Raw genomic sequence first — 56,452 nt, 5'->3', positions numbered from 1 at the left:
CCACCAGCTGCGTTTCATCATGATCGGCGGCAAGCACTGGCACGGCCTGCCCGACTGACCCCACACCTCCCCAGCGGACCTCCGGCTCGGCGTTCGCCCGCGGACTAGACGCGCGCGCACCTTTCCGGTGCGGCAAAAAAGTCGTTGCGCACCAACCTGGCGCTCTGCAATATTTTGTTACATCCCTATGGCCCCGTTTTCCCGGTACAGGCGTCCCGCATCGACCTGGCAAGGCCCTTGCTGGTGCTTGTTGTGATTCCTTTCCTGTCGCATTGCGGAAACTGCCCATGCTGGTCATTCACCAACGCCTGCCCGCCCGCTCGCCCCGCTGGGACGAAGAACTCCACCTGACCTACGAGGCGCGCAGCAAAAGCCGCCTGCGCTGCTTCGCGGCGAGCGGCGAGGAGGTCGGCCTGTTCCTCGAGCGCGGCCAGCCGCCGCTGGCCGACGGCGACTGCCTGGAGGCCCGCGACGGTCGCCTGGTGCGGGTCGTCGCCCGCCCCGAGCGTCTGCTCCACGTCACCTGCGCCAGCCCGCTGGAACTGACCCGCGCCGCCTACCACCTGGGCAACCGTCACGTCGCCCTGCAGGTCGGCGACGGCTGGCTGCGCCTGCTCGACGACTACGTGCTGAAAGCCATGCTCGAACAGCTCGGCGCCACGGTGGAGGCCATCGAGGCGCCGTTCCAGCCGGAGCACGGCGCCTACGGCGGAGGCCACCACCACTCGCACCATGGCGAGGCGGAGTTCAACTACGCGCCGCGCCTGCACCAGTTCGGCGTGCGCCGGTGAACAGCATCTGGGCGCGCCTGCGCCTGGCCAGCTCGCAGTTGCCGATCGGCGGATACAGCTATTCCCAGGGCCTGGAGGCGGCCCTCGACAATGGCTGGGTGCGCGACGCCGAGAGCGCGCGGACCTGGCTGGTCGACCAGTTGCAACTGAACCTGGCGCGCTTCGAGGCGCCGCTGCTGGCCGGCCTGCTGCGCGCCGCGCTGATCGGCGACTGGGCCGCCTGCGATGCGGCCAGCGAACGCCATAGGGCCAGCCGCGAGACCCGCGAGCTGGCCCAGGAGAGCCGGCAGATGGGCTTTTCCCTGCACCAATTGCTGGAAGCCCTGCCCGAACTCGACGCTCCCGGCCGCGCCTGGCTGGCGCGCCAGGACCCGCCCAATCTCGCCGCCGCCTGGGCGATGGCCGCGCGCGCCTGGCGCCTGGACGCCGAGGAGGCGCTCAGTGCCTGGTTCTGGAGCTGGCTGGAAAACCAGTTGGCGGTGCTGATGAAAACCCTGCCGCTCGGCCAACTGGCCGCGCAGAAACTTGCTTCCAGCCTGCTGCCGGAACTCGACCGCGCCTGCGCCGAGGCGCTGCGGCGGCCCGCCGTCGAGGGCAGCGCCGCGTTCGGTCTGGCGCTGGCCAGCATGACCCACGAAACCCAGTACAGCCGTCTGTTCCGTTCCTAGGAGAAACCCCATGACATCCCAACCCCTGCGTGTCGGCATCGGCGGTCCGGTGGGCTCCGGCAAGACCGCCCTGACCCTGGCCCTGTGCCGCGAACTGCGCGAGCGCTACAACCTCGCGGTGGTCACCAACGACATCTATACCCAGGAAGACGCAGAGTTCCTGGTGCGCAACGAGGCCCTCGCCCCCGAGCGGATCATCGGCGTGGAAACCGGCGGCTGCCCGCACACGGCGATCCGCGAGGACGCCTCGATCAACCTGGAGGCGGTGGACCAGCTCAACCGGCGCTTCCCCGGCCTCGAACTGATCCTGGTGGAATCCGGCGGCGACAACCTGTCGGCCACCTTCAGCCCCGAGCTGTCCGACCTGACCCTCTACGTGATCGACGTTTCCGCCGGCGACAAGATCCCGCGCAAGGGCGGCCCCGGCATCTGCAAGTCGGACCTGCTGGTGATCAACAAGATCGACCTGGCGCCGCTGGTCGGCGCCTCCCTCGACGTGATGGACCGGGACGCCCGGCGCATGCGCGGCGACAAGCCGTTCGTGTTCAGCAACCAGAAGACCGGCCAGGGGCTGGACGAAATCATCGCCTTCATCGAGCGCCAGGGCCTGCTGACCGCCGCCTGACGCCACCTCGCAACGACAAGGAACCGCCAATGAAACTGCCCAAGCTGCTCGCCGCCCTCGCCCTGCTCGCCGCGCCGGCGCTGGCCTTCGCCCACCCCGGCCACGGCGAACACGGCCTGGTCGCCGGCCTCGCCCATCCGCTCACCGGCCTCGACCACCTGCTGGCGATGTTCGCCGTCGGCCTCTGGGCCGCCCAGCAACAGGGAGCCGCGCGCCTCGCCCTGCCCTGCACCTTCGTCGGCACCATGCTGGTCGGCGGGCTGCTCGGCTTCGAGGGCCTGCAACTGCCGTTCATGGAGACCGGCATCGCCGCCTCGGTGCTCGCCCTCGGCCTCTGCGTGGCCCTCGCCGTGCGCCCGCCGCTGGCGCTGGCGATGGCCGCCACCGCGCTGTTCGCCCTGGCCCACGGGGTCGCCCACGGCCTGGAGCTGCCGGACCTCTCCAGCCCCTGGCTGTACGCGCTCGGTTTCGTCGCCGCCACCGCCGCGCTGCACGCCGCCGGCTACGCGCTGGTGCGCTTCCTGCCGCAGGCGGCCGCGCCCCTGGTACGTCTCGCCGGGCTGGCCTCGGCGGGCGCCGGGGTCTGGTTGCTGGCCGGCTGAGCCGCCGCGCCTCCCTCAGCGCCTGATCAGCACCCGCCGACCTTGGTGCACGAGGCGCAGGCCATGGGTCTGCGCCAGCATCGCCAGGGCCAGCGGCAGGTCGTCGACGGGAAAGGTGCCGGAGACCCGAAGCGGATCCAGCGACGGCTCGCACTCGATGCTCTCGCCGCCGTAGCGCATCAGTTCTCCCGCCCACTGCCGCAGCGGCATGTCGTCGGCCACCAGCAGGCCCTGGCGCCAGGCCAGCGCGGCCTCGCTGGCGGACTCGACGGGGCCGATCCGCTGGCGATCGAAGCGCACCCGCTGGCCAGCCTCGATCACCCGGCCATCCGCCGCGCTCGCGGCGCCCTCCGGACGCACCTGGACCGCGCCTTCGTACACCGCCAGCACTGTCTCTGCGCCCTCGCGTCGGACGCTGAAGGCGGTACCCAGCGCGCGCATCAGGCCCTGTTCGGTGCGCACCAGGAACGGCCGCGGCGGCTCGCGCCGATCCGCCGCGGTGCGGAGGTAGATCTCTCCGCGATACAGGCGCAGCAGGCGCTGGCCGGCGTCGTAGCGCACGTCCAGCGCGCTGTCGGTGTTCATCTCGAGCTGGCTGCCGTCCTCCAGCACCAGATCGCGCCGCTCGCCGACGGCAGTGAGGTAGTCGGCGCCGAAGCCGTCGCGCCAGACCTGGGCGCGCCATCCCCACCAGACCAGCGGTGCGCCGCCGAGCAGCAGGGCCAGGCCGCGCAGGACCGCGCGCCGGCCGCTGCCGGACGGACGCTCGAGCGCACGCCGGGCCAGCGCCGGCGGCAGCGAACCGATATTCGCCAGCAGACGCTCGGCACGCCGCCAGGCGCGCTGGTGCTCGGGGCTGCGCGAGCGCCAGGACTCCAGCTCGGCCTGCTGCGCCGGAGCCAGCGGCCCCTCCTGCATCAGCAGCAGCCAGGAGGCGGTCTCCCTGAGCACCTGCGGGGCGATCGCCTCGGCGGCCGGCGGCCCGGAAAGCTCCGTATCGCCCGTCTGCGGCGCCCGGCTGGAAGCGCGGTCATTCATCGGGCATCAGGCTCAGGCAGGTCACGTAGGCCTGGTGGATGAACTTCTTCACCGTCGGCAGCGCGACGCCCAGCGCCTGGGCGATGTCCTTCTGCTTCATGCCGTCCAGCGTCGCCATCAGGAATGCCTGTTTCACCCGCGGTCGCAGGGTGTCGAGCAGCGCGTCGATCTCGTGCAGGGTCTCGACGATCACACTCTGTTGTTCCGGCGACGGCTGCAACGGCTCGGGCAACGTGGCCAGGGCCTCCAGCCAGGCGAGTTCCAGCGATTGGCGACGGCGCCAGCTGACCAGCACGCAGTTGGCGATGCGGGTGAGGTAGGCGCGCGGCTGACGGATCGCGTCACGCTGGCCGCCATCGCGGCTGGCGAGGATGCGCAGGAAAGTGTCGTGGGCCAGGTCGTCGGCCACGCCACGTCCCCAGGAGCGAAGGCGGTAGGCCAGCCAGTTGCGCAACCAGGCATGGTTTTCACGGTAGAGCGTGGCGACGCAGTCGCGGTCCGCTTGCAGGCAGGGGCTTGGCGCATTCATCGGAGGCGCATTCATCGGAATAGTCAGCTGGTTTCAATCGCAAATGAAAACTATTATCACTAATTTTCTGCTGACCACAATGCCGGCGCCCTTCCTCGACCGGCCCCGCCGAACCCGAAATATCCCTTTTCCAATCTCGTGCGACAGAGGGAATGAGAGCCCGCAATGACGGGCGCCAACCCTGCGAGCGAAGAAGTCATGTCCCTACAACGCCCTATCCCCAGCCTGGCGCGTCCCTTGTCGCGCCTCTCCCCGCTCACCCTTGCCCTGCGCTGCGCCCTGCTCGGCCTGTCGGCGGTCGGCGCCGGCCTGCTCGGCGGCGGCCTGGCCCACGCGCAGAGCGTCGGCCAGCACTGCGCGGCTACCCGCCTGGACGACGCCACGCCGCGCAGCTACGACATCCCGGCGGGTTCGCTGGGCGCCTCCCTGGGCGCCTTCGCCAGCCAGTCGGGCCTGCTGCTGTCCTTCGACCCCGCGCTGACCCGCGGCCGCACCGCGCCGGCGCTCAAGGGCCGCTACAGCGTACTGGAAGGCTTGCAGCGAGTGCTGTCGAACACCGGCCTGCAGGTCGCGGCGGGAACCTCCGGCGCCTACCTGCTGGTCGAGCCGCGCATGTCCGGAGAAGCCCCGGCCGACCTGTCGCCGGTGGTGGTCTCGGCCGCCGAGCTGGCCGATCCGCAGAAGGAAACCTATACCGCGCCGCGCTCGTCGGTGTACCTCTCCAGCGAAGACATCGACCGCTTCGGCCGGGTTTCCGTGGGTGACCTGCTCCAGGGCATCCCGGGCGTACAGGTCGGCGACAGCCGCAACGGTGGCGCGCTGGACGTCAACATCCGCGGCATCCAGGGGCAGAGCCGGGTGGCGGTGCGGGTCGACGGCGCGGAGCAGGCGCTGGACGTCTACCGCGGCTACGCCGGCACCCAGCAGCGCAGCTACATCGATCCCGACCTGGTCAGCAGCGTGACCGTCGACAAGGGTCCCTCGACCCGCTCGGGCGCGATCGGCGGCAGCGTGGAAATGCGCACCATCGGCGTCAAGGACATCCTGGTCGACGGCAAGGACCTCGGCGTGCGCTTCACCGGCAACGTCTGGAACAGCGGCGTCGCCCCGCAGCACCGCAGCGCCAGTTCGAAGACCGAGAATCTCAGCAGCGTGCCGCACGATGACCGCGGCAGCCTGTTCGGCTCCCAGGCCAAGTCCGGTAGCGCCGCCTTCGCCTACCGCAACGAGCATCTGGACCTGGTCGCCGCCTATGCGCAGCGCAATCAGGGCAACTACTTTTCCGGCAAGAAAGGCCAGGACCGCTATCGCGTCTACAACCGCTACGGTCGCGAGGAAAGCAGCGTAGCCAAGGTCTACAACGCAGGGGAGGAAGTGCTCAACTCGTCGTCGGAGACCGAGTCCTACCTGCTCAAGGCGACCTGGCGCATCGCCGACGAGCACACCCTGGACCTCGGCTATCGTCGCTACGACGGGCGCACCGGGGAGATCATGCCGTCGGACATCTTCCGTTTCGGCACCGCCGGCATCTACCAGTACCCATTGAGCGAAGTGAAGATCGACACCTACACCGCACGCTACCGTTACCTGCCCGAGAACAATCCGCTGGTGGACCTCAGCACCGGCCTGTGGATGACCGAGGCGAAGAGCGACATGCTGACCTCGGTGCTGGCACCACGCTCCCAGGCCTATCGCTCCGACCGCAACTGGACGCGCCAGGACAACCGGCGCATCGGCGGCGACCTGAACAACGTGGCGCGCTTCGAAACCGACTTCGGCGATTTCAAGCTCGACCTCGGCGGCTCGTTCCAGGTCGAAGACATCCAGCCGCAGAAAAGCGTGGTCACCACCCTCCACGACATCAACGCCAACCGCACCCTGAGGGACGCCACCCGCCAGGAATACGGCCTCAACGGCAAGCTCGAGTTCAAGCCGGTCGAGCGCCTGACGCTATGGGGCGGCGGCCGCTACAGCCACTTCAACAGCAAGGACAACGGCATCTCCGCCTCGCCGCGGCGCGAGGATCGCGACATGCGCTTCATCACGGTGAGCAGGCCCGGCTACTACGGCTCGATGATGTGGTTCCCCGACCAGAACGGCCAGTACACCGACGCCACCGATCCGCGCCTCAACAACGGCATCGTCACCAACAACACCAACAATCCGTTCGAAGGCATTCCCTTCGACGAGTTCGGCCCGGCCAACGTGACGGTCCATCCCTCGCGGGTCACCAACGTGGTCACCGGCTACAACTACAGCAAGAAGGGCAGCAGCCGCGGCGGCGGTTTCTCGCCGGCATTCGGGATCAATTTCGAGCTGGCCCCGGATACCTTCGTCTACGCCTCCTACACCGAAGGCCTGCGCCTGCCATCGCTGTTCGAGACCAGCCAGGGCACCCTCCAGGTCGAGCCGGGCAAGGACCTCAAGCCCGAGCGTTCGCGCAGCTGGGAGATCGGTGCCAGCGCGCTGCGCGACAGCCTGTTGGCCGACGGCGACTCGGCGGCGATCAAGCTGGCCTACTTCAACAACACCATCAAGAACTACATCACCCGCTATTACGATCCGGGCCAGATGGGCCTGATGACCTTCAGCAACACCGACAGCTACCGCACCAGCGGTCTCGAACTGCAATCGCACTACGACGCAGGGCGGGTGTTCGCCGACCTGTCGGCGACCTACTACCTGAAGACCGAGACCTGCGACGCCGCCTTCGCCGCCAGGCTGCGCGCCGGCGCCAACCGCTACCAGCGCACCGAGAACACGCCGAACTGCACGCCGGGCAGCTTCATGGGCTCCTACACCAACACGCAGAACCCGCCGCGGCTGGCGACCAACCTGACCGCCGGCCTGCGCTTCTTCGACCAGGCCCTGACCCTGGGCGGGCGCATGACCTATACCTCCGGCCCCACCGCCACGGCGGACAAGCCCTGGCAGGTCGGCGCCACCACACCGCAGATCGAGTACCGCTCGGTGCAGCTGTTCGACCTGTTCCTCAAGTACAAGCTGTTCGAGCACACCGAACTGAATGCCTCGCTGCAGAACCTTACCGACCGCTATTACCTCGACCCGCTGGCACAGAGTTTCATGCCCGCGCCCGGGCGTACCCTGCGGGTGGGGATGCAGGCGAAGTTCTGAGCCGCCCTCTCCCCCTCCAGGCGTTGTCGGCGGAGCGCCGCTCCGGTAGGGCGGATAACCGCCCAGCGGTTATCCGCCGAAGCACCGGGCCTCCCGCTCCCCGTCCCTCCGGAACTGTCCGGAGGAGCGGCGAGACAGCGTCCGTCACCACGACAACGGGTAACTCACCACCAGCCGCGTCTGGTCGAAGTCGCTGTTGAAGCTGCGTCGGTTGCTGGCGTGGTTGAGGCGCACGTTGAGCCGCGCCAGCGGACCGCTCTGCACGGTGTAGCCGAGTTCGACATCGCGCTCCCATTCCTTGCCACCGCTACCGGCCTTGGTGGTGGCGTTCGAGCCATGGCCGTAGCGGACCATGCCGATCAGGCCGGGCCAGCCGAGGCCGACGAAATCGTAGTCGTAGCGAACCTGCCAGGAGCGTTCGTCGGCGTTGGTGAAGTTGCCGTTGAACATGTCGTTGCCCATGCTCCGCCCACTGCTGCCGTAGACCGACTGCCAGCCGCTGTCGCCGCCGACCTTCTGCAGGCCAAGGTAGAAGGTGTGCAGGCCGATGCCGGCAGAAAACAGGCCGTAGACGGTATGGCTGTCGATCTCGCCGGCGCGCGCGGCGCCGTCGTCGCGGTCGACGAACAGGCCGAGGTTGGCGCCCAGGGTCCAGTCGCCGACACGCTGCTTGTGCAGCAGGTTGGCGTAGCTCTGCCGGTAGACGTCCTCCAGTTGCCCGTGCCACAGGCCCAGTTGGGTGCGCTCGCGGTTGAAGCGGTATTCGGCGCCGGCGTAGTTGAAACCGTCCGATTTCTGCGTCGGCGCGCTCCAGGCCGACAGGTCCTGCATGTCCGCCGAATTGCGCAGGCTCACCGCGTCGAAGCGTCCGGCCTGCAGGGCCAGGCCCGGCAGCTCGCGGGAAACCACGGCGAAGCCGCGGAACGTCTGCGGCAGCAGGCGTCCGTCGTCGTAGCGCAACAGCGGAATGTCCGGGAGCATCTCGCCGATCTTCAGTTCGCTGGCCGAAACGCGCAGCTTGGCGGCCACGCCGACACGCCCATAGTCGTCCGCCGCGCGACCGTCATCGTGCAACGGAAGAAGCTCGGAATTGCTGGTGCCACGTCCGCTGTTCAGCTTCACACCGAACAGGCCGATGGCGTCGAGGCCAACGCCGACCGGGCCCGGGGTATAGCCGGAACTGAACTTGAGGATGAAGCCCTGCGCCCACTCGTCCACCAGGCTCTTGCCGGCATCGTGGTCGCGGAAATCGCGGTTGAAGTAATAGTTGCGCAGGACCAGGTCGGTCTTCGCATCCTCCAGGAAGCCGCCCTCGGCAGCTTGCGCGGCAAGACAGGCGAGCATCGGCAGGACCGCCCCTGCGTTGCGCGGGATTGCGGTTTTACGACGGATTTTCATTGTTATTGTGCTCCGTTTTTCAGGGACGACCGGGCCCCGGCAGCCTCTGCGGGCCACCTGGCGACGACGGTCGGGTCAGCGGCGGGGCGCGGGCCCCGCCGCCAGGGTCAGAACGGGTACTGGCGCGGCGCGTGCTGCACGCTGATCCAGTGGTCGGTGGTGAATTCCTCGATGGCCCAGTCGCCGTTGAAGCGGCCAAGCCCGGAGTTTTTCTCGCCGCCGAAGGGCGCGTTGGCCTCGTCGTTCACCGGAATGTCGTTGACGTGGGTCATCCCCGCGCGAAGCTGGCGGGCAAAGCGCACCGCGCGTTCCAGGTCGCGGCTGAACACCGCGCTGGACAGCCCGTATTCGCTGGCGTTGGCCAACTCCAGCGCATGCGCCTCGTCGCGCGCGCGGAGCAGGCCGACCAGCGGGCCGAAGATTTCATCGCGGGCGATCTCCATCGTCGCGCTGACCTCGCCGAATACGTGCGGAGCCAGCAACTGCCCATCGACGCCGCCCTCGTACAGCGGCTTGGCGCCTTCCTGGCGGGCCAGGCGGATCTTTTCCAGCAGGCCTTCGAGCTGGCGCGCGTTGACGATCGGCCCGACCGCGGTATCGGCGCGCTGCGGATCGCCGACGCGGAGACCCTTGACCCGCTCGACGAAGCGCGCGGCGAAGGCGTCGTAGAGGCTGTCCTCGACGATGATGCGGTTGATCGCCATGCAGATCTGCCCCTGGTGGAGGAACTTGCCGAACACCGCGGCATTCACCGCCTGCTCCAGGTCGGCGTCGCCGAGCACCACGAACGGACTGTTGCCGCCCAGCTCCAGCGCCACGTGCTTGAGGTGCGCGCCGCCGCTGGCGATGCGGCCGATGTTGCGGCCCACCGGGGTCGATCCGGTGAAGGTCACCAGGCCCGGCACCGGGTGCTCGACGAAGGCGTCGCCGATCTCGCTGCCGGGGCCGACCACCACGCTGAACAGCCCGGCCGGCAGCCCGGCCTCTTCGAAGATCCGCGCCAGCAGCAGTCCGCCGCAGACCGGCGTGTCGCTGGCCGGCTTGACCACCACCGCGTTGCCCAGCGCCAGGGCCGGGGCGATGGAACGCTGGGTCAGGTGCAGCGGGAAGTTCCACGGGCTGATCACCCCGACCACGCCGATGGCGCTGCGGTAGACCCGGCTTTCCTTGCCCGGCACGTCGGACTCGACGATGCGCCCGTGCACCCGTGCCGGGAACGACGCCGACTCCAGGGTGATCGCGCGCGCCGCGCCCCATTCGATCTCGGCCTTCAGGCGGGTGCTGCCGGACTCGCGGATGAGCCAGTCGACGATCTCCTCGTGGCGGCGGTCGAACACCTCCACCGCCTTGTACAGCACCGCCGCGCGTGCCGAGGGGCCAAGCGCGGCCCATGCCGGCTGGACCTCGGCGGCCTTGGCGTAGGCGGCATCGAGGTCGTCGCGGTCGGCCTGCTCGATCTCCAGCAGCAGGCTGCCGTCGAACGGATTGCTCACCTTCAGCCGGCGGCCGGCCCGGCCGTGGCGCCACTCGCCGGCCAGTGGCTGGAGACCGAGGTCGGTATAACGGGAATCGCTCATCGCTCTTCTCCTCTTTCGAAAATCACAGGGGTTTCTTCGCCGTCGCGTCGACGGACACTTCCGCCGGCACGCGCGGCCGCAGGTGGATGCAGGCGATCGCCAGCGCGCCGATCACGCCAGGCGCGGCGAAGGCCAGGAAGTTCTGCTGGAACGGCAGCTCCAGGGCCAGCAGGCTGCCGCCGAGCATCGGCCCGGCGATGGCGCCGAGGCGGCCGACACCGGCGGCCCAGCCGACCCCGGTGGAGCGCACCCAGGCCGGGTAGAACTGCGCGGCGTAGGCATGGATCACCGCCAGGGTGCCGATGGTGGTGGCGCCGGCCACCACCAGCAGGCCGTTGAGCAGCCAGGGGCCTGGCCCCAGGCCGAGGGCCGCCAGGGAGGCCGCGGCCAGGGCGAAGAACAGCACCAGGGTGCGGCCGGCGCCGAGGCGGTCGGCCAGCCAGCCGCCGAACAACGCACCGAGGGTCGCCCCGACATTCAGGGTGACGAGGAACGCCAGGCTCGAACCGAGGGCGTAGCCGCCGCCGGCCATCAGCTTCGGCAACCAGGTGTTGAGCCCGTAGCTCATCAGCATGCACATGGCGAAGGCCACCCACAGCAGCAGGGTGCCCAGTGCCTGGCGCCCCTCGAACAACTGGGCGACCCGTCCGCTCGGCGCTTCGGCCGCGACAGCGTTCGCCCGCTCGGCGCCGGGCCGGTAGTCGGGATCGACCTTGCGCAGCAGCGCGTCCAGTTCGGCGCGGCGGCCCTTGAGTTCGAGGAACGCCGCCGACTCCGGCAACCAGCGCAACATCAGCGGCACCGCCAGTACCGGCAGCACCGCCACGTAGAACACCGATTGCCAGCCCCAGGCGGGGATCATGGCGATCGCCAGTAGCGCCGAGAGCACCGCGCCCACCGAGTAGAAGGCCGACATCACCGTGACCAGGGTGCTGCGCCGCCCGGCCGGGGCGAATTCGCTGATCAGGTTGATCGCGCTGGGCACCAGCGCGCCCAGTGCCAGGCCGGTGAAGAAGCGTCCGGCGCCCAGTTCCAGCGGGTCGCGGGCGTGCCCGGTGAGGAAGGCGGCGAGGCTCGCCAGCAGGGTGGTGGCGATCACCAGGCGGCGCCGGCCGAAACGGTCCGCCAGCGGCGCCAGCAGGGTGCCGCCGAAGAGCATGCCGAACAGCGCGCAACTGCCGAGGGTGCCGGCCTGCACCGGGCTCAGCTGCCACTCCTGCATCAGGCGTGGCACCACCGAGCCGTAGATGACCATGTCGTAGCCGTCGAACAGCATGATGAAACACCCCCAGCCGAGGATCAGCCAGTGAGTACGGTTAAAGCGGGCAGCGTCGATCACCGCCGCAGCGGATTGCCTGTTCATACCAACCTCTCTCTTGTTCTTGTTATGGGCGCACGCGGGCGTCGGTCGGCACCGCCCACTCTGGCATGGGGCGGCACCGTGGAACATCAGGGTTCGATGGTTTGCGTCGGCACCTCGATCAAAACCGGGCGATCAGCGGCCAGGGCATGCTTCAAGGCGCTTTCCAGTTCTTCGCGGGTGGCCGCGTGGAGCGCCTCGACGCCATAGCCGCGGGCGATCGCGCAGAAGTCCAGACCGGGCACGTCGAGCCCCGGCGCATCGGGCACCTCGAGCACCCCGGCGAACCAGCGCAGGGCGCCGTAGGTACCGTTCTTGAGGATGATGAACACCGCCGGCACACGGTATTGCGCGGCGCTCCAGAGTGCGGTGATGCCATAGTTGGCCGAGCCGTCGCCGATGATCCCGATCACCTGCCGCCGCGGCTGCGCCAGTTGCGCGCCGACCGCCGCCGGCAGGCCGAAGCCGAGTCCGCCGGCGGCCGGGAAGAAGTAGCTGCCCGGCTCGCGCATCTCCACGCGCTGCCAGAAGGCGGTCACGGTGGAAGTCGACTCCTTGACGAAGATGGCGTCGCGCGGCGCCAGCGCATCGATCACGTCGAACACGGTTTCCGGCCGCAGCGGTCCGCCCTCCTCGGCCAGCGCCGGCGGTCGCGGCAGCGCCTCGGGCAACGGCCGCGCACTGGGGCGGACCTGTTCGAGCAGTGCCTCGAGGGTCAGCGCGATGTCGCCGACCAACGCGTCGCCCATCGGCGCCCGTGCTGCTTCGCCGGGATCGCAGGTGACCTGCACCAGCTCGGCGCCGGCCGGCAGGTAGTCGCCGGGGGCGAACTGGTGATAGCGGAACACCGGCGCGCCGACCACCAGGATCAGGTCGTGGCCGTCCAGCAGCCGGCTGATCCCGGCGATGGCCGCCGGCAGCACGCCGCGGAAGCAGGCATGGCGGGTGGGGAACGGACAGCGCGAGGCCGACGGCGCGACCCAGGCCGGCATCCGCAGCTTCTCCGCCAGTTGCACGGCCAGGCCGTTGGCATTCGCCCCGTCGACGTCCGGACCGAGCACCAGCACCGGGTTGCGCGAGCGCGACAGGCGCTCGCCGAGTTCGGCCAGCAATGCCGGCGCCGGCAGCGCGGCGCCGCTGACCTGGCGCGCGGCCAGGTGTTCGACACCGGCCGGCGCCGGTTGCGCCCAGTCGTCGTAGGGAATCGACAGGTACACCGGCGCCCGCGGCGGCAGGCTGGCGGTCTGGATCGCCTGGCTCAACGCGCGCGGCACATCCTGGGCGCAGGCCGGCTCGTGGCTCCATTTCACCAGCGGCTTGGGCAGTTGTCCGGCATCGACGTTGGCGAGCATCGCCTCGACCCCGATCATCGAGCGCACCTGCTGCCCGGCGGTGATGACCAGGGGGCTATGGGAGTACCAGGCGTTGGTCAGCGCGCCCATGCCGTTGCCGGTGCCCGCCGCCGCATGCAGGTTGACGAAGGCCGGGCGGCCGCTGGCCAGGGCGAAGCCATCGGCCATGCCGACCACCGCGCCCTCGTGCAGGCCGAGGATGTAGCGGAAATCCTCGGGGAAGTCCTTGAGGAACGGCAGCTCGTTGGAGCCGGGGTTGCCGAAGACGGTGGTCAGGCCGTGGCGACGGAGGATCTCGTAAGACGCGGAATGGACGGTTTTCATGCAGGCCTTCAAGCTCGTTTCCTGGATTTGCGCTACTGTTGCAGCCGCTCGATAATCAATCAAATCGATACTCTTTCTATAAAAAATAGAACTGGTCTATATGAGTCCGATCGATCTCAACCTGATCCGCACCTTCGTCACCCTCTACGAAGCGGGCAGCGTGACCCTCGCCGCGGAGCGCCTGTTCGTCACCCAGCCATCGGTGAGCTACGCCCTGGCGCGCCTGCGCGAACTGTTCGACGACGCGTTGTTCACCCGCACCCGCGACGGCATCCAGCCGACCTTCGTCGCCGAGCAGCTCTACGGCACCTTCCGCGAGTCGCTGACGCGCATCGAGGGCGCGGTACAGAGCGTTCGCCACTTCGATCCGGCGACCACCGAGCGACGTTTCCGCATTGCCCTCACCGATCTCGGCGAGGTGGGTTTCCTCTCGCTGATCCTCGAACGCCTGACCCGCGACGCGCCGTTCGCCGAAGTGGAAGTGCTGCCGCTGCAGGTGGACGAAGTCGGCGCCTGGCTGAGCAGCGCCAAGGTCGACGCGGCGATCTGCCGCCAGCCGGTGCCTGGCGCGCGCAGCCAGCGGGTCCTGCACGAGCGCTACGTGTGCCTGCTCAGCGACCGCCACCCACGGATCGGCGACAGCCTGAGCCTGGAGCAGTACCTGGCCGAGCGGCACATCGTGGTGACCCGCACCTCCGGCCACGGCATCGCCGAGGACGTGCTCGAGGCCATGCAGGTGCGGCGCCGCATCAGCCTGCGGGTGCCGCACTTCTCGGTGCTGCCAAAGATCATTCCCGGTACCGAGCTGCTGACCATCCTGCCGGCGCAGATCGCCTATCGCTTCGTCGCCGAAGGCGGCATGCGCATGCTCGAACTGCCCTTCACCCTGCCGCCGTTCGACGTCTCCCTGCACTGGCACGAGAGCAGCGAACGCTCGGCGGCGCTGAACTGGTTCCGCACCACCATCGCCGAGGCGATCATCGCCGCCCAACGCTGAAACGCCGGCGGCCCTCACGCAGCGTCTCCCAGCGTCGGCGAGCGCTCGCGACGCCGCGCACCGAGCAGCGGCAACACGGCGGCCGCGGCGACGAACACCGCCGCGAACGCCCCATAGAGGGACAGCGGCTGCCAGCCGTCGTCGAGCAGGAGCCCGGCCACCAGCGGCGAGAGGATCGCCCCGCCGCGACCGACGCCGATCCCCCAGCCGACCCCGGTGGCGCGCACCGAAGCGTCGTAGAGGCTCGGCGCCAGGGCATACAGGCCGGCCACGCAGGCGTTGGCGCAAAGCCCGATCAGCAGTCCCAGCGGCAAGGCCGCGCCGGGCAGCCCGGCGCTCAGCGAGAACAGCGCGAGCAGAGCGGCGGTAAGCAGCATGAACAGCGCCAGCACCCGTTCCAGGCGAAAGCGCGCGGCAAGCCCGCCGAGCAAGGCGGCACCGAAGATCCCGCCGATGCTCAGCAGGGTGCCGCCGGTGATGCCCTGGGCGGTGGACAGGCCGGCGGCGACCAGCAGCTTCGGCGTCCAGCTCATGATGAAGTAGAAGCCGAACATCACCAGGAAAAACAGCGCCCAGAGCAGCAGCGTGGTACGTCGCTGGGCAACGCAAAGCAACCGGGCGAGGCGGCTACCGTGCTCCGCTCCGCCACCGGGCGGGCTCGGCAGTTCGGCGAGCGCCGCGCGGCCCAGGCGCCGGGCCAGCGCGTTGACCCGTTGCAACGCCCGCGGCGGCCGGCGCGCCAGGAGGAAGTCCAGCGACTCCGGCAGGCACAGGCAGACCAGCGGGATCACCGCCAGGGTCAGGCCAGCGCCGAAGACGAACACCGAGCGCCAGCCCCAGGCGCCGATCAGCCATACCGCGAGTAGTCCGCCAAGGGTCGCGCCGAGCGCGTAGCCGGTGGATTGCAGGCTTACCGCCAGGCCGCGCCAGCGGCGCGAGGCGTACTCGCTGGCGATCACGTTGCTGCTGGCGAGGATGCCGCCGATACCCAGTCCGGTCAGCCCGCGCAGCAACGCCAGTTGCCAGGCCGCCTGGCTCAGCGCCGAGGCGAGCATGCCCAGGCCCGACAGCGCCAGGCAGGCGAGGATCAGCGGGCGGCGCCCCCAGCGGTCGGCCCAGGGCGCGATGAACAGCGAGCCGGCGGCCATGCCGAAGAGGCCGGCGCTGAGCAGCAGGCCGATCTCGGCGCCGCCAAGGTTCCATTCGGCGGCCACCGAGGATGCGGTGAAGGCCATCACCAGCACGTCGAAGCCATCGATCAGGTTGAGCACGATGCACACAGCCACCGCCAGCCACTGGAACGGCCGCATCGGTTCGTCGTCGAGAGCGCGGCGCAAGTCCCGGTTCATGGGCGGCCCTCCCCGAGCGGACAGGAAAGAAGCGACGGCAGGCGGGAGCGAGGCGCGGGAATGCAGGAATCCATCATCGGGAAGACCCTTTTCTTGTTGTTGTAGGCACGGCAAGCGCAGGCACCCTGGCACCGTTGCGTCGATGCCGCAATCCTATTGGATCCATTTGTGCGACAAGAAAACGGATGGCCAGCGGATATCCCACTGTCAGCGAAATCCTAGAAAGGCTCTGGAACGAGATAATTGAGCAATTTTTTCCTGAAGTTTTTTATGTGCGACTATCGAACAGATTATTTTTTGTACAGAAGCGGTTGACTTGGAAAAGTTGCCTCGCGAATCATTGGATCCAATTACAAGAACAACGAGAGGATCCGACGATGTTTCCCAAGAACGCCTGGTACGTGGCCTGCACCCCCGACGAACTGGCCGGCAAGCCGCTCGGCCGACGCATCTGCGACGAGCCGATGGTTTTCTACCGAGGCGAGGACGGCCGCGTGGCGGCCCTCGAGGATTTCTGCCCGCACCGTGGCGCGCCGCTGTCGCTGGGCTTCGTCGAGGACGGCGTGCTGGTCTGCGGCTACCACGGCCTGGCGATGGGCGAGGACGGTCGCACCCGCGCGATGCCCGGCCAGCGGGTCCGCGGCTTCCCCTGCATCCGTCGCTTCCCGGTGCAGGAGCGGCACGGCTTCGTCTGGGTTTGGCCGGGCGCGGAAGAACAGGCCGACGCCGCGCTGATACCCCGCCTGGAATGGGCGGAAAGCCCCGATTGGGCCTATGGCGGCGGGCTGTACCACATCCACTGCGACTATCGCCTGATGATCGATAACCTGATGGACCTGACCCACGAGACCTATGTCCATGCGTCCAGCATCGGCCAGAAGGAAATCGACGAGGCCGCGCCGACCACGCGGGTGGAAGGCGACGAGGTGATCACCAGCCGCCACATGCAGAATGTCATGGCCCCGCCGTTCTGGCGCATGGCCCTGCGCGGCAACGGCCTGGCCGACGACGTGGCGGTGGACCGCTGGCAGATCTGCCGCTTCACGCCGCCCAGCCACGTGCTGATCGAGGTCGGCGTGGCCCACGCCGGCCACGGCGGCTACCAGGCGCCGGCGGAGCGCAAGGCGGCGAGCATCGTGGTCGACTTCATCACCCCGGAGAGCGCCACTTCCATCTGGTACTTCTGGGGCATGGCGCGCAACTTCCAGGCCCACGACCAGGCGCTTACCGAGAGCATTCGCGAAGGCCAGGGAAAGATCTTCGGCGAAGACCTGGAAATGCTCGAAAGCCAACAGCGCAACCTGCTGCGCCATCCACGGCGCGACCTGCTGAAACTGAACATCGACGCCGGCGGCGTGCAGGCCCGGCGCATCATCGAGCGCCTGCTGGCGGACGAGCGCCAGGCCGCCGCCCCCAACCGCGCCCAGGCCTGACGGGAGCCTTCGCCATGATCGAGGTCATCGTCGGCGCCATCCGCCTGGAGGCGCAGGATATCCACAGCTTCGAACTGTTCCGGGCCGACGGGGCGGCACTGCCGTCCTTCGAGCCGGGCGCGCACATCGACCTGCACCTGCCCAACGGCCTGGTCCGCCAGTACTCCCTCTGCGGCCCCGCCGAACGGCCGCGCCACTACCGTATCGCCGTACTGCGCTGCCGCGACTCGCGCGGCGGCTCGGCCACGCTGCACGCCGAACTGCGGGTCGGCCAGCGGCTGCGCATCGGCGAGCCGCGCAATCTCTTCCCGCTGTCGCCGGAGCCCGGTCCGCGCCTGCTGTTCGCCGGCGGCATCGGCATTACGCCGCTGCTGGCGATGGCCGAACGCCTGGCCCGCGATGGCGCCGACTTCCAGTTGCACTACTGCGCGCATTCCGCCGAGCGCGCGGCCTTCGTCGACTATCTTGACCGGTGCGCCTTCGCCGACCGCGTGCACTGCCACTTCGACCACGGCGACAGCAGCCGCCGCGCGGACCTTCGCGCCCTGCTGGCGGCCAGTCCGCGCGACGCCCAGCTATACCTTTGCGGGCCGGCGGGCTTCATGCAGTGGATCGAAGAAAGCGCCCGTGAACTGGGCTGGGAAGCAAGCCGCTTGCATCGCGAGCACTTCGCCGCCGCGCCACGGGACGCCAATGCGGACGGCACCTTCGAAGTGCAGTTGGCGAGCAACGGGGCGCTGATCCGGGTCGCCGCCGGGCAGACCGTGCTGGCGGCCCTGCGCGAAGCCGGGGTGGACCTGCCGGCCTCCTGCGAGCAGGGCATCTGCGGCACCTGCCTGACCCGCGTGCTGGACGGCGAGCCGGAGCATCGCGACCTCTACCTCAGCGAAGAGGAGCAGGCCGCCAACGATTGCTTCACGCCCTGCTGTTCGCGTTCGCGCAGCCCACGGCTGGTGCTGGATCTCTAGTCGGCGGCGACGTCGCCGTGAAGCACGGTGACGCCCTTCCGCGCCGGATCGAAGTAGTCGGCGTAGCGCAAGGTCGCGTTGGCGTGCTCGCGCATGATCGCCTCGGCGCGCGCGCCCTGGCCGTTGACCAGCGCGTCGACCACCGCGTGGTGCTGCATGTGGGCGAAGTTGAAACGGCGGAATTCCTGCTCGAGATTGTCGCGATCCACCGCCAGGGCGCTCACCGAGGCGAACGGCAGGTGGTCGTTGCGCGCCAGCGCCACGGCGATCGCCGGGTTGCCACTGGCCTCGATGATGGTGCGGTGGAAGCGCATGTTCATGCGCTGGTAGCGCTCCAGCTCCTCCAGCAGGACCTGGCCGTTGGCGAACAACCGGTCGCCCTCGGCCAGGCATTCCTCCAGGGTCGCCCGTGCCTCGGCGGACAGCCCGCGCTCGGCCGCCTGGCGCGCCGCCAGGCCTTCCAGCACGCCGCGCACCTCGACCGCGCCGGCGATATCCTCGCGGGTCACCGCGCGCACCCTGTAGCCGCGCCCGGTCTTGCACAGCAGGCCTTCCTGCTCGAGGGTACGCAGGGCGATGCGCACCGGCATGCGCGAGACCTGCAGGCGTTCGGCGGTGGGAATCTCGACGATGCGCTCGCCGGCGGCGAGTTCGCCGGAAGCGATCAGCTTGCGCAGCTCGGCCAGCACGCGTTGGCCCGGTTTGCTCATGGAATTCGCTTACTCGATCGGGACGACCGGGGCATCATAGCGTGCCCCGGCCGCCTCCGCCGGTCAGCTTTCGCGGTGGATGGCGAAGCCGGCCCAGGACTGGCTCACCGGCATGATCTCGAGGCTGTTGATGTTCAGGTGGGCGGGCTGGTTCATGATCCAGAAGATGGTCTCGGCGATGTCTTCCGGCTGGATCGGATGTGCCCCGGCGTAGGTCTTGTCGTAGCGCGCCTGGTCGCCACCGAAGCGGACCAGGGAGAACTCGCTCTCGCACAGCCCCGGCTCGAGGTTGGTCACGCGCACCCCGGTGCCCTGCAGGTCGCAACGCAGGTTCAGGGAGAATTGCTCGACGAAGGCCTTGGTGCCGCCGTAGACATGGCTACCCGGATAGGGCCACTTGCCGGCCACCGAACCCAGGTTGACGATGCTCGCCCCGGCGCCGTGGGCGATCAGCCGCGGCAGCAGCAGGCGCGTGCTGTAGAGCAGGCCCTTGATGTTGGTGTCGACCATGGTGTCCCAGTCGTCCAGGTCGCAGGACTGCGCCGGGTCGGTGCCCAGCGCCAGGCCGGCGTTGTTGATCAGGCCGCGCAGGGTGGCGAACTCTTCCGGCAGGTTGTCCACGGCCGCGCTCATCGCCGCGCGGTCGCGCACGTCCAGGGTCAGCGGCAACACCCGGGTCTTCGCCGAAAGCTCGCCGGCCAGGGCCTGCAGACGCTCCTCGCGACGGCCGGTGAGCACCAGCGACCAGCCGGCCTCGGCGAAACGACGGGCGCAGGCTTCGCCGAAGCCTGAGGTGGCGCCGGTGATGAACAGGGTGGACGACATGGGCATCTCCTCGTACGGGGCGGAAAAACGATGTCCGGGGATTCTAGAGCCTCGCCGTGCCCGGTTGGCCATACAGTTGCGCACGAGTTTGCCGAGGCGCCTGCTCAAAAAACGACCAACCTCGCGGAGCCCGCACTGTGCTTGGGCCGCAGCGAACAGCCACCAACTTGTCCACAGGGCGTCGCACAGTTTTCCTGAACAACTGTGGCAGCGGCATGACCACGCGTTGGGGATAAGTGCCCCGGCGCGAGCACTGACCATTTTCTGACCAGCAACGCCTAACCCTCGCCGATTCAGGGGCTTGGCGGTTCTTACCCACCTTATCCACAAGCCCCCGCACAGAAATCCTGAACAACCTCAGGCGGCGTTATCCACAACCCGGCGCGCGGCGACCAGGTCCTCCAGCGCATAACCCACCGACTTGAACAGGGTGATTTCCCCGGGATCGCCGCGCCGCCCTGCCCCGCCCAGCAAGTCGCGCAGTTCGGTGGATATCGTCTCGTGCCCGATGGCGCCTTCGGCGATCGCCTGCAACAGGTCGCCGGCTTCTTCCAGCGCGCCTGCGCGGGTGTCCACCACGATCCGCGCGCGCGCCACCGCCAGGGCGTCAGTCTCGCGCATGGACGGCAGGAAGGCGCCGACCAGGTCGAGATGGACGCCCGGCTTCAGCCATGCGCCGCGCACCAGCGCTTCGCGGGCGGTGGTAACGCAACTGACGCAATCGGCCGCCTCCACCGCCGCGCGCAACCCGTCGGCCGCTCGCGCCGGGTAGCCCTCCTCGCGCAGCCGGGCGGCCAGCGCGGCGGCCTTGGCCGGATCGCGGCCCCAGATGTCGATGTGGCGATAGTCGCGCACGCAGGCGTGGGCCCGCACCATGTGCGCAGCCAGGGTTCCGCAGCCGACCACCAGCAGGCGCCGCGCATCGTCCCGCGCCAGGTAGTCGGCGGCCAGCGCCGAGCTGCAGGCGGTACGCCGGGCGGTCAGCTCCGAAGCCTCCAGCAACGCCAGCGGGCGACCGTCTTCGCCGTCGAACAGAGCGAACACCGCGGCCACCGCCGGCAGGCCACGCGCCCCATTGCCAGGGAACACCGTCACCAGTTTCACGCCGATCCCCTCACCGGCCTGCCACACCGGCATCTGTAGCAGCGAGGCCTGCGCCGGCAAGGCATGGCAGCTGCGCAGCGGCGCACTGCAAGGCTTGGCCAGGCCGATGCGCAACGCCTCGATCAGTTGTGGATAAGACAGGCGCTCGGCGACCTCGGCGTTGCTGAAAAAGCGCAGGCTGTGCATAAGTCGAGTTTCCTCCATGGCTCCAGGGCAGCGCCCGCCCCGGCGGCCAGGCAGCCGGGGCGGGGCGCGCTCAATGTCCGCCGAGATAGGCGTTGCGCACCTCCTGGTTGCCGAGCAGTTCTTCGCCGCTGCCGCTCATGCGGATTTCCCCGGTGACCATCACGTAGGCGCGGTCGGAGAGCTTCAGCGCATGGTTGGCGTTCTGCTCGACGAGGAAGATGGTCATGCCGCTCCTGGCCAGCTCGCGCAGGGTCTGGAAGATCTGCTTGACCACGATCGGCGCCAGGCCCAGGGAGGGCTCGTCGAGCAACAGCAACTTCGGCCGGCTCATCAGCGCGCGGGCGATGGCGAGCATCTGCTGCTCGCCGCCGGACATGGTCATGGCGCGCTGGTTGCGCCGCTCCTTCAGGCGCGGGAACAGCTCGAACATGCGCTGCATGTCCTCCTCGGCGTGGTCCATGCCGATGGGAATGGTACCCATCAGCAGGTTTTCCTCGACGCTCATGTCGGGGAACACCCGGCGTCCTTCCGGCGACTGCGCGATGCCGTTGGACGCCACGTAGTGCGCCGACTTCTGGCGGATGTCCTGGCCGCGATAGAGGATCTGCCCGGCCGCCGCGCGCGGCTGGCCGAAGATCGACATCAACAGCGTCGACTTGCCCGCGCCGTTGGCACCGATCAGGCTCACCGTCTCGCCCTCGTTGACCTGCAGCGAGACCTTCTTCAGCGCCTGGATCGGCCCGTAGAACACGTCCACCTCACGGAATTCCAGCAACGCCGCGCTCATGACAGCTCCTCTTCGTCGGCACCGAGATAGGCGGCGATCACCTTCTCGTCATGGCGGATCTGTTCGGGGTTGCCACGGGCGATCACGTCGCCGTGGTCGAGCACGATGATGTGGTCGGAGATGTTCATCACCATGCCCATGTCATGCTCGATCAGCAGTACGGTGATCCCGTGGTGGTCGCGCAGGTAGCGGACGATGTTGCTCAGGGCGTGGGTCTCGGCCGGGTTGAGGCCGGCGGCCGGTTCGTCCAGGCAGATGAGTTCCGGCCGCGTGCACATGGCCCGGGCGATCTCCAGGCGCCGTTGCTGGCCGTAGGACATCTCGCCGGCCAGGCGGTTGGCGCAGTCCACCAGGTCGACCACCTCCAGCCAGTAGAACGCGTGGTCCAGCGCCTCGCTCTCGGCACGGCGATAGCCGGGAGTGTTGAGGATGCCGGCGAGCAGGTTGCGGTTGACGAACATGTGCTGCGCCACCAGCAGGTTCTCCACCACCGACATGTCCTTGAACAGGCGGATGTTCTGGAAGGTCCGCGCCAGCCCGGCGCGGTTCACCAGATGGGTGCCGCCGAACATCTTGTAGTAGAGGCGACTGCCCAGTTGCGGCGGCTTGACGAAGTCGTCCAGCTGGAACGGCTCGCCGAGCACCTGGATGACGTCCGTGGTGCGCCCCTGGGTGTTGAGCAGGATGTTGCCGCCGGTGGCCTTGTAGAAGCCGGTGAGGCAGTTGAACACGGTGGTCTTGCCGGCGCCGTTGGGGCCGATCAGCGCGGTGATCGAACCGCGCTCGACGTCGAGGTTGACGTCGTTGAGCGCCTTGATGCCGCCGAAGTGCATCATCAGGTGCTCGACGCTGAGGATCTTGTCGCTCATGGCGCCACCCCCTTGCGCGGGGCGAAGCCCACCCGGCTGATGCGGATCAGCCCGCGCGGCCGCCAGATCATCATCACCACCATGAGTATCCCGAGCAGCAGCACGCGGATGTCGGCGAAGCTGCGCAGCAGCTCCGGCGCCACGGTGAGGACGAAGGCGGCGATCACCACCCCGACCGTCGAGCCCATGCCGCCGAGCACGACGATGGCGAGGATCAGCGCCGACTCGAAGAAGTTGAACGAGGACGGGTTGACGAAGCCCTGGTAGCTGGCGAAGAACACCCCGGCCAGTCCCGCGGTGGAGGCGCCGAGCATGAACGCCGAGAGTTTCACCAGCACATGGTTGAGGCCCATCGCGCGACAGGCGATCTCATCCTCGCGCAGCGCCTCCCAGGCGCGCCCGACCGGCATCCGGGTCAGCCGGTGCTTGATGTAGAGCACCAGCAGCACGACCAGGAACAGCACCACGTAGATGAACAGGAACTTCATGTTGGGGTTGTAGGCGATGCCGAGGAACTCGTGGATCGGCACCCCGCCATCCTTGGCCCGGCGGCCGAACTCCAGGCCGAGGAAGGTCGGCGCCGGCGCCGGCATGCCGTTCGGCCCGCCGGTGAAGGACAGCCAGTTGTTCAGTACCAGGCGGATGATCTCGCCGAAGCCCAGGGTGACGATCGCCAGGTAGTCGCCATGCATGCGCAACACCGGGAAGCCGAGGATCGCCCCGGCCACCGCGGCGGTCAGCGCGGCCAGCGGCAGGACGGTCCAGAAGCCCAGGCCGAGGTACTGGTAGCCCAGCGCCAGGCCATAGGCGCCAATGGCGTAGAAGGCCACGTAGCCGAGGTCGAGCAGCCCGGCGAGGCCGACCACGATGTTCAGGCCCAGGCCCAGCAGCACGTAGATCAGGCCGAGGATGACCACCGCCAGCAGGTACTTGCTGGCGAAGAACGGGAAGATCACCGCGGCCACCAGGATCAGCGGCACGATCCAGCGCAAGCGGGTCTTGTAGCCCGGCGGCAGGACGTGGACGCCGCTGCCAGCCCCCTCGAAGCGCTCCAGCACGGCCCGCCCGCCGCGGGTCTGCAGGTAGAGGCTGAGCAGGAAGCGCCCGGCCATCACGATCGCGATGATCCAGCCGACCCGCTCGTAATGCAGGTTGAAGCCGTAGCCGTCGAGGACCACGCCGACGATGGGGCCGAACACCACCAGGGCGATCAACCCGGAGAGCACGGCATCGAGGACGCACTGCTTGAGATCGATGGAAGTCTCGTTGCTCATCGTCGTCCCCTTACACCTTGGCGATCTGCGGGCGGCCGAGCAGGCCCTGGGGACGGAAGATCAGGATCAGTACCAGCAACGAGAAGGCGAACACGTCCTTGTAGTCGGTGTTGACCATCCCCGAGAACTGCGCCTCGGCCACTCCCAGCACCAGGCCGCCGAGCATCGCCCCGGGCAGCGAGCCGATGCCGCCGAGCACCGCAGCGGTGAACGCCTTGATGCCGATGATGAAGCCGGCGTAGAAGTCGAAGGTGCCGTAGTTCATGGTGATCAGCACCCCGGCCAGGGCGGCCATCGCCGCGCCGATGACGAACACGTAGGAGATCACCCGGTCGGTGTTGATCCCCAGGATCGAAGCCATCTTGCGGTCCTGCTGGGTCGCCCGGCACATGCGCCCGAGCTTGGTGTAGCGGATCACGTAGGTCAGCACCGCCATGCCGATCAGCGAAGCGATCAGGATGAACAGCTTGGTGTAGGTGAGCTGGACGAAACCGTCGCCGACGTGGAATTTCAGGGCGCCGTCGAGCAGGGTCGGGATCCCCTGCTGGCGCGGTCCCTGTGCCACCTGCACGTAGTTCTGCAGGATCAGCGACATGCCGATCGCCGAGATCAGCGGCGCCAGGCGCGTGGAGTTGCGCAGCGGCTTGTAGGCGATGCGCTCGATCACCCAGCCGTAGGTGCAGGTCACCAGCACGGTGAACAGCAAGGTGCCGAGGATCAGCAGCGGGAAGTTCTGCAGGCCGAAGAAGGCCAGCAGGGCAAGGGCGATGGCCGACAGGTAGGCGGAGATCATGTACACCTCGCCGTGGGCGAAGTTGATCATGCCGATGATGCCGTAGACCATGGTGTAGCCGATGGCGATGAGGCCGTAGACCGAGCCGAGGGTCAGCCCGTTGATCATTTGCTGGAGGAAGATGCCGTCCATTTTTCAGTCTCTTCAGGGCGAATCGCGACGGCCTTTGTAAGGCGCGCCGGCGCTCGCCGGTGAAAGCGGACGGGTGCTACTGAAACGGCCCCGGATCGCGGGACTCCAGACCGACCACACGCAGACGTCTTCGTTGAATCCGCACTACGGCGGCAAGCACGGGCGAGCACTTCAGCAGCTCCCGGACTTACCCATGCGCCGAGCCTGTGCCCGGCGCATGGCGGTCGAGCGCGATCAGGGCAACTGGTGGTACTTGCCCTTGTCGTCCCACTCGTAGACCACGTAGTCGGAGACTTTCAGGTCGCCCTTCTTGTCCCATTCCTTCTTGCCCATCACGGTCTGCACCGGATGCGACTTCAGCCACTCGGCGGCCTTGGCCGGATCGTTGGCGCCGGCGCCGTTGAAGGCCGCCGCCAGGGACTGGATCGAGGCGTAGGAGTAGAGGGTGTAGCCTTCCGGCTCGAAACCGCCGGCACGGAACTTCTCCACCACCGCCTTGCCGTCGGGGATCAGCCGCGGGTCGGCGCCGAAGGTCATCAGCACGCCCTTGACGTACTGCGGGCCGCCGGCGGTGGTCGCCAGTTCGTCGGTGACCACGCCGTCGTCGGACATGAACCTGGCGGTCAGTCCCTGTTCACGCATCTGCCGTACCAGCGGACCGGCTTCCGGATGCAGGCCGCCGAAGTAGACGACCTCGGCACCGGAGGCGCGGATCTTGGTGACCAGCGCGTTGAAGTCCTTCTCGCCGCGGGTCAGGCCCTCGTAGAGAACCTCTTTCACGCCGAGCTTGTTCAGTTGCGCCCTGGTGGCGTCCGCCAGGCCCTGGCCATAGGTGTCCTTGTCGTGGATCACTGCGACCTTCTTGGCCTTCAGCACCTTGACGATATAGTCGCCAGCGACCACGCCCTGCTGGTCGTCGCGGCCGCACATGCGAAACATCCCGGAGAGTCCGCGCTCGGTGACCTGCGGGTTGGTGGAACCGGGGGTGATGGCGATGATCCCGGCCTCGTCGTAGACCTCGGATGCGGGGATGGTCGAAGAAGAGCAGAAATGGCCGACCACGGCGATGGCCTTGTCCTGGTCCACCAGGCGGTTGGCCACGGCCACGGCCTGCTTCGGTTCGCAGGCGTCGTCGGCCTTGACCAGCTTGATCTTCTCGCCGTTGATCCCGCCCGCCGCGTTGATGTCTTCCGCCGCCTGGGACGCGCCGCGCCAGTATTGCTCGCCGAAGGAGGCGTTGGCGCCGGTATGCGGTCCGGCCACGCCGATCACGACGTCGGCCAGCGCATGCGTGGAAAGACCCATCACGGACGAAACCGCGAGAGCCAGGATGCCTTTTCTGAACAGCTTCTTGGACATGGGGTGTTGCTCCTGAGGATGATGTTGGCGCTCGTAACTACGATGTTGTTGTTGTGTTTCGCTCAACAGGCAGAGCAAGCGGCGTGCCATTCGTTTTTTTCCTGAGTGGCCGGCCACAAGAACTTTAGCCCTCCTTTCCGTTTTTATCTTTGTTATTGGAAATCAGTCATTTAGGCATTTCTCCGAATCCCCTTCGGAGAGCTACAGCCCAGGCCTCACAAGGCCTGAACCGTTCCTATGAATAACTCTACAACGATATTGAAGCGGTTAGAAACTGCACGTCACTGGTGCGCTGCACGCACTAATTGAGGTCCTCTTCTTCAATGAAAGTGCAGGACAGAGCGGTTTTTAAAATTAATATGAACATGAACTTCCCGGGATTCGGTACTTGGCGGAAAAAGTCGATTCGAATACGACATGGACATATCCGTGAGCGACGCCACGTTCGGCGCAAAGCCCTGTGACGGATTCGTCATAAGCCAGCGAATGCTCTATCGCGAGACTTGCCGGCAGTAATAAGCGTCGCCCGGCACTCCGGCAAGCGAGCTTTCCTCCCCACGTCATTCCGTTTATTCATATAACGCGTTCCGCCCGCTCCACCCGCGCCAGGAAACCCGCCATGCTGAACAAACGCCGCCTGCCGTCGATGACCGCCCTGCAATGCTTCGAAGCGGTAGCCCGGCACCTGAGCTTCACCCGCGCCGCCGAAGAGTTGAGCCTGACCCAGAGCGCCATGAGCAAGCAGGTCGCGCAACTCGAGGAGCAGTTGCAGCACGCCCTGTTCCGCCGGGTGCGCAAGCGCCTGCAACTGACCCCGGCCGGCGAGCTGTACCTGGCCGAGGTACGACGCATCCTGCAGCAGGTAGAGCTGTCCACCCGCTTCCTGCTTTCCTACGGCGGCGAGACCGAAGTGCTGCGAGTGGCGACCCCGCCGACCTTCGGCGCGCGCTGGCTGATCCCGCAACTGAACGGCTGGCGCCACCGCCACCCGAACATCCACCTCGACCTGCGCCAGGAACTGGAACCGGACGACCTGCGCCAGGGCCATTGCGACCTGGCATTCTTCTTCGGCCCCGGCACCCTGCCGGGCGCCGAGTGCATACGCCTGTTCGGCGAACAACTGGTGGCGGTCTGCGCGCCATCCCTGCTGCCGGCCGGCGGACTGGACGAACCGACCCAACTGGCGGGGCTGGTGCTGCTGCAGAACGCCAGCCGCGCGGAGGCCTGGCACGACTGGTTCGCCAGCCTGGAGCGAAATTGCCAGGGTTGCTACCACGGTCCACGCTTCGACACCTTCTACATGTGCATCCGCGCCGCCCAGGCCGGTTGCGGGGTAGCCCTGCTACCGCGCTTCCTGGTCGAGGAGGAACTCGCCGAAGGCAAGCTGGCGATCGCCTGGCCGCACGCCCTGCCCAGCCAGGAGGCTTACTACCTGGCCTATCCCGAGCATGCCGCGGAAGTCCCCAAGGTGCGCCATTTCATCGAGTGGATGGTAGAGCGCCTGGAGCAGGAGCAACCCTCAGCGGGCCCCCGCCAGACGCGCCACGGCCCGGTTTGACGTTTCCGCTGCGCGGAACCATCTTTACTCTCACTCGGTTCACCTCGGAACGTCCCATGCTCACTGGCGTCACGGTTCGAATCCGCCTGCTGGTCCTGGCGTTGCTGCCCCTGACGATGCTCGTCACGGTCATCGCGATGGCGCTGGCCAACGCCAGTCGACTCGATGCCAGCTTCCAGGACCTTTTCAACAACCGGATGAAGCCCATCAGCCAGCTCAAGATCGTCGCCGACGCCGTTGCGGTCAGCGTGGTCGACGCCCTGCACAAGTACCGTGCGGGGGTCTTCGATGAAGAGCGCCTGCAGCAGGAGTTGAGTGGGGCGCTGTCGCGCACCGAGAAGTCGTGGGCCGACTATTCCGCAGACCACCGGACTGCCGCCGAGAAGGAAATCATCGAGTCGCTGGTCCCCACCCTGGAACAGGTCAAGCGGATGACCCTGGCATACGGCGAGCAGGCCAGGGCCGGAAGCCTGCGAAACGTCGAGGCCGGAACGTTCAATCGCGAGATGTATGGTGCGTTCGATCCCCTGGGAACCGCGCTGTCGACGCTGATCGACCTGCAGCTCAGCGAAGGCGCCAAGCTCAACGAGCAGATGGAGAAACGCTACGACTCCATGCGCACCACCTTCCTGCTCATCGGCGCCGCAGCCCTGATCCTCATCGTCGCCGCGGCCTGGTTCATCAGCCTGTCGATCATGCGCCCGCTTTCCGATCTGCGCGGGGTGATCCGCCGCGTGCAGGACTCCTCGAATCTCACGCTCCGCGCCGATGCGCGCGGGCGCGACGAAGTGTCCGATACGGCGCGCGCCTTCAATATGATGCTGGAAAGCCAGCAGGCGCTGCTCCGCCATCTCGCCGAAACGGCCAGGAAGCTGACCGTCACCTCGGACGAGATGAGCGCCATCAGCAACCAGGTCAGCCATGTCGCCACGTCCCAGGGCGACCAGACCGACATGGTCGCCACGGCGGTACACCAGATGAGCATGGCGGTCCAGGACGTGGCGCGGAACGCCCAGGCCGCCGCAGCCAGCGCGGAATCGGCGAACAGCGAGGCGCACACCGGAACCGGCCTCGTGCATGCGAACCTCGACGCCATCCAGGGCCTGTCGGTCATGGTCGGAGAGGCGGGAGCCGTCATCGACACGCTGCGCAACAAGACCGAGGAAATCAGCACCGTTCTGGAAGTCATCCAGAACATCGCCCAGCAGACCAACCTGCTCGCCCTCAATGCCGCGATAGAAGCCGCACGGGCGGGCGAGGCCGGACGCGGGTTCGCGGTGGTCGCCGATGAAGTGCGCAGCCTGGCCACCAATACGCACAAGGCCACCGAAACCATCCGCGAGATGATCGAAGCCCTGCAGGCAGGCGCCAGCAGCGCGGTCAGCGTGATGCAGCAGTCACGCGAGCAGGCCCAGGTCAGCGTCCAGCGCGCCCACGAGGCGGGAAAGGCGCTCGGTCTCATCGCCCAGGCGATCGAAGGCATCGCCCAGAGCAACGCGCAGATATCCACGGCGACGGAAGAACAGACCGCCACCGCGAGCGAGGTCAGCCAGAACATCGACTCGCTCAATGCCAGCATCGGTGAAGTCGCCGAGGGCGCGGTGAAGACCTCCACCTCCAGTGTCGAGCTGGCGAAGCTGGCAAACGGGCTGGAGCAGCAGATCCAGCGCTTCACCGTCTAGCAAGCGCGGCAGGGAGCGGCCTCACCGGCCCTGCCGCACCCGTTTGTCAGGACGCCAGCAGGCTGCGGTCGAAAACGAAGGCGCCGCCCGGCTTCGGGGTGAAATGCAGGACGTGTTGCGGACGCCCCATGGGCGGACGCTGGCGTTCGCCGGTGTCCTCGACCCAGCCAGCCTCCTTCATCCGCTCCAGGCGGCCGCGCAGGCTGGAATGCTGGACTTCCTGGCCGATGGCGCACTCGAAGGCCTTCAGCGCCTCGGCCACGGTGAAGCGCGGCGCCAGCAGGAACAGCGGCAGGGCGCTGTACACCGACTTGCTCGCCAGGCGCTCGCAGGCCTGCTGTACCAGTTGGGCGTGGTCGAACGGCAGGGCGAAGCGCTCGCTGCGAACGTCGCGCAGCGGCACGAAGTCGAGGTCGTCGTCCTCCACCCGGGTGTCCGGGCCGACCAGCACCAGGTAGAACACGCTCAGCGACCAGCCGCGCGGGTCGCGTACCGCGTTGCCGACCGTGGCCACCTGCTCGATGTAGGCCGGCTCCAGCCGCGCCTTGTCGCGCAGGGCGCGCACCGCCGCGTCGTCGAGGCTGTGGTCGGCGCTGCGGCCGTTGACCAGCACGCCGGGCAAGGCCCACTGGCCGGCGAAAGGCGCCTGGGCGCGGCGGATCAGCAACAGCTCCAGTCCGTGCCCGGGGTTCAGGCGCAACGCCACGATATCCACGCTGGCCAATACTTCCGCTGAACTCATCGTCACTCCTCTCTTCAGACCGCCTGGCGTTCGCCGCCATAGCAGTGCAGTTCGTCCTTCACTTCCGGCAGGCACCAGGCCTCCGGTATCGCCAGTCCTTCGCGCAGGCGCTGGCGGATCATCGAGCTGTGCAGCGGCAGCCGCTCCTCCGCCACCAGCCGGCCGAAGCGCCAGCACAATTCGGCGGCGCGTTCGAAGCGCGGCAGCTCCGCCTCGTTGTCGGCGCCGATCAGCAGGGCGATCCGCGCTGACGCCAGGCCGCTACGCGCGGCCAGCGCTTCCAGCAGGTCGATGCTGTAGACCGCCGGACGATCGGGCATCAATCCTGCTTCGATCGGCTCGCAATACACCCGCCGCGGATCGATCCGCCGGGCCAGCCGCGCCAGCCAGCGGCAGCGCAGCTCGAAATCGCCCATGCGCTTGCCGAAGGCGTGGCGGTGGCTCGGCACCAGGGCGACCCGTTCGGCGCAAAGCAGCGCCCGGCGGATCACCGACTCATGGCCGGGGTGCGGCGGGTCGAACGCCCCACCATAGACCGCGAGGGCGAAGTCGGGGGCGCGTCCGCCGCTCATCCCGGCAGGCAGTCGGCGAATCCGGGAACTTATTTCATCACGCATAGAAAATACCTTCCACTGCGAAATTTTGTAGTACAAGTGCTTGACGACTTATTTCACGTGATGAATTATGTACCCACATTCAGCCCCAACCCGTCAAGCGGAGGCTTCCATGAATCGCCCCAGCAAGATCGCCAGCTTCGATGTCGACGCCCAGAAAGGCTTCACCCCGCTGTGCCCGGACGAACTGCCGGTGCCCGGCGGCGACGCCATCGGCGCCGCCCTCAACCAACTGGCCAGCCGCTCCGCGCTGCGCCTGGGCAGCAAGGACGCGCACAGCCCGAAGGCTGCCTGGGTAGTGGAAAGCGCCGAGCAGATGCTGCGGCCGCTGGCCTATCCGGACGCCGACCTGACCTGGGTGAGCCACTGCGTACCGGGTACGCCGGGTTTCGAGCTGCTCGACGAACTGCCGCGGCCGATCGACTACGACTTCTTCGTCTGGAAGGGCGTGGAGCCGGACCTGCATCCCTACGGCGCCTGCTACCACGATCTGGCGGAACGCCGCAGCACCGGGGTCATCGAATACCTGAGGCAGAATGGCGTGAGCCATGTGCTGGTGGGTGGCCTGGCGCTGGACTACTGCGTGAAGAACACCGCCCTGCAACTGCGCCGCGCCGGTTTCGAGGTGCTGCTCTACCTGCCCGCCTGCCGGGCCATCGCCGAGGACACCGCGCAGCAGGCCTGCGACGAGATGCGCGACGCCGGGGTGATCCTCTGCGCCGACCTGGAACGACTGGATAGCGCCCTCGCCGGCGCCGACAAGGAGAAGTGAACATGGCCGAAAGCGTCTTTGCCGAGCGCATCGTGCAGAACCTGCTCGATACCGATTTCTACAAGCTGACCATGATGCAGGCGGTGCTGCACAACTACCCCAACGCCGAAGTGGAGTGGGAATTCCGCTGCCGCAACGCCGAGGACCTGCGTCCGTACCTGGCGGAGATCCGCTACCAGATCGAGCGCCTCGCCGAAGTCGAGGTAACCGCCGACCAGCTCGCCTTCCTCGAACGCATCCCGTTCATGAAGCCGGACTTCATCCGCTTCCTCAGCCTGTTCCGCTTCAACCTGCGCTACGTGCACACCGGCATCGAGGATGGCCAACTGGCAATCCGCCTGCGCGGCCCGTGGCTGCACGTGATCCTCTTCGAGGTGCCGCTGCTGGCCATCGTCAGCGAGGTGCGCAACCGTTATCGCTACCGCGAGGTGGTCCTGGAACAGGTCGGCGAGCAGCTCTACCGCAAGCTCGACTGGCTCTCCGCCCAGGCCAGCAGCGAGGAACTCGCGGAATTCCAGGTCGCCGACTTCGGCACCCGCCGGCGCTTCTCCTACCGCACCCAGGAGGAAGTGGTGCATATCCTCAAGCGCGACTTCCCCGGGCGCTTCGTCGGCACCAGCAACGTGCACCTGGCCCGCGAGTACGATCTCAAGCCGATCGGCACCATGGCCCACGAATGGCTGATGGCCCACCAGCAACTCGGCCCGCGGCTGGTCGACAGCCAGCAAGCGGCGCTGGACTGCTGGGTCCGCGAGTACCGCGGACAGCTCGGCATAGCCCTGACCGACTGCATTACCATGGATGCCTTCCTCGACGACTTCGACCTGTACTTCGCCAAGCTCTTCGACGGCCTGCGCCACGACTCGGGCGACCCGCTGGCCTGGGCGGAGAAAGCCATCGCCCACTACCGCCGCCTGGGTATCGACCCGCTGAGCAAGACCCTGGTGTTCTCCGACGGGCTGGACATGCCCAAGGCGTTGCAGCTGTTCCGCGCGCTACGTGGCAAGATCAACGTCAGCTTCGGCATCGGCACCAACCTGACCTGCGACATCCAGGGAGTCGAGCCGATGAACATCGTCCTGAAGATGACGGCCTGCAACGGCCATCCGGTGGCGAAGATATCCGACGCCCCGGGCAAGACCCAATGCCGCGACGAGAACTTCGTCGCCTACCTCCGCCACGTCTTCAACGTGCCGGCCTAATCCTTTCGCACCTAACGGGAGCCCGAACATGCAACAGATCCAACGCGACATCGCCCAAGCCCTGCAGGTCCAGCCGCCGTTCCAGTCGGAGGCCGACGTGCAGGCGCAGATCGCCCGGCGCATCGCCTTCATCCAGCAGTGCCTGAAGGATTCCGGGCTGAAGACCCTGGTGCTGGGGATCAGCGGCGGCGTCGACTCGCTCACCGCCGGCCTGCTGGCCCAGCGCGCCGTCGAGCAACTGCGCGAGCAGACCGGCGACCAGGCCTACCGCTTCATCGCCGTGCGCCTGCCCTACCAAGTGCAGCAGGACGAGGCCGATGCCCAGGCTTCGCTGGCGACCATACGCGCCGACGAAGAGCAGACCGTCAACATCGGTCCTTCGGTGAAAGCCCTGGCGGAACAGCTGGAAGCCCTGGAAGGACTCGAGCCGGCGAAGAGCGACTTCGTCATCGGCAATATCAAGGCGCGCATCCGCATGGTCGCCCAGTACGCCATCGCCGGCGCCCGCGGCGGCCTGGTGATCGGCACCGACCATGCCGCCGAGGCGGTCATGGGGTTCTTCACCAAGTTCGGCGACGGCGCCTGCGACCTCGCTCCGCTCAGCGGCCTGGCCAAGCATCAGGTGCGCGCCCTCGCCCGCGCCCTCGGCGCTCCGGAGAACCTGGTGGAGAAGATCCCCACCGCCGACCTCGAGGACCTGCGCCCCGGCCATCCGGACGAGGCTTCCCACGGCGTCACCTATGCCGAGATCGACGCCTTCCTGCACGGCCAGCCGCTGCGCGAGGAAGCCGCGCGGGTGATCGTCGACACCTACCACAAGACCCAGCACAAGCGCGAACTGCCGAAGGCGCCCTGAGCCTCCCGGCCCGTGCGGCAGGCCCGTCGTCGACGGGCCTTTGTCGCGGGCGGGAATGTGCCTGTCGCAACCAGGTCTTCAAGTCCGCGCGGCGGCACGCTAGAAGGAAGCTGAATCCCTGCGAAGGCCAGCCATGCGCACCCGTCTCCCCGCCCTGCTCCTCGGTGTCCTGCTGGCCGGCCAGGCCTGCGGACACACGTCCCCGCTGCTCGCGCCGGTACGGCAGATCCACGCCTTCGGCGACAGCTATTCGGACAACGGCGAAAGCCAGCGACTGACCCGCGAGATGCTCGCCAAGGGCATCGCCGGCGCCCAGGCATTGCCCGGCGAAGTCTACTGGCAGGGCCGCTGGAGCAACGGCCCGACCGCCGTCGAGGTGCTCGCCCGCCAGCTCGGCGCACAACTGGCCGACCATGCGGTGGGCGGCGCCAAGAGCGGAGCGGACAACTACTACGGCTGGATGAGCGCCTACCGCCATACCGGCCTCGCCGGCCAGGTCGACGCCTACCTCGCCACGCTGGACGGCAAGCCGGCCGACGGCCAGGCGCTGCACTTCATCTTCGTCTCCGCCAACGATTTCTTCGAGCACGAGGATTTCGCCGGCGAGCAGTCCCTGGAACAACTGGCCGGCAGCAGCGTGGCGAACATCCGCGCCGCGGTGCAGCGTCTCGGAGAGGCCGGCGCACGACGCTTCCTGGTGGTCAGTTCGACCGACCTGAGCGTGGTCCCGGCGGTGGTCGTCGGCAACCGGGTCGAGCGGGCGCAGCGCTACCTGCAAGCGGTCAACGCCAGCCTGCCGATCCAGCTCGCCGCCCTGCGCAAGACCCGCGGCCTGGAGCTGAGCTGGTTCGACCATCTCACCTTCAGCCGCCACTTGCGGCGCAACCCGGCACGCTACGGCCTGGTGGAGCTGGACGCGCCCTGCCAGCCGACCCAGCCCAGCGTCCGCCCGGCCTGCGCCAACCCGGACCAATACTACTTCTGGGACGAGTGGCATCCGACCCGGCGCGTGCACCAACTGGCCGGCGAAGCGATGGCGGCGCGCTACGCGCGCTGAGCCCGGCGCGCGCCCATGAAAAAGCCCGGCAGCGGCCGGGCTTTTTCATGCAGCGGATCGCTCGCGCATCACTTCAGGGTCAGGGTGCCCTTCATCAGCGCGGAGTGGCCCGGGAAGGTGCAGAAGAACATGTACTGCTCGCCTTCCTTCAGCTTGGAGACGTCGAAGGTCACCGAGTCCTTCTCGCCCGAGCCGATCAGCTTGGTGTGGGCGATGACACGGCTGTCGTCGGGTTTCAGGTAATCCTTGTCCAGGCCGGAAGCCATGCCGTCGGTGACCACGCCCTGCATGTCGGCGGCGGTGCTCAGTACCCAGTTGTGGCCCATGACGTTCTTCGGCAGGTTGCCGGGGTGGGACAGGTTGACGGTGAACTGCTTGCAGCTCTTGTCGACGGTGATGGCATTGGTGTTGAACTGCATCTGGTCGTTACCCTGGATGTCCACCGAGCACTCGGCAGCCAGCAGCGGCGCACTGAGCAGGGACAGCAGGGATACCGCAGCGAGTTTACGTAGCATGGAGCAGCCTCCTAGGCAGGTTGGGCGATGAATCCTGAAAGAGCAGACTGCCCGATCGGGCACCGAGTTCCACTGATTCAGGTCAAACCCGAACCGGACGTGGCGGGGCATCGAGCGGGATCTGCCCGGCGTTTACTACGGGGAACTCCTGTTTTAGCACAGATGTGCCGCTTCGCGCCTGCGACGCAACGTCCGGCAATGCTTCGCACGGCTTGGTCGAAGCGCTCCCAGCCGCTACCCTGTGCGCCTTTTTCCACCCCCGACAGGAGTCGATCATGACCTTGCGTTCCGTCTGCGTATTCTGTGGCGCCAGCCCCGGCGCTTCCCCGGTCTACCAGGAAGCCGCCGTGGCACTCGGCCGGCACCTGGCCGAGCGCGGCCTGACCCTGGTCTACGGTGGCGGCGCGGTCGGTCTGATGGGCACCGTGGCGGACGCCGCATTGGCCGCCGGCGGCGAAGTGATCGGGATCATCCCGCAGAGCCTGCAGGAGGCCGAGATCGGCCACAAGGGCCTGACCCGCCTGGAAGTGGTAGACGGCATGCACGCGCGCAAGGCGCGCATGGCCGAGCTGGCCGACGCCTTCGTCGCCCTGCCCGGCGGGCTCGGCACCCTGGAAGAGCTGTTCGAGGTCTGGACCTGGGGCCAACTGGGCTACCACGCCAAGCCGCTGGGCCTGCTCGAAGTGAACGGTTTCTACGACCCGCTGCTGACCTTCCTCGACCACCTGGTCGACGAACGCTTCGTCCGCGCCGAACACCGCGGCATGCTGCAGCGCGGTACCAGTCCGGAGGCGCTGCTCGATGCCCTCGCCGCCTGGACGCCAAGCGTGGCGCCAAAGTGGGTCGACCGCACCCCGCAGTGATCCGCTCCTCTCTCAGGACGGCGGCAGCAGGCTCAGCGGGTCGAGCGGCCGGCCGTTCTGGCGGATCTCGAAGTACAGTTGCACCCGGTCGGCATCCGAGGAACCGGCCTCGGCGATCTTCTGGCCCTTGCCGACCATCTGCCCCTCCTTCACCAGCAAGCGGCTGTTGTGCGCGTAGGTGCTGGTGTACGAGGTACCGTGCTGGATGATCACCAGGTTGCCGTAGCCACGCATGTTGTTCACCGCGAACACCACCTTGCCGGCCAGCGAGGCCTGTACCGGCTGGCCCAGGGTGCCGGCGATGCGGATGCCCTTGTTGAGCTTGTCGGAACTGGAGAAGCGGCGGATCACCGGCCCCTTCATCGGCCACTGCCAGCCGCGCAGGGTCACCGACGGCGGCGGAGGCGGCGGCTTGCGCGCACGGCTGCTCGACGAGGAGCGGCTGCTGGCGACGTAGGTCGACTTGCGCCCGTCGAAGCGCACTACCTGGCCGACCTTGACCGCGTAGGGCGGGCGGATGCCGTTGGCGCGCGCCAGGTCCTTGTAGTTCCAGCCGTGCCGGGTGGCGATCGAATAGAGGGTGTCGCCGCGCTTGACGCGATACTCGCCGCGCACGACCTTCGGCACCGACGCCCCCGGGCCGGGAGCCTTGGAGCTGCACGCGGATACCGCCAGCAGGACGGCGATCAAGAGCAATCTGAAGAACACACGGAATCCTTTTCCCGATGAAACCCGGCCGGCTGCGGCGACGGTTGCAGGCCCGCACTATACCTTGTTCGCCGGGGTGCCCGTTGGACTCGCCGATGGCCCGTTTTCTCCGCGCGGCCCGCCACCCGGTCCGCGCACAAACGCCAACGCCCCGCAGGACGGGGCGTCGGTGCCGAGCGGGAAACGTCAGGCGCCGGCGGACTGCTGCACGATCACCGTCTGCGCCGGCATCGGTGCCGGGAAGTCGGCGCCGAGGGCGTCCTTGATCACCTTGTTGGTATCGAAATAGACCTGCCAGTAATGGTCGTTGTGGCAATACGGGCGCACCGCCAGCACCGGCCCGACCAGGTTGAACTCGAGGATTTCCACGTCCACCGGCGGCTCGCCGAGCACGTTGGGAATCGCCGCGACGCGCTGCTTGAGCAGGGCGATGGCCGCCTGGTAGTCGGCGGCACCGGAAAGCTGCGCCTTCAACTCGACCCGGCGGAACGGGTTGTGGGTGAAGTTCTGGATGTTGTCGCCGAATATCTTGTTGTTGCCGACCATGGTCAGCACGTTGTCCGGAGTGTTGATCGCCGTGGTGAACAGGCCGATCTCCTTGACCGTGCCGGTCACTCCGCCGGCGCAGATGAAGTCGCCGACCTTGAACGGCCGCAGGACGATGATGAAACCGCCGGCCGCCAGGTTCGCCAGCAATCCCGACCAGGCCATGCCGATGGCCAGGCCGACCGCCGCGATCAGCGCCGCCAGGCTGGTGGTCTGGATGCCGAAGAAACCGAGGATGCCCACCACCAGCAGCACGTTCAGGGTCACCGTGATGAACGAGCCCACGTAGCGCAGCACGGTGGGATCGACCTTTTGCCGCTCGAGGGATTTCTGCACCATGCCGACGGCGAAGCCGATCAGCCAGCGGCCGATCACCCAGAAGGCGATGGCCGCGAGAATCTTGATGCCGAAGGCGAAGGCGTACTGGGACACCGTCGCCCAGAGCGCGTTGATCTTCTCGGTACCTACGTTGACGATCGTCGTGTCATCCATATCGCTCACCGTGCGCAAGGAAGGAGTCTGGCTCCGTACGAGAACCGCCCCTGGCACCGGAAAGGCAGGCTCCGGCCCTTGGCCCGACAACGTCCGTAGCGGATTCTGGAAAAGCTAGCACGGCGCCGCGAATTTGCCGGAGCACCGCTTCGTTGTCCCCAAACGGCGTGGGCGAGGCTGTGGACAACCTGGGTGAAAAGGTCCGGGAGTCCCGGGCGGCAGGGCCTCCGCGGAACCGATCACTTTTTGATCAGCCGGCAGTTTCCCGTAGCGGCAGCACCGTCACCCGCACCTCCGGGTCATGGCTACCGCCGCCGAGGATCACCCCGCGCAGCGGCGACACATCGGAAAAATCCCGCCCCCAGGCCAGGGTGATGTGCTCCAGGTCGGGCAACAGGTCGTTGGTCGGGTCGAAATCCACCCAGCCGTTCTCCGGGCAATACAGCGAGACCCAGGCATGCGAGGCGTCGGCGCCGATCAGTCGCGCCTGCCCGGGCGGCGGGCGGGTCAACAGGTAGCCGCTGACGTAGCGCGCCGCCAGTCCGCGCGCGCGCAGGCAGGCGAGCATCAGGTGGGCGAAGTCCTGGCAGACCCCGCGACGGCGCTCCAGCACTTCGTCCAGCGGCGTCGCCACCTGGGTGGCCTGCGCATCGAAGGCGAACTCGCGGAAGATCTTCTCCATCAGTGCCGCCGCCGCCACCAGCAACGGCCGTCCGGGCGGGAAGCAGTCGGCGGCGAACTCGGCGAATCGCCGCTGGATGCGCACATAGGGCGACTCGACGCGATAGCGGCAGGCTTCCAGCTCGGCGGCGGACAGCGCCCGCCCGGAAAATGCCAGCCCGGCGGCGACGGTTTCCCATGCCGGCGACGCGGCCAGTTGCGCCGGCGCATGGGCGAACACCTCGACCTGCAGTCGCGCGCTGACCCGCAGCGCCTCGTGGGGACGCTCGAAGGCCAGCCGGCTCAGCGGATTGCCGAATGCGTCGTGGCCATCCTCGCGCCGGCTCGGCCCCGGCTCGATCAGCAGTGCCCGCTCATGACAGGCCTGCCAGGCGCATTCGCGTGGCCAGAGATGCGCCAGTTGCCGCGACAGCGAGACCGGCGTCGCATAGCGGTAATGGGTGTCGTGCAGCACCTGGTAGCGGGCGCCCTGGAGCGGAACGGAGCGAAGCGCGGGTGCGGACATCAGGTGGATACCGTTCTCTGGCTGACATCGTCGACATGGGCGAAATAGCGCAAGCCTAGCCGATCGGAGACCTGTCCGGCGCAGGCGGCGATGTCGCGCAGCAGTCGCGCCAGCCCGACGAGCACCTCGTCGAGTCCTGCCGCGCCGAACAGCGGGCTTTCCAGGGCCGCCAGATCGAAGCTGCGCAGGCGTTCGCCCAGGGTCCTGAGTTCCCGCTCGCGTGGCGCGCCGAACTCCTCGTGCAGGCGCTCCAGCGAACGCTCCAGGGCCTGCAACTGGAAGCGCAGCGAGTGCGGGTTCTGCTCGTGCAACAGGAGCAGGTCGAGCACCGGGACCAGCTGCGGCGACGCCAGGTAGCGCGAGCGGTAGGTGATGCCGCTGTTACCCAGCTCCAGCAGCCACTCCAGCGCGCCGGCGTCCCAGGCGCTACCGCCGTCGAGGAAGGCGGCGATGCTCTCGGCGAAGAAGCGCACGCGCTCGATGCGCCGGCCGATCATCAGGAAACGCCAGCCGTCGTCGCGGGTCATGTCGTCGAGGGCGAAACCGGACAACGCGGCCAGGGACATCACTAGCCGGTTGAGGAAGTCCAGCGCTTCGCCGAGGTCGGTGCGTGCCGGATCGAGCGCCTGCATGTCGCGTTGCAGCTCCAGCAAGGCCAGCCAGTTCTCCCCGGACAAGCGCCCGCGCACCTGCGCCGCCGCCCAGTGCAGGCGCCGCAGGTTGGCGCACAGGCTCGCCGGCCAGTGCTCGTCGAGCAACGCCCGCAACAGGCACCTTTCCAACGGCTCGCCATCCCCGGGCAGCAGGCCGATGCCGCCGGCCAGGGCCAGGGCGCTGCGCAACGCCTCTTCGTCGCCATCGGCATCCACGTAGCGCGACAGCACCACCCGCAACAGGCGCGCATGGTCGTCGCAACGCTCGGCATAGCGGCCGTACCAGAACAGGTTCTCCACCACCCGCGACGGCAGGTAGGGGTCTTCGCGGACCAGGTCGCGCACGCCGAGCCGGCGCGGTCGCCACGGCTCGCCGCCGACCGCACGCTCGGCCAGCACCCAGGTGTCCTTGCTCGCGCCGCCGCGTTGCATCGACACCACCTCGGCATCCGCCGCCGAGGCTACGCGGGTCAGACCGCCGGGCATCACCCAGTAGCGTCCGTCGCTGGCGGCGACGGCGAACACGCGCATGCCGATGGCCCGCGACTGCAGGCCGACGCCGGCCTCGCCGTCGCGCCAGACCGGCGCCTGGGACAACTGCGCCAGGCGTTGCGCCACGTAGGCCTGCGGGCGCTCGCGCAAGCGCTCGCCGAGGGATGCCAGGCCGGCACCGTCGAGGGCGTGGCCGAACAGCGGTTCGCAGCGCTGGCCGGGAAAGGCCGGCTTGATCACCAGGTCGGGCAGTGCCGCGAGTATCGCCTCGAGGGCCTGCGGCTCGCCGCACCAGCGGGTGTCGAGCGAGGGCAGCGCCAACTCCTCGCCGAGCAGGCGGCGACAGGCCTGCGGCAGGAAGCCGAGCAGGCCGGGCGATTCCAGCACCCCGCTGCCCAACGCGTTGGCCACCAGTACGCGCCCCTGGCGTACCGCCTCGAGCAGGCCGGGAATGCCCAGCGCCGAGTCGGTACGCAATTCCAGCGGGTCGCAGAAGTCGTCATCGAGGCGCCGCAATACCGCGTGCACCCGTTTCAGGCCGCCGAGGGTCTTGAGATAGAGGGTGGCGTCGCGCACCGTCAGGTCGTGCCCCTCGACCAGCGGGAAACCGAGCTGGCGCGCCAGGTAGAGATGCTCGAAGTAGGTTTCGTTGAAACGTCCGGGAGTCAGCAGCACCACCAGCGGCGTCTCGCCGTCGCCGGCGGCCTGGCTGGCGAGGGTCTCCTGCAGGGTGCGGAAATACCCGGCGAGATGCTGCACGCGCAGGTCGCGATAGAGTTCCGGCAAGGCCCGCGAGACGATCTGCCGGTTCTCCAGCGCATAGCCCGCGCCGGACGGCGCCTGGGTGCGGTCGGCGAGGACCTGCCAGCGTCCGTCGGCATCGCGCGCCAGGTCGACGGCATAGCTGTGCAGGAAGATCCCGCCGGGCGGCCGGATGCCGAGCGCCGGCCAGAGGAAGTTCGGATGGCCGAAGACCAGTTCGCTGGGCAGCAGCCCTTCGGCGAGCAGACGCTGCTCGCCGTACAGGTCGGCCAGCAGCGCGTTGAGCAGCCGAGCACGCTGTGCCACGCCGGCGGCGATCGGCTGCCACTCGGCGGCGGACAGCAGGTTCGGCAGAAGGTCCAGCGCCCAGGGGCGGTCGGTGCCCTTGGGATCGGCGTAGACGTTGTAGGTGACGCCGTTCTCCTGGATCTGCCGTTCCACCAGGGCCTGGCGCTGGCGCAGTTGCTCAGGGCTGCTGCGCTCCAGTTGGCGGAACAGCCGCTGCCAATGGGGACGCACGCCACCCTGGCGATCGAGCAGCTCATGGTAGGCCGTATCGGTGAACGGATAGTGGGCAAGCAGCTCGGGCATCGAAGGCTCGCGGGGCTGGGGTTGCGGTCACTGTAGCGGAGTCGGCGACGCGCCGCCGGAGCGAAGCGACGAGGCGTTGCCGGGTCCGCCAGCGCGGTTCTCCGCGAAGACCGGGTTGCCCCGGAAGCGCAAGACTTGTGCCAGCGCCGCCAGCCCCGGGCGGCCAGGAGGTCGCGCCACGGCGATGCACCGCGACGGTGCGCGACCGCTGGCAGGGTTGCAGCCACGCACCCTTTGCGGGCGGCAGGGCCGCCCCGGCGATCAGCGCGGGATGTTCGGCTGGCGCGACTTCTTCTTGCCCTTGGCGAAGGCCGTCGCCTTGTTCTGCTGGCCCTTGCTCCACGGCTTGCCGCCGTCGCTGGCGCGGGGTGGCAGGCCGGTATGCTGGGTCAGCAGCTTGCCGGCCTTCTTGCTGCCGGCCGGCGTCGAGTTCTTCCGCCGGGCGCTCTGGTATTCGCCGGTATCCGGCTGGTAGGTCGGGACCAGGTGGTGCTTGCCATTGCCGATCAGGTCGGCGCGCCCCATCCGCTCCAGCGCCTCGCGCAGCAGCGGCCAGCCTTTCGGGTCGTGGTAGCGCAGGAAGGCCTTGTGCAGGCGCCGCTGCTGGTCGCTCTTGACGATGGTCACGCCATCGCTCTTGTAGGTGACCTTGCGCAGCGGGTTCTTGCCCGAGTGATACATCGCGGTGGCGGTGGCCATCGGCGAGGGATAGAACGCCTGGACCTGGTCGGCGCGGAAGCCGTTGCGCTTGAGCCACAGGGCCAGGTTCATCATGTCTTCGTCGGTGGTCCCGGGGTGGGCGGCGATGAAGTACGGGATCAGGTACTGCTCCTTGCCGGCTTCCTTCGAGAACTTCTCGAACATCTGCTTGAAGCGGTCGTAGGTGCCGATCCCCGGCTTCATCATCTTGTCCAGCGGACCGCGCTCGGTGTGCTCCGGGGCGATCTTCAAGTAGCCGCCGACGTGGTGGGTCACCAGTTCCTTGACGTACTCGGGCGACTCGACGGCGAGGTCGTAGCGCAGGCCGGAGGCGATCAGGATCTTCTTCACCCCCGGCAGCGCCCGGGCCTTGCGGTACAGCTCGATCAGCGAGCTGTGGTCGGTATCGAGGTTCTCGCAGATGCCGGGGAACACGCAGGACGGCTTGCGGCAGTGCCGCTCGATGTCCGGGCTCTTGCAGGCGATGCGGTACATGTTCGCCGTCGGTCCGCCAAGGTCGGAGACCACGCCGGTGAAGCCGGGCACCTTGTCGCGCATCTCCTCGATCTCGCGGATGATCGAGTCGTGCGAGCGGTTCTGGATGATCCGTCCCTCATGCTCGGTGATCGAGCAGAAGGTGCAGCCGCCGAAGCAGCCACGCATGATGTTCACCGAGAAGCGGATCATCTCGTAGGCGGGAATCTTCGCCTTGCCGTAGGCCGGGTGCGGTACGCGGGCATAGGGCATGCCGAACACGTAGTCCATTTCCTCGGTGCTCATCGGAATGGGCGGCGGGTTGAACCAGACATCCACTTCGCCGTGCTTCTGCACCAGGGCACGGGCGTTGCCCGGGTTGGTCTCCAGGTGCAGCACGCGGTTGGCGTGGGCATAGAGCACCGGGTCGTTGCGCACCTTCTCGAAAGACGGCAGGCGGATCACGGTCTTCTCCCGGGTCAGCCTGGGGTTCGCCAGCAACTGCACGACCTTGGCTTCCTGCGGGTCCTCCTGCACGCCCTTTTCCTGCTCGATGGCGCAGGCGGCAGTGTCCTGGGTATTCACGTAGGGATTGATGATCTTGTCGATCTTGCCCGGCCGGTCGATCCGCGTGGAATCGATCTCGAACCAGCCCTCCGGGGTGTCGCGACGGACGAAGGCGGTGCCGCGCACGTCGGTGATCGCGCTCAGCGGTTCGCCCTGGGCCAGGCGCTGGGCGATTTCCACCACCGCACGCTCGGCGTTGCCGTAGAGCAGGATGTCGGCCGTGGCGTCCATCAGGATCGAGCGGCGGACCTTGTCCTGCCAGTAGTCGTAATGGGCGATACGGCGCAACGAGGCCTCGATCCCGCCGAGGATCACCGGCACATGGCTGTAGGCCTCCTTGCAGCGCTGGCTGTAGACCAGGCTGGCGCGGTCCGGGCGCTTGCCGGCCAGACCGCCGGGGGTGTAGGCGTCGTCGGAACGGACCTTCTTGTCCGCGGTGTAGCGGTTGATCATCGAGTCCATGTTGCCGGCCGCCACGCCGAAGAACAGGTTCGGCTCGCCGAGCTTCATGAAGTCGTCCTTCGACTGCCAGTCCGGCTGGGCGATGATGCCGACGCGGAACCCCTGGGCCTCCAGCAGGCGGCCGATGATGGCCATGCCGAAGGACGGGTGGTCGACGTAGGCATCGCCGGTGACGATGATGATGTCGCAGGAGTCCCAGCCGAGCTGATCCATCTCTTCCCTACTCATAGGCAGGAAGGGCGCCGGACCGAAACACTCGGCCCAGTACTTGGGATAGTCGAACAGCGGCTTGGCGGCTTGCATCACGGGCACCAGGGGGTATCTCTAGGAATAGGGGGTCGCGAAAACGCGGGCGCGGAATATAGCACAAAAAATGAGCAATTCCGACGTTTTCACTGGGTATTGCCTGCCGTCGGCCGGCTTCGAAAAAATGCCATCATTTCGCCACCTTCTTTCTATACTCCATTCATCGTCATCTCACCCGGCCTCTAAGGCAGGCCCCCGGGAGAGTCATCGTGCGCCATCCTCTTGCCCTGCTCGCGGTCATCTTCCTGCTACTGGCCAGCGCCGTTTCGCGCGCCGCGCCGGAGTTTCCAGCGCCCCCGGCCAGCGGCGCCTGGTTGAACGGCTCGCTGGACCTGCTCGAAGACCCCGATGGCAACCTGGCGGTGGAGGACCTCGAACAAACGGAGCAGGCCGGCCGCTTCGTCGCCGCCGCCGGCCGCACCAGCGTCGGCCTCAGTCGCAGCGTCTGGTGGCTGCGCCTCGACCTGCCGAGACGCGAGGCGGTATCCGGCGGCTGGTGGCTGGAAGTCGCCAGCGCCAGCCTGCACGACCTGCGCCTGTACCTCCCCGACGAGCGCAGCGGGTTCCGCGAACATCGCAGCGGCGAAGCGGTGCCCTTCGCCGAGGGCCGCGACCACGCCTATCGTCATCCGCTGTTCCAGCTCCCTCCCGGCGATGGGCCGTTGCGCGTCTACCTGCGCAGCTACGATCCCGGCGGCAACGCCTTTCCGCTGAGGCTCTGGAGCCACGACGAACTGCTGGAATACCGCAGCCAGGGCAACCTGCTGTTCGGCATGGCCTACGGGCTGATCCTCGCCCTGCTGCTGTACAACCTGATCCTGTTCACCAGCCTGCGCGATCGCGCCTATTTCTGGTACGTGCTGACCGCTGCCAGCGCGCTGGTGCTGACCCTGAGCATCAGCGGCCATGGTTTCGAGTATTTCTGGCCCGAGCGGGCGGTGCCCTGGTGGCTTGACCGTCTGGCGCTGCTGGCGATCTGGGGCATCTGCGTGATCCGCTTCAGCCAGAACCTGCTGCAAAGCCGGCAGCACGCACGCTGGGCCCATCACCTGCTGAACGCCTGTTGCCTGCTGTTCCTTGCCTGCCTGGCGTTCAACGCCGCCGGCTGGCGCTGGCAGGCGGCCGGCGTGCTGGCGCTGACCCTGCTGGCCAACCTGCCGATCGCCATCGGCCTGGCAGTGCAGCGCTGGCGCCAGGGTTCGGCCACGGCGCGCCTGTACCTGATCGGTTTCGGCCTGGTGCTCGGCAGCGTCAGCCTTGGCGTGATGCGCGCCACCGCGCTGGTCCAGCCGACCTCGGCCAACGCCATGGTCTTCCCGCTGGCGCTGACCCTGGAGGCCCTGCTGTTTTCCCTGGCGCTCGCCTCGCGCATCCAGGACCTGAAGCAGGAAAGGGCCCTGGCCCTGGACCAGGCCGACCAGGAAAAGAATGCGCGCCTGGCCCTGCTGCACAGCGCCCAGCGCGACCTGGCACGCGCCGTGGAAGTCCGTACCAACGAGTTGAGCGAGGCCAATCGCCAGTTGCAGATGCGCGAAGCGCAACTGCAGTACGCCGCCCATCACGACCCGCTGACCGGGCTTGGCAACCGCAGGCACCTGATGGAGTTCGCCGAAAGCGCCCTGGACGACGCGCGCCGCCACGGCAACAGCATGGCGCTGCTGCTGATCGATCTGGATCACTTCAAGCCGATCAACGATACCCATGGCCACGATGCCGGCGACTTCGTCCTGCAGAGCGTGGCCCAGCGGCTGCGCCATTGCGTGCGCACCGAGGATTGCGTGGCGCGCCTCGGCGGCGACGAATTCGCCGTGCTGGTCGGCGGGTCGAATGCCGAGCAGCATGCCCGCGACATCGCCGAACGCCTGCTGCGAGAACTGGCGAAACCGGTGGAGTTCGCCAAGCAGTGGCTGGTGATCACACCGAGCATCGGCGTCGCCCTGTTTCCCGGCGACGCCCTGCAGTTCGGCAAACTCTACAAGGCCGCCGACCAGGCGCTGTACCGGGTCAAGGGCGCCGGGCGCGCCGGCTATGCGATGGTCCAGGAGCTACAGTTGGAGCAAGCCATGGACAGCCTTCGAACTTACAAATGAAGCCTGGAGACAGCCCACATATCGAGCTATCCTACAATTCCTTTGAAAGATGATTTCCAGACCTGCGAGTAAAACGCTCAAAACGAGTAGAAATATAAAAATCGACTCGATATCACGAGAACACCTAGACCCCTACAATCATAAACCAACCTAAAAAACCATAAAAATGCGAAGAAGCCTCCTCCAATTTAAAAATTTTCGAAAAACCCTAAAAAAAAATATAAAGAACCGTCTCGCGCTTCTTTCTCTTGCGCTCCTATATGATACCTCGCTGGCCACTGCGAAGCCTCAGGAAAACTGCAACTTTCTCTGGGGAACGGCCTCAGCGGCCTATCAGGTAGAGGGCGGTTGGAATCTGGACGGGAAAGGACCTTCAAACTGGGACGACTTCACCCATAGAGGCATTACCAAGTATCTTATCGGAGAGAGCCACACTGGCGATGTTGCCACGAACCAGATATCCAGAGACGTCTATCTAAAAGACATAGATCTGATGCGCAAACTCGGAGTCAACTCGTACCGTTTCTCGATAAGCTGGGCACGAGTGCTGCCCGATGGCCAGACGATAAACCCCAAAGGGCTCGAGTACTACAAGATACTCATACAAGATTTGAAGGATGCCGGAATAACTCCAATTGTAACACTTTACCACTGGGATATGCCCTTAGCTCTTTACAAGAAAGGTGGATGGTACTCCTCTAAATCGCCCGACTGGTTCGCTGGCTACGCAAAGCTCATTTTCAGCAATTTTGGCGAAGAGGTACCTTACTTCATAACTTTCAATGAGCCGGAGGGCAATATCTTTACCCTGACGCCCTTGGTAGAGAACTTCCTCACCGAGACCCCCTCACCCTATGAGAAAGTACTATCCGTAGAGTCACGCGCAGCTCAGGCAGAGGCCATGCACAACCTCCTGCTGGCGAACTCGCTAGCGGTTACCTCATACAAGGAAGCAGGGTACAAGGGACGAATCGGTATTGCCCTGAATCTATCCCCCTGTGTCGATAATGAGAACCCGAACAGCGCAGCCAAGAGGAACTGTAACTCTGTGCACAATGCCTGGGTTCTGGACGCGCTTTACAAAGGAAACTACCCGAAAGATATAAAAACTCTCTATCAGAAGTACGCACCCGCGTTCCAGCCCTCTCAGGATGATATGAAAAAGATCATGCAGGGAAGACCTGACTTCATCGGCGTAAACTTCTACTCTCCCACCCTGGTGAAAGACGATCCAAGCCAACCCTTCGGAATAGCAAATCGCCCAAATCCAGACCAGTATCCTTCCTATAACGGCCCCGTCTCTCCTTCTCATCTGGTCGAACTACTAATGCAGATAGACAAAGAATACGACCATCCTACTCTGATCATAACGGAGAACGGAGCCGGTTTCGGAGTGGACGATGAAAAACTCACTGAAAATAGGGTGCTAGATCCACTCAGGGCAAAGTATCTCTCTGACCACATTGATGCAGTGCTCTCAGCCAGGCATGCAGGAGTGAAAGTAGAAGGGTATCTATTCTGGAGTCTTCTGGACAACTTCGAGTGGCTGTTCGGCTACAGAAATCGCTTCGGAATGATTGGGGTCGACTTTGAAAGCCCACAACTAGCGAGGACACCAAAATCCAGCTATTACAAATACCAAGAGAAAATCAGGGATTATAAAGAGCGTAACAAGTGCCTGCCCCAGCAAAGCCGGCACTCAGGTTAACGACTTCAAAAAAAGACCTGGCGCTATAGGCGGCCAGGTCCGTACTGGAAGGCACGCGGAACCCGCGCACCAACCTTGCTCAGAAGCTCGTAGCCGAGGGTGCCGCAGGCACGGGCGACCTCGTCCACCGACAACCCGGCGCCCCACAACTCCACCGGGTCGCCAACGCGAGCCTCCGGCAGGTCGGAGAGGTCGACCGCCAGCATGTCCATCGAGACCCGCCCGGCCAGGGTCGCGCGGCGTCCCCCGACCAGTACCGGAGTCCCGGCTGGCGCGGTGCGCGGGTAGCCGTCGGCGTAGCCGCAACTGACCGTGCCGATCCGCGCCGGCCGCTCGGCGATCCAGGTGGCGCCGTAGCCGACGCTCTCACCCACGGCCACCTCGCGCAGTGAAATCAACTGCGCGCCCAGGCTCATGGCCGGCTTCAGGCCCAGTTCGGCAGCACTGAGGTCGGCCAGCGGGGTCGACCCGTAGAGCATGATTCCCGGCCGCAGCCAGTCCATGTGGGCGGCCGGGATGGTCAGCACCGCCGCCGAATTGGCCAGGCTGCGCTGGTCGAAGTCCAGGTCGAGCAGGCCGAGGAAACTCTCCAGCTGCTGTTCGGTGAGCGGATGGTTGCGTTCGTCGGCGCAGGCGAAATGGCTGATCAGGTTCAGCTCGCGCACACCGGGATGGCTGCGCAGGCGCGCATGCCAGGCGCGCAGCGCGGCAGGATCGAAGCCCAGGCGGTGCATGCCGGAGTCGAGCTTGAGCCAGACGTTGAGTGGAATATCCAGGCCGGCGGCGAGGAACGCCTCGCCCTGTTCCGCGCCCTGGATCACCAGGTCCAGGCGCAATTGCCCGGCGAGGGCGTATTCGCTCGCCTCGAAGCAGCCTTCCAGCAACAGGATGCGCGCGCTGGCGTGCAAGGCGCGGACTTCCGCGGCCTCCTCCAGGCAGGCCACGGCGAAGCCATCGGCATCGTCGTGCAACGCGGTAACCACTTCGCGCGCACCGTGGCCATAGGCGTTCGCCTTGACCACCGCGAACGCCTGGCGCTGCGGCGCGCAGCGCTTGGCCAGGGCATAGTTGTGGCGAATGGCGGAAAGGTCGACGGTGGCAACGAGGGGACGCATGGCATCGGGTCCTGCAACTGAAACGGGTGCCTATGGTAAGGCGCCCGCCGGGCAAGACCCAAGCCGGGTCATTCGTCCTCGAAGTTGTACATGCCGGCGGCAAGGTTCTCGAAGCGCGTGTATTTGCCGATGAAGGCCAGGCGCACCGTGCCGATCGGACCGTTACGCTGCTTGCCGATGATGATTTCGGCGACGCCCTTGAACTCGGTCTCCGGGTGGTACACCTCGTCGCGGTAGACGAACATGATCACGTCGGCGTCCTGCTCGATCGCCCCGGATTCGCGCAAGTCGGAGTTCACCGGGCGCTTGTTGGGTCGCTGCTCCAGGGAGCGGTTGAGCTGCGACAGGGCGATCACCGGGCAGTTGAATTCCTTCGCCAGGGCCTTCAGCGAGCGGGAGATCTCGGAAATCTCGTTGGTCCGGTTGTCGCCGCTGGAGCCGGGTATCTGCATCAGCTGCAGGTAGTCGATCATGATCAGCGCCAGGTCGCCGTGCTCGCGCACCAGGCGACGGGTCCGCGCACGCATTTCCGAGGGGCTGATGCCGGCGGTGTCGTCGATGAACAGCTTCTTGTCGTTGAGCAGGTTGATCGCCGAGGTCAGGCGCGGCCAATCCTCGTCGTCGAGCTTGCCGGAACGGACCTTGGTCTGATCGATGCGACCGAGCGACGAGAGCATACGCATCACGATCGAGTCGGAGGGCATCTCCAGGGAGTACACCAACACGGCCTTGTCGGTGCGCATCACCGCATTCTCGACCAGGTTCATGGCGAAGGTGGTCTTACCCATCGACGGACGCCCGGCGACGATGATCAAGTCGGCCGGCTGCAGGCCGCTGGTCTTCTCGTCGAGGTCGGTGAAACCGGTGGACACCCCGGTCAGCGCCTCGCTGGTGTTGAACAGGTAGTCGATGCGGTCGATGGTCTTGACCAGGATATCGCTGATCCCCACCGGCCCGCCGGTCTTCGGTCGCGCTTCGGCGATCTCGAAGATCTTCCGCTCGGCCTCGTCGAGGATCTCGTTGGCGCCGCGCCCTTCCGGGTGGAAGGCGCTGTCGGCGATCTCGTTGCTGATGCCGATCAGTTGGCGCAGGGTGGCGCGCTCGCGGATGATCTGCGCGTAGGCCTTGATGTTGGCGACCGACGGAATGTTCTTCGCCAGTTCGCCGAGATAGGCCAGGCCGCCGACCTGGGCCAGTTGTCCTTCCTTCTCCAACTGCTCGGAGAGGGTCACCACGTCGATCGGCTGGTTGGCCTCGGCCAGCTTGTAGATGGCGCGGAAGATCAGGCGATGGTCATGGCGGTAGAAATCGCCGTCGGACACCGAGTCCGACACCCGCTCCCAGGCGTTGTTGTCCAGCATCAGGCCACCCAGCACGGCCTGCTCGGCCTCGATCGAGTGCGGCGGCACCTTCAGGGCTGTGGTTTCCAGGTCGTATTGCTCGGGGCTGGTGATCTCGTTCATAGACTCGACGCAAGAAAAAGGAACAGCGGAAAAAACAACGGGCACGGTGCCGTTGCCGGTACCGTGCCCGATGTTAGCGGACTGCCGCGGACACGCATATGCCCGCCCAGCCCTACCGATCGGATCGCTTACTCAGCGACGATGATCAGCTTCAGAGTGGTTTCCACGTCGGTGTGCAGGTGCACGGCGACGTCGAACTCACCGGTGTTGCGCAGCGCGCCGTTGGGCAGGCGAACTTCGGCTTTTTCCAGCGGGTAACCGGCAGCGGAAACGGCTTCGGCGATGTCGCGGGTGCCGATCGAACCGAACAGCTTGCCTTCGTCGCCAGCGTGGGCGCCGAGGGTTACCACCAGCTCGGAGAGCTGGGCAGCACGGGCTTCGGCAGCGGCCTTCTTCTCGGCGGCAGCCTTTTCCAGCTCGGCGCGGCGGGCTTCGAACGCAGCGACGTTCTCGGCGGTGGCGACGGTGGCCTTGCCCTGCGGCAGCAGGAAGTTACGGGCGTAACCGCCCTTGATGTTCACCTTGTCGCCCAGGTTGCCCAGGTTGGCGACTTTTTCCAGCAGGATGACTTCCATTTGAGTCTTACCTCTTAACTTTTAACCTTCACCGTTCGTGGAACCCTGGCGCCGGGCCAGGCGTCCACGAAAATCAAACAGACTGTCGACAACCGCCAAAAGACAGATCAGGTTCCCCAGCAGCAATACAGCCAGGTACAGGCCCACCAGCCAACCACCCGCGAGGCGCTTCAGGGCGATCAGGCCATGCCCGAGCGCCACGCCGGCGATGATCAGCGGCACGCTGCACAACGGACCGAGCACCGCGGCCTGCACTTCCAGCGCCGGGACCACGACGGCCCCCAGCAGCAGGATCACGGCAACCGCCGGCGCCAGCCGCAAACTCCGGAATTCGCGGCCGAAGCCGCCCGGGTTGTACAGCGAAGCCTGCCAGTATCGCGCGAGCATCAGGCAGAGCAGGCAGGTCACCTGCAGCGAGGAAGCCATGACCCCGGTCAGGGTCGGCACCAGCGCCACCTGCAACTTGTCCAGCTCTTCGCCCGACAGCTGGGACTCCCCGCGAAGCTGGGTCAGGACCTTGGTGACTTCCGTCGCCAGGGCGCCGATCAGCTCGCTGGAGGTATGCCCCAGCACCAGCGCGAATACCACGCCAACTGCAACACTGCCCAGCAGCACATGGCTCCAGGACGTGCTGGCGCGCAGGATCTGCGCCAGCGTCAGGGTACCGAGCAGGACCAGAAGGATGCTCGGATCGCCCAGGTACCACCAGAACATCGCCGGTAGCACCGCCCAGGCCAGGACGCCGAAGGCGTCGCCGAATCCGCGCCGCAGCAGCACCAGGCTACCGGCGGCGGCACTCAGCCAGAACAACAGTGGAACAACCGCGGAGCCTGCCACGGCGAGCGTGGCCTGCATGCGGCCGCGCATGGTGAACTCAGCCAGTGCGCGCATGCGATCTATCCCTTACCAGCGTTCGACTGCCCGATCTCAACGGCCGTGGCTGTCGGTGTAAGGAAGCAGGGCCAGGTAGCGGGCGCGCTTGATAGCGGTCGCCAGCTGACGCTGGTACTTGGCCTTGGTGCCGGTAATACGGCTCGGAACGATCTTGCCGGTTTCGGAAACGTAGGCCTTCAGGGTGTTGAGATCCTTGTAATCGATCTCTTTCACGCCTTCGGCGGTGAAGCGGCAGAACTTACGACGACGGAAGAAACGTGCCATGTGATTGGCTCCTCAATACTGGTCCGGAATTACTCGTCAGCGTTATCGCTATCGCTGTTGTCGTCGCCATCGGCGCCTTCAGCGTTATCGTTCGGACGCTCACGACGCTCGCGACGCTCGTTGCGGCTTTCTTCAGCCTTGAGCATCTCGGACTGCTCGGTGACAGCTTCGTCGCGACGCATGACCAGGTTACGGATCACGGCATCGTTGTAACGGAAGTTGTCTTCCAGCTCAGCCAGGGCCTTGGCGCTGCACTCGACGTTCATCAGAACGTAGTGGGCCTTGTGCACGTTGTTGATGGCGTAGGCCAGCTGACGACGGCCCCAGTCTTCCAGACGGTGGATCTTGCCGCCGTCTTCTTCGATGGCCTTGGTGTAACGCTCGACCATGCCACCGACTTGTTCGCTCTGGTCCGGGTGAACCAGGAACACGATTTCGTAATGACGCATAAATGCTCCTTACGGGTTGCAGCCTGCCGCAGAACGGTCAGGCAAGGAGTGAATGTTTTCTTGGCTTGCCTGGCGGAGAGGCGAACGAACGCCTGCCCGCGCGGCAAGGGGCGACATTCTAGAGAAGGGCAACCGGCGAAGCAAGGAAGATTGGCGAATATTTGTACAGCGGATGGAATGGCGCGGGGCCGCGCCGCGGCGGCCCCGCACGCGCTCACTCCAGCGGGGTGCGCTGGCGGAGGATCTCGAACAGGCAGACGCCGGTGGCGACCGAGACGTTCAGGCTGCTGACGCTGCCGGCCATCGGCAACCTGGCGAGGAAGTCGCAGTGCTCGCGGGTCAGCCGGCGCATGCCCTTGCCTTCCGCGCCCATCACCAGCACGGTCGGCCCCTTGAGGTCGAGCTGGTAGAGGGTCTTGTCCGCCTCGCCAGCGGTGCCGACCACCCACAGGCCGCGCTGCTGGAGCTTTTCCAGGGTGCGCGCGAGGTTGGTCACCGCCACCAGCGGGATCACCTCGGCGGCCCCGCAAGCGACCTTGCGCACGGTGGCGTTGAGGGTCGCGGACTTGTCCTTGGGCACGATCACCGCCTGCACCCCCGCCGCATCGGCGGTACGCAGGCAGGCGCCGAGGTTGTGCGGATCGGTGACGCCATCCAGGGCCAGCAGCAGCGGCACGCCCTCGCTCCGCTCGAGCAGTTCCTCGAGCATGTTTTCGCCCCAGACCTGGCTGGGGCTGACTTCCGCGACCACGCCCTGGTGGACGCCTTCCGCCCACTCGTCGAGTTCGCGCCGATCGCGCTGCCCTACCGGAATACGGAACCCGGCGGCCAGCTCGGTGAGCACCTGGACCCGCGGATCATGCCGCCCCTCGGCCAGCCACAACTGCTTGACCCGCTTCGGGTGATGACGCAACAACGCTTCCACGGCATGCACGCCGTAGACCTTTTCCCACTGACTCATGACTTGGCCTTACGTTTGCGCGCCCCGGTGGCGGCCGGAGCGTTGTCGGCCTTCGGCTTGGAAGGCCCCTTGCGATGCTTGGTCGGCTTTCCCGGCTTGGCGGCAGCGGCGGGCTTGCCGCCCTTGGCCTTGCCCTTCGCGCTCTTGCCCGCAGGAACGACCTTGCCCTTCTTCCCGCCCTTGTCCTTGCCGCCGCCGACGCGCGCCTCGGCGAGCAGCGCCTGCTTCACCTCGCGACTCTTGCGCACGTCGGTGTTGCCGAGCATCTCCGCGGCCTGCGCCAGCAGCTCCGGCGCGACCGGCGGCAGCGCCTGCACCTTGCCGGCCTTGCGCCGCGGCACCACCGCGGCGTCGGGACTGGCCAGCGCCGGCTCCAGGTCGACCTCGGGCACGGATGCGCCCTTGCGCCCCTTCGGCGCCTTGCCGGCGTTCGCCGACTTGTCGCCGTTGCGCTTCTTGCGTCCGATCGGCGCGCTCAGCACGTTTCCGGCCAGCTCGAAATCGATCTTCCGCTCGTCCAGGTCGACCCGCGCCACTACCACTTCCGTGGTGTCGCCGAGACGGAAGCTGCGCCCGGTGCGCTCGCCGCTGAGGCGATGGTGCACGGCGTCGAAATGATAGTAATCGCCGGGCAGCGCGGTCACATGGACCAGGCCTTCGACGAAGATGTCGGTCAGCTCGACGAACAGACCGAAACCGGTGACCGCGGTGATTACGCCAGGGAAGGTCTCGCCGACCCGCTCGCGCATGTATTCGCACTTCAGCCAGTTGGTCACGTCGCGGGTGGCCTCGTCGGCACGCCGCTCGGTCATCGAGCACTGCTCGCCCAACTGGTCCAGGCGCAATTCGTCGTACGGATAGATGCGCGCCTTGGGCATGCTCGCCGCGCCGGCCCGCTGCACGTGCGGAGTCTCCGCCTTGGAGCGGATCACACTGCGGATCGCACGATGCACCAGCAGGTCCGGGTAGCGCCGGATCGGCGAGGTGAAGTGGGTGTAGGCGTCGTAGTTGAGGCCGAAGTGGCCATTGTTGTCCGGGCTGTACACCGCCTGGCTGAGCGAACGCAGCATGACCGTCTGGATCAGGCGGAAGTCGGCGCGGTCGTGGATCTTCTCCAGCAACTCCTGGTAGTCGCCCGGGGTCGGCGCGGCCTTGCCGCGGCCGAGGCTCAACCCCAGCTCGCCGAGGAACTGGCGCAGGTTGTTGAGCTTCTCCTGCGGCGGGCCGTCATGCACCCGGTACAACGCCGGGATGGCGTGCTTCTGCAGGAAGCGTGCGGTCGCCACGTTGGCGCAGAGCATGCACTCTTCGATCAGGCGGTGCGCATCGTTGCGCTGGGTCGGGCGGATTTCCGAGATCTTCCGGTCGGCGCCGAAGACGATGCGGGTTTCCTGGGTCTCGAAATCGATCGCGCCGCGGACATGGCGGCCGGCCAGCAGCGCTTTATACAGCGCATACAGCTGCTGCAGGTGCGGCACCACGCCGGGCAACTGCTGGCGCAGGTTCTCGGCCTCGACGCTGTCGGGATGCTCGAGCAACTGGCTGACCTTGGTGTAGGTCAGGCGCGCATGGGAGTGGATCACCGCTTCGTAGAACTGATAGCCGGTCAGCTTGCCGGCCTTGGACAGGGTCATCTCGCAGACCATGGCCAGCCGGTCGACCAGCGGATTCAGCGAGCAGAGACCATTGGACAGCACCTCCGGCAGCATCGGGATCACCCGCTCGGGGAAATACACCGAGTTGCCGCGCCTGGCCGCCTCTTCGTCCAGCGCCGAACCGACCTTCACGTAGTGCGAGACATCGGCGATCGCCACGAACAGGCGCCAGCCGCCGCCGCGCTTGGCCTCGGCGTACACCGCGTCGTCGAAGTCGCGGGCATCCTCGCCGTCGATGGTGACGAAGGGCACCTGGCGCAGGTCGATACGCTTTTCCTTGTCCTTCTCCGCCACTTCCGGCTTGAGCTTGGCCGCTTCCTTCTCCACCGCGGCCGGCCAGACGTGGGGGATATCGTAGCTGCGCAGGGCGACTTCGATCTCCATCCCCGGCGCCATGTAGTCGCCGAGCACCTCGACGATCTCGCCCTGGGCCTGGCGGTGGATGCTCGGCCATTGCTCGATGCGCACCTGGACGAACTGGTTGTGCCTGGCCTTGCCGGCCTTGCCCGGCGGGATCAGGACTTCCTGCTGGATCTTCGGGTTGTCCGCGACCACCACGCCGATGCCGCTTTCCTCGAAGTAGCGGCCGACCACGATCTCGTGGGCCCGCTCGATCACCTCGACCAGCTGGCCTTCGCGGCGTCCGCGCCGGTCATGGCCGGACACCCGGGCCAGGGCGCGGTCGCCGTCGAACACCAGGCGCATCTGGGTGGGGCTGAGGAACAGGTCGTCGCTGCCATCGTCGGGGATCAGGAAGCCGAAGCCATCGCGGTGCCCGCTGATGCGGCCGCGGATCAGGTCCAGCTTGTCCACCGGCGCGTAGGCGCCACGACGCGTATAGATAAGCTGCCCGTCGCGCTCCATGGCGCGCAGGCGACGACGCAAGGCCTCTTCCGGCTCCTCGCCGGCGAGCCCGAACTCGTCGAGCAACTGGGAGCGAGTCGCCGGAGCGCCTCGCTCGGATAGGTGAGCCAGGATCAGTTCCCGGCTGGGGATGGGGTTTTCGTACTTTTCCGCTTCGCGAGCGGCCTCGGGATCGAGGTTTTGCCAATCGGCCATTAGAGGTAGGTCACCTTTTCTTCTTTAGCGTTTGCTGCCATTGCTCTATTGAAGCGCGAAAACGCTTCGTCGGTCAGCTTCGGCAGCAGAATAATTTTTATCGCATCAGGGGTTTACAAGCAGAATACGTACTCGTATAGTTCGCGCCCACAACGTTGCTGAGACGTTGTAACACGGAAACGATGAGCGATCATCGACTCCAGTGCCCAGGTGGCGGAATTGGTAGACGCACTAG

At 66.8% G+C, this 56,452-nt stretch carries 49 protein-coding genes (1 of these 49 cut by a window edge); 18 read left to right on the top strand and 31 right to left on the bottom strand.

What is annotated here, in order from left to right:
* The 5 genes from desT to HMPREF2924_RS10865 form a co-directional block, all read left to right on the top strand.
* Positions 1 to 58 carry the 3' end of a TetR family transcriptional regulator DesT gene (desT, locus tag HMPREF2924_RS10885; RefSeq protein ID WP_003095524.1) on the top strand. The gene continues 572 nt to the left of window position 1, outside the view, so 58 of the gene's 630 nt are visible here — the last part of the coding sequence; its start codon lies off the left edge, out of view; it ends in the stop codon at positions 56 to 58.
* A gap of 229 nt (positions 59 to 287) precedes the next feature.
* Positions 288 to 791 (top strand): urease accessory protein UreE, encoded by a 504-nt coding sequence (ureE, locus tag HMPREF2924_RS10880; RefSeq protein ID WP_003135457.1) that lies wholly within the window; start codon positions 288 to 290, stop codon positions 789 to 791.
* Positions 788 to 1,459, top strand: coding sequence for an urease accessory protein UreF (locus HMPREF2924_RS10875; RefSeq protein WP_003095528.1), 672 nt, complete (start codon positions 788 to 790; stop codon positions 1,457 to 1,459). Before ureE ends, HMPREF2924_RS10875 begins: the two co-directional genes overlap by 4 nt.
* A 10-nt stretch (positions 1,460 to 1,469) precedes the next feature.
* Positions 1,470 to 2,084, top strand: a complete 615-nt coding sequence (ureG, locus tag HMPREF2924_RS10870) for an urease accessory protein UreG (protein ID WP_003095530.1) — start codon at positions 1,470 to 1,472, stop codon at positions 2,082 to 2,084.
* A 29-nt stretch (positions 2,085 to 2,113) separates the two neighbouring features.
* A complete protein-coding gene (locus HMPREF2924_RS10865; RefSeq protein WP_003135459.1) occupies positions 2,114 to 2,686 on the top strand; it encodes a HupE/UreJ family protein in 573 nt (190 codons plus the stop codon).
* Positions 2,687 to 2,701: 15 nt separating this feature from the next.
* Here HMPREF2924_RS10865 and HMPREF2924_RS10860 read toward each other — a convergent pair whose 3' ends face one another.
* Together HMPREF2924_RS10860 and HMPREF2924_RS10855 are read right to left on the bottom strand one after the other, a co-directional pair.
* Positions 2,702 to 3,724 carry a FecR domain-containing protein gene (locus HMPREF2924_RS10860; RefSeq protein WP_003135461.1) on the bottom strand — a complete coding sequence of 341 codons (1,023 nt, stop codon included), beginning with the start codon at positions 3,722 to 3,724 and terminating at the stop codon, positions 2,702 to 2,704.
* Positions 3,717 to 4,253, bottom strand: a complete 537-nt coding sequence (locus HMPREF2924_RS10855) for a sigma-70 family RNA polymerase sigma factor (protein ID WP_003095533.1) — start codon at positions 4,251 to 4,253, stop codon at positions 3,717 to 3,719. Before HMPREF2924_RS10855 ends, HMPREF2924_RS10860 begins: the two co-directional genes overlap by 8 nt.
* Positions 4,254 to 4,451: 198 nt before the next feature.
* On the opposite strand from HMPREF2924_RS10855, the gene HMPREF2924_RS10850 reads away from it, so the two are divergent.
* Complete coding sequence (locus tag HMPREF2924_RS10850) at positions 4,452 to 7,388, top strand: TonB-dependent receptor (RefSeq protein ID WP_305887155.1); 2,937 nt, start codon at positions 4,452 to 4,454, stop codon at positions 7,386 to 7,388.
* A 144-nt stretch (positions 7,389 to 7,532) separates the two neighbouring features.
* On the opposite strand, the gene HMPREF2924_RS10845 is transcribed toward HMPREF2924_RS10850, so the two are convergent.
* The 4 genes from HMPREF2924_RS10845 to mdlC form a co-directional block, all read right to left on the bottom strand.
* Positions 7,533 to 8,786, bottom strand: coding sequence for an OprD family porin (locus HMPREF2924_RS10845; RefSeq protein ID WP_003135465.1), 1,254 nt, complete (start codon positions 8,784 to 8,786; stop codon positions 7,533 to 7,535).
* Between the two features lie 107 nt (positions 8,787 to 8,893).
* Positions 8,894 to 10,363 (bottom strand): aldehyde dehydrogenase family protein, encoded by a 1,470-nt coding sequence (locus HMPREF2924_RS10840; RefSeq protein ID WP_003141686.1) that lies wholly within the window; start codon positions 10,361 to 10,363, stop codon positions 8,894 to 8,896.
* 22 nt (positions 10,364 to 10,385) lie between these two features.
* Positions 10,386 to 11,726: an MFS transporter gene (locus HMPREF2924_RS10835; RefSeq protein WP_003135480.1), complete on the bottom strand. Its 1,341-nt coding sequence runs from the start codon at positions 11,724 to 11,726 to the stop codon at positions 10,386 to 10,388.
* A gap of 86 nt (positions 11,727 to 11,812) precedes the next feature.
* Positions 11,813 to 13,399, bottom strand: coding sequence for a benzoylformate decarboxylase (gene mdlC / locus HMPREF2924_RS10830; RefSeq protein WP_003109446.1), 1,587 nt, complete (start codon positions 13,397 to 13,399; stop codon positions 11,813 to 11,815).
* Positions 13,400 to 13,499: 100 nt separating this feature from the next.
* On the opposite strand from mdlC, the gene HMPREF2924_RS10825 reads away from it, so the two are divergent.
* Positions 13,500 to 14,396 carry a LysR family transcriptional regulator gene (locus HMPREF2924_RS10825; protein ID WP_011666777.1) on the top strand — a complete coding sequence of 299 codons (897 nt, stop codon included), beginning with the start codon at positions 13,500 to 13,502 and terminating at the stop codon, positions 14,394 to 14,396.
* Positions 14,397 to 14,410: 14 nt separating this feature from the next.
* Here HMPREF2924_RS10825 and HMPREF2924_RS10820 read toward each other — a convergent pair whose 3' ends face one another.
* Entirely contained in the window at positions 14,411 to 15,745 is a 1,335-nt protein-coding gene (locus HMPREF2924_RS10820; RefSeq protein ID WP_003095547.1) for an MFS transporter, read from the bottom strand.
* Between the two features lie 377 nt (positions 15,746 to 16,122).
* On the opposite strand from HMPREF2924_RS10820, the gene HMPREF2924_RS10815 reads away from it, so the two are divergent.
* Both HMPREF2924_RS10815 and HMPREF2924_RS10810 read left to right on the top strand, forming a co-directional pair.
* Complete coding sequence (locus tag HMPREF2924_RS10815; protein WP_003099966.1) at positions 16,123 to 17,178, top strand: aromatic ring-hydroxylating dioxygenase subunit alpha; 1,056 nt, start codon at positions 16,123 to 16,125, stop codon at positions 17,176 to 17,178.
* Between the two features lie 14 nt (positions 17,179 to 17,192).
* Entirely contained in the window at positions 17,193 to 18,146 is a 954-nt protein-coding gene (locus HMPREF2924_RS10810) for a PDR/VanB family oxidoreductase (RefSeq protein ID WP_003135490.1), read from the top strand.
* Here HMPREF2924_RS10810 and HMPREF2924_RS10805 read toward each other — a convergent pair.
* The 8 genes from HMPREF2924_RS10805 to HMPREF2924_RS10770 form a co-directional block, all read right to left on the bottom strand.
* A complete protein-coding gene (locus HMPREF2924_RS10805; protein ID WP_003109450.1) occupies positions 18,143 to 18,856 on the bottom strand; it encodes a GntR family transcriptional regulator in 714 nt (237 codons plus the stop codon). The genes HMPREF2924_RS10810 and HMPREF2924_RS10805 overlap by 4 nt on opposite strands.
* 63 nt (positions 18,857 to 18,919) lie before the next feature.
* Positions 18,920 to 19,681, bottom strand: a complete 762-nt coding sequence (locus HMPREF2924_RS10800; RefSeq protein ID WP_003095557.1) for an SDR family oxidoreductase — start codon at positions 19,679 to 19,681, stop codon at positions 18,920 to 18,922.
* Between the two features lie 357 nt (positions 19,682 to 20,038).
* A complete protein-coding gene (locus HMPREF2924_RS10795; protein WP_003135492.1) occupies positions 20,039 to 20,971 on the bottom strand; it encodes a bifunctional Delta(1)-pyrroline-2-carboxylate/Delta(1)-piperideine-2-carboxylate reductase in 933 nt (310 codons plus the stop codon).
* A 70-nt stretch (positions 20,972 to 21,041) separates the two neighbouring features.
* A complete protein-coding gene (locus HMPREF2924_RS10790) occupies positions 21,042 to 21,758 on the bottom strand; it encodes an ABC transporter ATP-binding protein (RefSeq protein ID WP_003095563.1) in 717 nt (238 codons plus the stop codon).
* A complete protein-coding gene (locus tag HMPREF2924_RS10785; RefSeq protein ID WP_003095566.1) occupies positions 21,755 to 22,627 on the bottom strand; it encodes an ATP-binding cassette domain-containing protein in 873 nt (290 codons plus the stop codon). The genes HMPREF2924_RS10790 and HMPREF2924_RS10785 overlap by 4 nt, the downstream gene beginning before the upstream one ends.
* Positions 22,624 to 23,901: a high-affinity branched-chain amino acid ABC transporter permease LivM gene (livM, locus tag HMPREF2924_RS10780; RefSeq protein ID WP_003099983.1), complete on the bottom strand. Its 1,278-nt coding sequence runs from the start codon at positions 23,899 to 23,901 to the stop codon at positions 22,624 to 22,626. Before livM ends, HMPREF2924_RS10785 begins: the two co-directional genes overlap by 4 nt.
* 10 nt (positions 23,902 to 23,911) lie before the next feature.
* Complete coding sequence (locus HMPREF2924_RS10775) at positions 23,912 to 24,826, bottom strand: ABC transporter permease subunit (protein ID WP_003095571.1); 915 nt, start codon at positions 24,824 to 24,826, stop codon at positions 23,912 to 23,914.
* A gap of 234 nt (positions 24,827 to 25,060) precedes the next feature.
* Positions 25,061 to 26,185, bottom strand: coding sequence for a branched-chain amino acid ABC transporter substrate-binding protein (locus tag HMPREF2924_RS10770; protein ID WP_003135508.1), 1,125 nt, complete (start codon positions 26,183 to 26,185; stop codon positions 25,061 to 25,063).
* Positions 26,186 to 26,804: 619 nt separating this feature from the next.
* On the opposite strand from HMPREF2924_RS10770, the gene HMPREF2924_RS10765 reads away from it, so the two are divergent.
* On the top strand, positions 26,805 to 27,743 hold the full coding sequence (locus HMPREF2924_RS10765) for a LysR substrate-binding domain-containing protein (protein WP_003095575.1): 939 nt from the start codon (positions 26,805 to 26,807) through the stop codon (positions 27,741 to 27,743).
* A gap of 56 nt (positions 27,744 to 27,799) precedes the next feature.
* The gene (locus HMPREF2924_RS10760) at positions 27,800 to 29,425 is read left to right on the top strand and encodes a methyl-accepting chemotaxis protein (protein ID WP_023124787.1); all 1,626 of its coding nucleotides are present in this window, start codon (positions 27,800 to 27,802) and stop codon (positions 29,423 to 29,425) included.
* A gap of 46 nt (positions 29,426 to 29,471) precedes the next feature.
* On the opposite strand, the gene HMPREF2924_RS10755 is transcribed toward HMPREF2924_RS10760, so the two are convergent.
* Both HMPREF2924_RS10755 and HMPREF2924_RS10750 read right to left on the bottom strand, forming a co-directional pair.
* Entirely contained in the window at positions 29,472 to 30,167 is a 696-nt protein-coding gene (locus tag HMPREF2924_RS10755) for an NUDIX domain-containing protein (RefSeq protein WP_003095579.1), read from the bottom strand.
* A 14-nt stretch (positions 30,168 to 30,181) separates the two neighbouring features.
* The gene (locus HMPREF2924_RS10750; protein ID WP_003095582.1) at positions 30,182 to 30,784 is read right to left on the bottom strand and encodes an adenylyltransferase/cytidyltransferase family protein; all 603 of its coding nucleotides are present in this window, start codon (positions 30,782 to 30,784) and stop codon (positions 30,182 to 30,184) included.
* Positions 30,785 to 30,893: 109 nt separating this feature from the next.
* Here HMPREF2924_RS10750 and HMPREF2924_RS10745 point away from each other — a divergent pair, with 109 nt between their 5' ends.
* The 4 genes from HMPREF2924_RS10745 (at position 30,894) to choE (ending at position 34,668) form a co-directional block, all read left to right on the top strand.
* Positions 30,894 to 31,553, top strand: a complete 660-nt coding sequence (locus HMPREF2924_RS10745; RefSeq protein WP_003135526.1) for a nicotinamidase — start codon at positions 30,894 to 30,896, stop codon at positions 31,551 to 31,553.
* Between the two features lie 2 nt (positions 31,554 to 31,555).
* Entirely contained in the window at positions 31,556 to 32,755 is a 1,200-nt protein-coding gene (pncB, locus tag HMPREF2924_RS10740; RefSeq protein WP_003135529.1) for a nicotinate phosphoribosyltransferase, read from the top strand.
* A gap of 28 nt (positions 32,756 to 32,783) precedes the next feature.
* Positions 32,784 to 33,611, top strand: a complete 828-nt coding sequence (gene nadE / locus HMPREF2924_RS10735; RefSeq protein ID WP_003099998.1) for an ammonia-dependent NAD(+) synthetase — start codon at positions 32,784 to 32,786, stop codon at positions 33,609 to 33,611.
* A gap of 133 nt (positions 33,612 to 33,744) precedes the next feature.
* A complete protein-coding gene (choE, locus tag HMPREF2924_RS10730) occupies positions 33,745 to 34,668 on the top strand; it encodes a cholinesterase ChoE (protein ID WP_003135532.1) in 924 nt (307 codons plus the stop codon).
* Between the two features lie 68 nt (positions 34,669 to 34,736).
* On the opposite strand, the gene azu is transcribed toward choE, so the two are convergent.
* Positions 34,737 to 35,183: an azurin gene (azu, locus tag HMPREF2924_RS10725; protein ID WP_003095591.1), complete on the bottom strand. Its 447-nt coding sequence runs from the start codon at positions 35,181 to 35,183 to the stop codon at positions 34,737 to 34,739.
* A 275-nt stretch (positions 35,184 to 35,458) separates the two neighbouring features.
* Between azu and HMPREF2924_RS10720 the strand changes: the two genes are divergently transcribed.
* Positions 35,459 to 36,046, top strand: a complete 588-nt coding sequence (locus HMPREF2924_RS10720; RefSeq protein WP_003135534.1) for an LOG family protein — start codon at positions 35,459 to 35,461, stop codon at positions 36,044 to 36,046.
* A 12-nt stretch (positions 36,047 to 36,058) separates the two neighbouring features.
* On the opposite strand, the gene HMPREF2924_RS10715 is transcribed toward HMPREF2924_RS10720, so the two are convergent.
* From HMPREF2924_RS10715 to HMPREF2924_RS10695, 5 genes are all read right to left on the bottom strand, one after another.
* The gene (locus HMPREF2924_RS10715) at positions 36,059 to 36,754 is read right to left on the bottom strand and encodes a peptidoglycan DD-metalloendopeptidase family protein (RefSeq protein WP_003123562.1); all 696 of its coding nucleotides are present in this window, start codon (positions 36,752 to 36,754) and stop codon (positions 36,059 to 36,061) included.
* Between the two features lie 186 nt (positions 36,755 to 36,940).
* A complete protein-coding gene (locus HMPREF2924_RS10710; protein WP_003095599.1) occupies positions 36,941 to 37,792 on the bottom strand; it encodes a mechanosensitive ion channel family protein in 852 nt (283 codons plus the stop codon).
* 250 nt (positions 37,793 to 38,042) lie between these two features.
* On the bottom strand, positions 38,043 to 38,978 hold the full coding sequence (locus tag HMPREF2924_RS10705; protein ID WP_003135537.1) for a transglutaminase family protein: 936 nt from the start codon (positions 38,976 to 38,978) through the stop codon (positions 38,043 to 38,045).
* Positions 38,978 to 41,476: a circularly permuted type 2 ATP-grasp protein gene (locus tag HMPREF2924_RS10700; protein WP_003135539.1), complete on the bottom strand. Its 2,499-nt coding sequence runs from the start codon at positions 41,474 to 41,476 to the stop codon at positions 38,978 to 38,980. Before HMPREF2924_RS10700 ends, HMPREF2924_RS10705 begins: the two co-directional genes overlap by 1 nt.
* Before the next feature lie 261 nt (positions 41,477 to 41,737).
* Positions 41,738 to 43,981: a YgiQ family radical SAM protein gene (locus HMPREF2924_RS10695; protein ID WP_003135540.1), complete on the bottom strand. Its 2,244-nt coding sequence runs from the start codon at positions 43,979 to 43,981 to the stop codon at positions 41,738 to 41,740.
* Between the two features lie 212 nt (positions 43,982 to 44,193).
* Here HMPREF2924_RS10695 and HMPREF2924_RS10690 point away from each other — a divergent pair, with 212 nt between their 5' ends.
* On the top strand, positions 44,194 to 46,074 hold the full coding sequence (locus HMPREF2924_RS10690) for a diguanylate cyclase (protein ID WP_023094922.1): 1,881 nt from the start codon (positions 44,194 to 44,196) through the stop codon (positions 46,072 to 46,074).
* Positions 46,075 to 46,240: 166 nt separating this feature from the next.
* Positions 46,241 to 47,782, top strand: a complete 1,542-nt coding sequence (locus tag HMPREF2924_RS10685) for a glycoside hydrolase family 1 protein (RefSeq protein WP_003135542.1) — start codon at positions 46,241 to 46,243, stop codon at positions 47,780 to 47,782.
* A 23-nt stretch (positions 47,783 to 47,805) separates the two neighbouring features.
* Here the strand turns inward: HMPREF2924_RS10685 and alr are convergent, their stop codons facing one another.
* The 8 genes from alr to rnr all read right to left on the bottom strand — a co-directional run bounded on the left by alr (position 47,806) and on the right by rnr (position 56,217).
* Positions 47,806 to 48,897, bottom strand: coding sequence for an alanine racemase (gene alr / locus HMPREF2924_RS10680; protein ID WP_003135545.1), 1,092 nt, complete (start codon positions 48,895 to 48,897; stop codon positions 47,806 to 47,808).
* A gap of 68 nt (positions 48,898 to 48,965) precedes the next feature.
* Positions 48,966 to 50,360: a replicative DNA helicase gene (gene dnaB / locus HMPREF2924_RS10675; protein WP_003095622.1), complete on the bottom strand. Its 1,395-nt coding sequence runs from the start codon at positions 50,358 to 50,360 to the stop codon at positions 48,966 to 48,968.
* A 128-nt stretch (positions 50,361 to 50,488) separates the two neighbouring features.
* Positions 50,489 to 50,935: a 50S ribosomal protein L9 gene (rplI, locus tag HMPREF2924_RS10670; RefSeq protein WP_003095627.1), complete on the bottom strand. Its 447-nt coding sequence runs from the start codon at positions 50,933 to 50,935 to the stop codon at positions 50,489 to 50,491.
* 21 nt (positions 50,936 to 50,956) lie between these two features.
* On the bottom strand, positions 50,957 to 51,826 hold the full coding sequence (locus tag HMPREF2924_RS10665) for a hypothetical protein (RefSeq protein ID WP_003095630.1): 870 nt from the start codon (positions 51,824 to 51,826) through the stop codon (positions 50,957 to 50,959).
* Between the two features lie 36 nt (positions 51,827 to 51,862).
* Positions 51,863 to 52,093 (bottom strand): 30S ribosomal protein S18, encoded by a 231-nt coding sequence (gene rpsR / locus HMPREF2924_RS10660; protein ID WP_003095634.1) that lies wholly within the window; start codon positions 52,091 to 52,093, stop codon positions 51,863 to 51,865.
* Between the two features lie 29 nt (positions 52,094 to 52,122).
* Positions 52,123 to 52,542, bottom strand: a complete 420-nt coding sequence (gene rpsF, locus HMPREF2924_RS10655; protein ID WP_003095636.1) for a 30S ribosomal protein S6 — start codon at positions 52,540 to 52,542, stop codon at positions 52,123 to 52,125.
* A gap of 214 nt (positions 52,543 to 52,756) precedes the next feature.
* A complete protein-coding gene (gene rlmB / locus HMPREF2924_RS10650; RefSeq protein WP_003095638.1) occupies positions 52,757 to 53,503 on the bottom strand; it encodes a 23S rRNA (guanosine(2251)-2'-O)-methyltransferase RlmB in 747 nt (248 codons plus the stop codon).
* Positions 53,500 to 56,217: a ribonuclease R gene (gene rnr / locus HMPREF2924_RS10645; protein ID WP_023094923.1), complete on the bottom strand. Its 2,718-nt coding sequence runs from the start codon at positions 56,215 to 56,217 to the stop codon at positions 53,500 to 53,502. Before rnr ends, rlmB begins: the two co-directional genes overlap by 4 nt.
* Positions 56,218 to 56,452 lie beyond the last annotated feature (235 nt).

This window comes from Pseudomonas sp. HMSC063H08, from assembly GCF_001813645.1.
Lineage (GTDB): Bacteria > Pseudomonadota > Gammaproteobacteria > Pseudomonadales > Pseudomonadaceae > Pseudomonas > Pseudomonas aeruginosa.
Note: the sequence above shows the minus strand (reverse complement) of the source record. Positions and strands in the feature narration are given on the sequence as shown.

Bases quoted from the DNA above. Each gene is read 5' to 3' on its own strand.
- ureE (WP_003135457.1), top strand. From the start codon at position 288: ATGCTGGTCATTCACCAACGCCTGCCCGCCCGCTCGCCCCGCTGGGAC.
- ureG (WP_003095530.1), top strand. From the start codon at position 1,470: ATGACATCCCAACCCCTGCGTGTCGGCATCGGCGGTCCGGTGGGCTCC.
- HMPREF2924_RS10865 (WP_003135459.1), top strand. From the start codon at position 2,114: ATGAAACTGCCCAAGCTGCTCGCCGCCCTCGCCCTGCTCGCCGCGCCG.
- HMPREF2924_RS10860 (WP_003135461.1), bottom strand. From the start codon at position 3,724: ATGAATGACCGCGCTTCCAGCCGGGCGCCGCAGACGGGCGATACGGAG.
- HMPREF2924_RS10855 (WP_003095533.1), bottom strand. From the start codon at position 4,253: ATGAATGCGCCAAGCCCCTGCCTGCAAGCGGACCGCGACTGCGTCGCC.
- HMPREF2924_RS10850 (WP_305887155.1), top strand. From the start codon at position 4,452: ATGTCCCTACAACGCCCTATCCCCAGCCTGGCGCGTCCCTTGTCGCGC.
- HMPREF2924_RS10845 (WP_003135465.1), bottom strand. From the start codon at position 8,786: ATGAAAATCCGTCGTAAAACCGCAATCCCGCGCAACGCAGGGGCGGTC.
- HMPREF2924_RS10840 (WP_003141686.1), bottom strand. From the start codon at position 10,363: ATGAGCGATTCCCGTTATACCGACCTCGGTCTCCAGCCACTGGCCGGC.
- HMPREF2924_RS10835 (WP_003135480.1), bottom strand. From the start codon at position 11,726: ATGAACAGGCAATCCGCTGCGGCGGTGATCGACGCTGCCCGCTTTAAC.
- mdlC (WP_003109446.1), bottom strand. From the start codon at position 13,399: ATGAAAACCGTCCATTCCGCGTCTTACGAGATCCTCCGTCGCCACGGC.
- HMPREF2924_RS10825 (WP_011666777.1), top strand. From the start codon at position 13,500: ATGAGTCCGATCGATCTCAACCTGATCCGCACCTTCGTCACCCTCTAC.
- HMPREF2924_RS10820 (WP_003095547.1), bottom strand. From the start codon at position 15,745: ATGAACCGGGACTTGCGCCGCGCTCTCGACGACGAACCGATGCGGCCG.
- HMPREF2924_RS10815 (WP_003099966.1), top strand. From the start codon at position 16,123: ATGTTTCCCAAGAACGCCTGGTACGTGGCCTGCACCCCCGACGAACTG.
- HMPREF2924_RS10810 (WP_003135490.1), top strand. From the start codon at position 17,193: ATGATCGAGGTCATCGTCGGCGCCATCCGCCTGGAGGCGCAGGATATC.
- HMPREF2924_RS10805 (WP_003109450.1), bottom strand. From the start codon at position 18,856: ATGAGCAAACCGGGCCAACGCGTGCTGGCCGAGCTGCGCAAGCTGATC.
- HMPREF2924_RS10800 (WP_003095557.1), bottom strand. From the start codon at position 19,681: ATGTCGTCCACCCTGTTCATCACCGGCGCCACCTCAGGCTTCGGCGAA.
- HMPREF2924_RS10795 (WP_003135492.1), bottom strand. From the start codon at position 20,971: ATGCACAGCCTGCGCTTTTTCAGCAACGCCGAGGTCGCCGAGCGCCTG.
- HMPREF2924_RS10790 (WP_003095563.1), bottom strand. From the start codon at position 21,758: ATGAGCGCGGCGTTGCTGGAATTCCGTGAGGTGGACGTGTTCTACGGG.
- HMPREF2924_RS10785 (WP_003095566.1), bottom strand. From the start codon at position 22,627: ATGAGCGACAAGATCCTCAGCGTCGAGCACCTGATGATGCACTTCGGC.
- livM (WP_003099983.1), bottom strand. From the start codon at position 23,901: ATGAGCAACGAGACTTCCATCGATCTCAAGCAGTGCGTCCTCGATGCC.
- HMPREF2924_RS10775 (WP_003095571.1), bottom strand. From the start codon at position 24,826: ATGGACGGCATCTTCCTCCAGCAAATGATCAACGGGCTGACCCTCGGC.
- HMPREF2924_RS10770 (WP_003135508.1), bottom strand. From the start codon at position 26,185: ATGTCCAAGAAGCTGTTCAGAAAAGGCATCCTGGCTCTCGCGGTTTCG.
- HMPREF2924_RS10765 (WP_003095575.1), top strand. From the start codon at position 26,805: ATGCTGAACAAACGCCGCCTGCCGTCGATGACCGCCCTGCAATGCTTC.
- HMPREF2924_RS10760 (WP_023124787.1), top strand. From the start codon at position 27,800: ATGCTCACTGGCGTCACGGTTCGAATCCGCCTGCTGGTCCTGGCGTTG.
- HMPREF2924_RS10755 (WP_003095579.1), bottom strand. From the start codon at position 30,167: ATGAGTTCAGCGGAAGTATTGGCCAGCGTGGATATCGTGGCGTTGCGC.
- HMPREF2924_RS10750 (WP_003095582.1), bottom strand. From the start codon at position 30,784: ATGCGTGATGAAATAAGTTCCCGGATTCGCCGACTGCCTGCCGGGATG.
- HMPREF2924_RS10745 (WP_003135526.1), top strand. From the start codon at position 30,894: ATGAATCGCCCCAGCAAGATCGCCAGCTTCGATGTCGACGCCCAGAAA.
- pncB (WP_003135529.1), top strand. From the start codon at position 31,556: ATGGCCGAAAGCGTCTTTGCCGAGCGCATCGTGCAGAACCTGCTCGAT.
- nadE (WP_003099998.1), top strand. From the start codon at position 32,784: ATGCAACAGATCCAACGCGACATCGCCCAAGCCCTGCAGGTCCAGCCG.
- choE (WP_003135532.1), top strand. From the start codon at position 33,745: ATGCGCACCCGTCTCCCCGCCCTGCTCCTCGGTGTCCTGCTGGCCGGC.
- azu (WP_003095591.1), bottom strand. From the start codon at position 35,183: ATGCTACGTAAACTCGCTGCGGTATCCCTGCTGTCCCTGCTCAGTGCG.
- HMPREF2924_RS10720 (WP_003135534.1), top strand. From the start codon at position 35,459: ATGACCTTGCGTTCCGTCTGCGTATTCTGTGGCGCCAGCCCCGGCGCT.
- HMPREF2924_RS10710 (WP_003095599.1), bottom strand. From the start codon at position 37,792: ATGGATGACACGACGATCGTCAACGTAGGTACCGAGAAGATCAACGCG.
- HMPREF2924_RS10705 (WP_003135537.1), bottom strand. From the start codon at position 38,978: ATGTCCGCACCCGCGCTTCGCTCCGTTCCGCTCCAGGGCGCCCGCTAC.
- HMPREF2924_RS10700 (WP_003135539.1), bottom strand. From the start codon at position 41,476: ATGCCCGAGCTGCTTGCCCACTATCCGTTCACCGATACGGCCTACCAT.
- HMPREF2924_RS10695 (WP_003135540.1), bottom strand. From the start codon at position 43,981: ATGCAAGCCGCCAAGCCGCTGTTCGACTATCCCAAGTACTGGGCCGAG.
- HMPREF2924_RS10685 (WP_003135542.1), top strand. From the start codon at position 46,241: ATGCGAAGAAGCCTCCTCCAATTTAAAAATTTTCGAAAAACCCTAAAA.
- alr (WP_003135545.1), bottom strand. From the start codon at position 48,897: ATGCGTCCCCTCGTTGCCACCGTCGACCTTTCCGCCATTCGCCACAAC.
- dnaB (WP_003095622.1), bottom strand. From the start codon at position 50,360: ATGAACGAGATCACCAGCCCCGAGCAATACGACCTGGAAACCACAGCC.
- rplI (WP_003095627.1), bottom strand. From the start codon at position 50,935: ATGGAAGTCATCCTGCTGGAAAAAGTCGCCAACCTGGGCAACCTGGGC.
- HMPREF2924_RS10665 (WP_003095630.1), bottom strand. From the start codon at position 51,826: ATGCGCGCACTGGCTGAGTTCACCATGCGCGGCCGCATGCAGGCCACG.
- rpsR (WP_003095634.1), bottom strand. From the start codon at position 52,093: ATGGCACGTTTCTTCCGTCGTCGTAAGTTCTGCCGCTTCACCGCCGAA.
- rpsF (WP_003095636.1), bottom strand. From the start codon at position 52,542: ATGCGTCATTACGAAATCGTGTTCCTGGTTCACCCGGACCAGAGCGAA.
- rlmB (WP_003095638.1), bottom strand. From the start codon at position 53,503: ATGAGTCAGTGGGAAAAGGTCTACGGCGTGCATGCCGTGGAAGCGTTG.
- rnr (WP_023094923.1), bottom strand. From the start codon at position 56,217: ATGGCCGATTGGCAAAACCTCGATCCCGAGGCCGCTCGCGAAGCGGAA.